Source organism: Coleofasciculus sp. FACHB-712, assembly GCF_014695635.1.
Taxonomy (GTDB): Bacteria; Cyanobacteriota; Cyanobacteriia; order Cyanobacteriales; family FACHB-T130; genus FACHB-T130.
This window is the reverse complement of sequence record NZ_JACJOQ010000185.1, coordinates 1-40,475: the sequence shown is the minus strand read 5'-3', so window position 1 is coordinate 40,475 and position 40,475 is coordinate 1. Positions and strand designations below refer to the sequence as shown.

Genomic DNA, 40,475 nt, shown 5'->3' with positions numbered 1-40,475 from the left:
ACCAGCACCGCACGACTCAAACCGGCGATAATCCGATTACGAGGGGGAAAGTGTTCGCGCTTCGGTTGGGTGCCAGCAGGATACTCACTCAGCGCTAACCCGCGATCGCATATTTGTTCGTATAAGGACTTATTGCGCCAAGGATAGATGACATCCACACCAGTACCAAAAACTGCCAGCGTCCGTCCCCCAGCTTCTATACAAACGCGATGCGCTTCCGTATCAATGCCATCTGCCATGCCGGAAACAACCGTGAAGCCGCTTTTCGTCAATGCAGCAGTGATTTTGCCAGTCCAGCGTCTGCCATATTCAGAGGGTTGGCGAGTACCGACAATGCCAATCGTTGGCGTAATGCCATGATTTTCTTGGAGTTGTACTTTGCCGCGATAATACAGCACTGGCGGTGGGGTAGGCGTCTCTAGAAGTAAGCGGGGATAATCAGCATCTGCTGGCGTCCAGAAACAGGGATTTTTTACCAAGTGTTCTTCTAAAAATTGTTGGGGATGCAGGCGCGATCGCTTCTCTATCACCCCCTCAATTGTTTGACGCCCAAACCCCTCCACCTCCCTCAAGGCGGCTGGATTGGCTTTCCAGGCTTCACTGAGCGTGCCAAAATGCTGGTGCAAGCGCCTGAGCAAAATAGGGCCAATTCCAGGGATTTGCGACCATGCTAGCCAGAAGGCACGTTCTTCCATAAGGTATAGGGCGTTTAATCGCTTTCCTCAAGCCTTCGCCGAATGCTGTTGTTTGAGATAGACAAACACCGACTTATCACCAATATCCGGTGGAATTTCTTGCACAACCTTACGCAAGGCAAAGATGACAAATAGAATTGCCCAAACTGCCAATAATCCCCGTTCTACTGACACTGGCAATACACCCGTCAGGTGTCCCAGCAGCAACATTGGCAGCAAAGGCGTGAGAACTTTAGTTTCCAGACGGTTGAAGCAAAAGGCTTCTTTGAAGTAAATCCCCGTTAATGCCGCAAAGGTAAAGCCAACTCCAAAAAGGGTTATTGGGTGATTGTAGACATATAGGGCAAGAGGTTCGCTACTTTGCAGCGCCAGCACTGTCGCTGATAAAACACCAATTGCCCAAAAAGCTTGAAGGAGTCGGTGTAGCGGTTCTAGGTAAATATGGATGGTAAATAAACTGACGCCCAATGCCAAACAAAAACAAGCGTACAGCGGGGTGAGGAGTGACAATCCCATGTTTGTCTTTAGCACCAAAAAGCTACCTAAAGCAAAGCTTAAAGCCGCTACCATTAAGCCGCTACGGTAAACGATCACTCCAGTGCGATCGCTCTCGGTTATCGTAAATTCTCCAAACTGACCTTGATAAACTGCCGAATCAGACACATTTAACTGAGTCATAAAACCTATCCGAAAATTGCTATACAATATCAGCGATGCGGATGTATAAATCCCAATTAGGAATTGAATTAATCCAGATGAAGAAGCACCTCATCTCCCCAGTCTAGTTGCAGTTGCGACTGAGCATTGCCTCCGTTGACGGCAATTTCGACCCAACCGTGACTGCCAATTAAAGCGATCGCTTCTCCGGTTGGACTGTCGCTGTAAGTCTGGCAACTGGGTAGCCTAAATCCCACAACCACAGACCAGATTTTTCCTTGGACGAAGGTACCTGGAATATTTGTAATTAAGTTGCCAAAGCGATCGATATACTGAATGCAACCCGTGATACCCGCCTCTGTCTGGCTGCATTCAGGGATAGGCAGTTGAACTACGCTGGCTGGATCGATAGCGTCTCCCAGTTGTTCGAGAGGAACGCCACTGGCAAGATGGGCACCCACGGGAGCAAAAATATCTCGACCGTGAAACGTTGAACTGGGTTCGGTGGTGCGCCAGTAGTCGGGGTTCGTGAGTTCGACGGCGGCAATTTCGGGTAGGGACGGGGAAACCCCAGGACTACTCAGAATGCCACTAAACAGCCCGTTATCTGGTCCCACCAAGAAACCGGCGGCAAATTTAACAGCGATCGCTCTGCGGCTACTCCCCACTCCCGGATCGACAACAGCAATATGCACTGTCCCTTTTGGGAAATAAGGGTAGGCATTCATTAAACAAAATCTTGCGGCTGTAAGATTCTGAGGGGGAATCTCATGAGTGAGATCCACCACCGTCAGCGTCGGGTTGATTTGGGCGATCGCCCCTTTCATCACCCCTACATAAACATCACTCAAGCCAAAATCGCTCGTCAGAGTAACGATCCGGTTTTCATACATCTTTGTTAAGAAGGATTCTTTGTGCCAAGCGCGGGTGCGATGCTGTTGATGCGACCAGAACGCGGGGCGGTTTGAACGATTTATTTGAACGACTTAAGAGTGTAGCTTACCTTCAGCAATGGCGATCGCTCTCAAACCCGTATTCGTTGCAAAGCTTTAACCCTTAACGCTAGCTAACAAACTATGAATATTCTGTAACAAAAACTACCATTTTTTGGGGATTTAGGCTATATTAGGAAAGTAGCAGATACCTCAAGTCGCTTAAAAATAATGTCCATTATGAACGGAAGACGCCAAGATAACCAGAAAAATGCGGCTGCGGCTCACCGCGAAAACATTCAAAAAAGCTTGCAGCATCGTCTAGAAATTGCCAGAGCCAAAGGTGACGAAGCTTTGATTCGCCAGTTGGAAGCAGAAGCCAACTACTTCCACTAAACCTGAATTAAGCAATACTCTCAGTCTTAAATACCGAGCCTTCGGATTCTGCTGTTTCCGTGCAAGTGTACTGGGGCAAAACCGCCACAAATGCCATGCTATGCACGTTAATTAAATAAAACAAAAGGGGATGCCGTTTACTAGCGGCATCCCCTTTTTGATTAGAGCGTCTATCGATTCAGATTCCCGACTTCCCTAAGAAGTCGGGGATCTCGCGTTCACGAATCATTTAGAATTGCTATACGGTAATGGGTCATTGGAGACAGGGAGAGAATTCTTCATAGCTTCCCGGTTCCTCCTAGCGCCCGCCCACCACGACATTTTTAATTCGCAGATGGGGACCCCCCACACTCACTGGTAGCGGCATTTGTCCGCCTTTACCGCAACCGCCGTTGATATAGATGGAGTCGTTCCCAATCGCCTCAATATCTTTGAGCGTTTGGAAGACATTGCCAGTCAGACTGACATCAGTCACTCTTTCAGCTATCTTGCCATTGCGAATCATATAGCCTTCAGCAGCAGCAAAGGTAAACATCTCGCCGTTGGTTTGTCCGCCAAGCATCCGCACCGCATAGACGCCTTCCTCGATATCCCCAATCATGTCATCGAAGGAGTGTTCCCCCGGTTCAATGCCGGTATTGGTCATCCGCACCAACGGAGGATAAGTCGCGTTAAGTGCCCTAGCGTTGCCAGTCGGAGCTTCGTGTAGCTTGCCAGCAGTTTCGCGATTATGCAAGCGCTGGGTGAGGATACCGTCTTTAATTAAATATTTGCGTTGAGCGGGGACACCTTCATCGTCATACTTGAGAGAACCGGGTAAATCGGGCATCGTGGCATCATCAACCACATTTAGTTGCTTAATGGCTAAGGGTTTGCCCAAGGTGAGCAATTCCTGCATCCGGGGATTTTCGTAGACAAAATCAGCTTCCGAAAGATGTCCAAAAGCTTCGTGAATGAAGACACCCGCGAGATAGGGGTCGAGAACGACAGTATATTGTCCGCCTTTGACTGATTTGGCTTCCAATTGACCGACAGCGCGTTTGGCGGCTCCCAGTACCTGGTCTTCAATTCCTTCGAGAATGTTATAGTCTGTGCGGGAATGGACAGATTCAAAGCCTTGGCGGGGGGCAGAACCGTCTTCCCTAGCGATCGCCCCAAATCGACCCGACACATCCAAGCGTTCTTGGGCAATACAGGTGCCGAGAGAATTGGCAAAATAGGTGATGCCGAAGCGATCGCGCAAATTCACCATTGTCGTTTGAATTCGGGGGTCAAAATCTAGCAGCAGTTGGTTATATCCCTCCAATAACCGCCGCTTTTCTGCCAGAGAAACCCCACGTGGATCGCGCCCGATTTCCACCGCCACATAATCTTGAATGGGTTCCACTGGCGCTAGCATCGTCGTTTCTTTTCCGACCAGATGTGCTTGAGAAATCGCTTCTTCAATCCGGTCTTTCAACTCAGCTAAACCATTGAAAGTGACAAAACTCCAGCCGCCCATGTGGCAAGCGCGAATGCCCCCAGCGAGGGTAAAGTTACGATCTACGGCATCCAGCTGATGACCGCGAAAGGAGATAGAGGTAGACTCACTTTGTTCTAAGCGAATTTCTAGATAATCTACCGCTGTACGGTAAGGAGCGATCGCTGCCTGTAACCGATCTTGCATAGAAGTTTCCACTTTTTAATCCTTTTATTTAGCCCCTGATAGGGATTCTAGGCGATTGTTAGGGCAGGCTGCTTAAATCGATTGGCACTGGATTATTGCTTAATTTGTACTAAACCGAAGGTGAAATCAGATTAATTATCGGATTTCTCCCTTCAGTTAAAAATTTGTCTATATTTACCTTTGCAACATCTAGCTCAGCGGATTATGGTTGCAAGGAGAAAACATCTCGCATTTTGAACCCCTAAACCGCCGTATTATGTCCCAAACTCGGCTTTGGCGATACTTAGCCAGCGTCGCCATACTGACTGCCATCTACATTGGTGCAGCAAAACTATCACTGGCGCTTCCGGTGTTGAATAAGTACGTAACGCCGGTTTGGCCTCCGGCGGGGATTACCCAAGGCGTGCTGTTTATCGGGGGGCGAAAGCTTTGGCCTGGAGTCGTGCTAGGTGAATTTTTATTTGCCAAAGTAGTTCTGCACGTACCCCTATCTGTTGCCATTGCTGGCAGCTTGGCTACTACCTTGCAGGCTCTAGTCGGGGTCACGTTGCTTCGTTCGATTCGTTTGCGCCCCTCTCTGGATCGCCTGCGAGATGTTTTCGGTTTTCTCGGCTTGTCTGTGATGCTGTCTACTCTAGTCGCTTCCACTCTGGGTTTGACGACTCTTTGCTGGGCAAATCTTATCCCTTGGAGCGACTATGCGACGACGTGGTGGACGTGGTGGTTAGGGGATGGCATGGCAGTTTTAGTGTTAGTCCCGGCGATCTTGACTTGGAGTGTCCTTCCTCGCTTAGACACAAGACGAGAGCGAATCATCGAGGCGATGCTTTTGCTGACTTTGCTTGCAACCGTCACCCAGTCAGTTTTCTTCGCCAAAACTGCTACAGCGATCGCTCACTATCCCCTTGCCTACATGCCCTTCCCTTTGGTCGCTTGGGCAGCCCTCCGATTTAATCAGCAAGGCGCTGTACTGGCAACTCTACTTGTCTCCTGCATTGCTATCTGGGGCACCGCCTTGGGGGATGGGCCGTTTGCGGCAGTTGCCATTAATACCGACCAAGCTTTGCAATTTTTACAAGCCTTCATGGGCGTTATCGCAGTCACTGCTTTGGTTTTGGGGGCGGCGGTTGCGGAACGCGCCTCAGCTGAAGCGTCACTGCGCTCTAGCGAAGCCAGTCTCGCCAACGCCCAACGGATCGCCCATCTCGGTAACTGGGATTTAGACTTGGTTAAACAACAACTGCGATGGTCGGATGAACTTTATCGCATCTTGGGTTTTTCACCAGCAGAATTTGAGCCAAGTATGGAACGATTGCTGACATCCGTTCACCCAGATGAACGAGAACGGGTCAGAGAATTGATAGACGCCGCATCGTATTTCAAGCAAGCCTTCAGCACTGACTTTAGAGTTGTTTTATCCGATCGTTCTGAGCGCATTGTCCACGGCACTGGCAAAATTATTCAGGAGCAAGGAGGGAAAGCCGCTCGACTCATCGGCACGATTCAAGACGTTACAGAACAAAAAAGAATCGAGCAAGCACTGCTGCAATCGGAAGCTCAATTACTCGAACTTGCCCACAATCTCGATCGGAAAGTAACCGAAAGAACTCTGGAGTTAGAAGAAAAGAATAATGAACTCGCGCGATCGCTCACCTCGCTCAAACAAGCCCAACAGCAATTAATTCAAGCTGAAAAAATGTCGAGTTTGGGGCAATTAGTAGCAGGAATTGCTCATGAAATTAATAACCCCATTAACTTTATCACTGGCAATATTAGCCATATTACTGCTTATATTCAAGACCTCCTCGACATCCTGAACCTTTACCAGCAAAATTATCCCACCCCACCCCCGGCGATTCAAGCGTATAGCGAAACGGTTGAACTGGACTTTGTGATTGAGGATTTACCAAACCTTCTAGAGTCCATGAAAACGGGTGCAGAACGTATCCGTCAGATTGTGATATCCTTACGCAGCTTCTCCCGTCTGGATGAAGCCGATATGAAGCCGGTGGATATTCATGAAGGCATCGATAGTACGTTGCTGATTTTACAGCGTCGCCTGAAAGCGCGTCCGGGACATCCAGGCATCGAAGTGGTTAAAAATTACGGTGACTTACCCCTCGTGGAGTGCTATCCGAAACAACTCAATCAGGTGTTTCTCAACCTGCTTAGTAATGCCATTGATGCCTTAGAAGAAAGAATGAAAGAGGAAGAAAAGGTCAAGGATGAAATTACCCTTTCAGGATTTTCATCTCAGCCGTTTGCGATCGCCCTCACCACCCAAATTTTGTCACCCACTCAGGTGCAGATTGAAATTTCCGACAATGGCATCGGCATGACTCCGGAAGTCAAAAACCATATTTTTGAACCATTTTTTACCACCAAACAAGTCGGCAAAGGCACCGGCTTAGGTTTATCGACTTGCTATCAAATTGTGGTAGAAAATCATCGGGGACAGCTCATCTGTCTATCGCAGCCAGGATTAGGGGCAACATTCCAGATCGTCATCCCCCTGCGGCAGAGTGGTCATCGCGAAACCAGTGGTTATACTGGTAGCTTCAATGAAAATGTGAACTAAAACTGCTGATTCAACAATGAGACAGCGCGTATGAAATTTGAGCTGGTTCGCTGGACTTCCAATATATTGCGGGTTTTGTCCCGCAATCTGGACTGGATGACGTGGAATCTGTTTCTGGCGTTTATCCCTCTGCTGTTGAGTATTTGGCTATTTCGCAGCAGGCAAAAGCGATCGCTCATCTGGTGGGCGGGAGTCTTAGTTTTTATCGCGTTTTTGCCGAATGCGCCCTATTTGTTGACAGATATCATTCACTTGATTCATGATATTCGCGCCAACTACTCGGTGTGGATGATTACGCTAGTTCTCATCCCCCAGTATTTGCTAGTTATCCTGGCTGGCTTTGAAGCTTACGTTATATCTTTAATTAATCTAGGTTACTATTTACATCGCCACGAACGTAGTAAATACATTCTTTGGATGGAGCTAACTTTGCACGGTCTTAGCGCTGTTGGCATTTATTTAGGGCGATTCCTACGCTTCAACAGTTGGGATTTTGTTACTCAACCGGATGCCGTCTTCACTAGCGTGCTGGATGACTTGGTCGGCAAATGGCCTGTGGTGGTCATGGTTGTCACCTTTGTCATAATTTCTGGCTTGTACTGGCTGATGAAGCAGGTGACTTTGGGGATAATTTTGCGAAGGCGGTTAAAAGCTATCCAGTCGCCATCCAATCAAAATCATACGGACTCCCCGACAGCTTAAGCGTTTGTTTCTTTCAAGCTGAGCCGAGAATCAATCAATTTAGATATCAATCTCATCAGCCGCAAATTGACGAACTGCTTTCACTAGATCCGCAGGGGTGCCGATATCCAGGTAGGTTCCATCCGGAAATGTTTCGGCTTCCACCCGCAAGCCGCTGTCAATCGCTGCCTGAACCACATCGCTAATCGGCAGCTCTTTCGCCTGTGGCAGTTGTCCAGCTTGGATTGCAGCGAGATACTCGTGCATAAATTGGGTAAATACTGGCGTCCAAACCGCGATCGCCCACATATACTTTAAATCGCTAATCGGTGGTTTTTCGACCACGAAGTGGACTCGTCCTTGGGCATCAAAATCAACCATCCCGGCTTTATGAGGCTGATCGTTCGGAAATAATCCCAAAACTGCATCGGCATTCCCAGCCGCAAGCCGTGCCAGCAACCGCACAAAGGCATCTTCGGGCTGAAAAAGGATGTCGGGAAAGCCCAGTGCTACCACCGCGTCTTGCACGAAGGGATAGGCTTGATCCAAGGTATAAGGAACGCCATAAGGCAACCCCAGCATGAGATAGCCGAGGTTCATGTCTAGCAGGGTGCCGTCCCCAAAATAAGCCGGAATATCCCACTTTCCCGGACGCAGTACGGTGTATGCCTTCTTAATCCCTGCCAACCGCATTTTCTCTAGTAAGTAATGACTCACGACTTTGGGGCGTAAGGTGCCACTGCCGCTATCTACCGGACGAAATCCAATCGGGTACAGCTCTTTGCTCATCGGTAAGGGGGCGATTCGCGTTGCTTGCCCTCCTGCTGGTAGCAGTCCAATGACTTCCCGCTGGTGAATGCGATCGCTATCAATCATAAAAATGCCGATTGCGGTGGAATGGAACAGGGAAACCCTCAATCTTATTATTCTCCCTGAATCTTTTTGACAGATAAAGACTTGCTGGGATTTTGGTCAGGTGAGAGCCGAACTTCCTATCAAAAGAAAGATGGCATCGCACCTGTCTTAGTCTGAAATGAATTTAGGTTGGGTTTTGCATTTAAGAATTTCCCGCAGCCGCAACCATAATTATTTCCCTAGAAGGGCGGATTTCCTGTGTGGGCTTTTCCGTCATATCTTTCTTTAGAGATTGCCAATTTTTGTCGTCCTTTCTGAATATTTTTGAAAGGAGTCCAATCAGATGCCGCTATTGTCTACTGATGAATTAAAAAGTTTGATAGAAAATTCCGCTAGTCCCTGTATCTCGATTTATATGCCGATGGAAAAGGCAGGGCCAGAGATTCGACAAAACCCGATTCGCTTCAAGAATCTCATGCGTGAGGCTGAGCAACGCTTGGAGGAAATGGGGATTGACCACAATCAGGCGATGACATGGCTTGAGCAAGCGAATGCGATTGATAGCCCTGAGTTTTGGGAAGAAAACCAAGGCGAGGGGGTAGCAATTTTTATCTCTCCCGAAATCTTTCGTTACTACCAGCTTCCCGTTGATGTTGAAGAATTGGTAATCGTTAGCGATCGCTTCCATATTAAGCCACTGTTGCCTATCGTCAACAACGATGGACGATTCTACATCCTAGCGCTTAGCCAAAAGGATGTCCGGCTGCTTCAGGCAACGCGCACTACGGTCAAAGAGGTGCATATTGAAAACTTGCCGAAAAGCAAGGATGAAGCTCTCCAATATGACGCGACTTCCAAGGACGGTCAGATTCGGATTGCCACATCAAAGGGGGGAACCAACAATACTTTTCAGCAACCCGGTAGTTTCCACGGGCAGGGAAGCCCGGATCAGGATGATATCAAGAAGGATCTCCTGCAATTTTTCCATCAGATTGATGGTGCATTGCATGACTTCTTCCGGAATAAGAAAGGCCCTTTGGTGTTAGCGGGAGTTGAGTATCTTTTCCCGATTTACAAAGAGGCAAATACTTATCAACATTTGGTGGAGGAAGGAATTACTGGAAATCCGGAAATATTTAAGCCAGAAGAATTGCACGAACTCGCTTTACCGATTGTGGAGCCTCTGTTACAAGAGAATATTGAGGGGGTTGTAGAGGTATACAAAGAACTGGCTGGAAACGATACGAGTAAAGTATCCCACGATATCAAAGAAATCATCCAATCTGCTTATTATCACCGGGTTGATTCTTTGTTTGTGGCGGTCGGCGAGCAGCGCTGGGGTCACTTTGACCCTGAAACCATGACCGTAGATTTACACCCTGAACCACAGGTGGACGACGAAGATATGTTGGATTTTGCCGCTACTCATACAATTTTGAACGGTGGTAAAGTCTATGCAGTGGAGCCGGAAAAAGTACCGGATGAGGCTCCGGTAGCAGCAATTTTCCGCTATTAATCAGCGATTGACTGCGATCGATCGTAGGGTTTCAAAATTGCTAAGTTTGTCAACCCCCCCGCTTCCCCAAGGACGGGGGGTTGAATATAAGTTAGGTCACTCAAGAAATCGTTTGGATCGCAATTAGGGGGAAAAATAAAAATTTCCTTTCCCTCTTTTAGTGCATTCTGGTGAAACGCGATCGCTTCTACCAAGGGACAAAACATAATTGGAATCCATCTGCCACTGTAAAAACAGACAACGACGCGGCTCATTGTGTACTCTTCCAGCAGGAGTGGATTTCGCCAAGGTGAAACCACACGAATTCTATGATAGGTATACTCTTTAGTTGTTCACGATTAGAAGCAAAAGCGCAACAGCCTTAAGTAGTATCTATTAACCTTTCTCGGAAGGGAATTATTAGAAAAATCGGTTGGCAGACACCCCTTGAAAGACAACCCTTGAAAATAGGATGACTTAAGACAAAGGGCAAAAAGTGGGTGTGGATTTGAAACCGTCTCTACCAGATTTTTGCCGATCGCTACTTATTGATTCAACTGACGACGGGCGGCTGCTAAGAGAAGGCGTTGTTCGGCACGAGCGATCGCGTTATAGGTTCGCTCAACGGCATCTAGTTCCACAGAAATTGAGGGAATGCCCCACTGCACAAGCCGATCGATCAACTCTGGATATTGAGCCGGTGCTTGACCGCAGATGCAGCAGGGAATTCCTGCCTGTTTTGCCATTTGGATGAGTTGCGCGATCGCTTGCGTGACTGCTGGATGACGCTCATCAAACGCCGCCGCCATCTGCGCTTGGTCTCGGTCAACTCCCAGCAGCAGCTGGGTGAGATCGTTAGTGCCAATCGAGATTCCCTGGACGCCCGCTTTCACGTAATCGGGTAGCAAAAATAGAACCGACGGCACTTCAGCGACGATCCAGAGTTGGAATTGAGGCGATTGGCTGAGTCCGGCTTGTTCAACGCGGCGGCGACAGAAGGAAAACTCTTCCACCGTGCGGACAAAAGGCAACAGCAAGCGGACATTGGTATATCCCAATTGCTGCACCCGTACTAAAGCTGCCAGTTCTACATCGAACAAGGCGGGATTGGAAACATAGCTGAATGTTCCCCTCATCCCAAGCATCGGATTGGCTTCCGGGTGCCCCAAAGAACCACCAACTAAGTATTGAAATTCATGCGATCGCAAATCTAGAGAGCGATAAAATACCGGGCGAGGCGCAAATGCCTCGGCAAACTGGCACAGTTGTTGGGCAAGAATTTCCCTCAACTCGTCTTCACGCTGCTGCTGGAGCCATCGTTGAGGATGTTGTCCCTGCAAAACTTCCAGCAGCATCAGCTCAGAGCGCAATAATCCTACTCCATCCACCGGCATCTGAGCCGCGCGTTTGATACTGCTGGGTTGACTGAGGTTGACCAGCAGTTGAGTGGCGAGGACTGAGGGCTGAGGGCTGAGGACTGAGGGCTGAGGACTGAGGGCTGAGGACTGAGGGCTGAGGACTGAGGGCTGAGGACTGAGGGCTGAGGGACGAGGAGTGGAAAGTGCAGCGTGAGGAGCCGGGAGTCCAGAGTGCGGGGTGGAAAGTGCAGCGTGAGGAGTGGGGAGTCCAGAGTGCGGGGTGAAGGGTGCAGAGTGTGGGGTGGAGAGAGAGGAGTGCGGAAGAATTTTCTCCCGCTCGCCTGCTTGAGCCTCAACGCGATAAACTGCTCCCTTGTCACCATCTACTAGCACGGCGTCGCCGGTTTGAATCAGCCGGGTGGCACCAACAGCACCAACAACCGCTGGGATGCCTAATTCCCTGGCAATAATGGCAGCGTGACAAGTCATCGCACCCTGTTCGGCAACTACAGCGACAGCCTGTTTTAGCAGTACCAGCCGATCGGGAGTAATGCTTTTGACGACTAAAATTTTCCCATTAACAGGCGAGTTTTCATCTCCATCGGCATCAGGGAAGTGGAGATGATTGGAATCGGTTAATACATGAGCGATCGCAATTGTCCGTCCTGCTGACGCTCCCAGCCCTTCGATCAAAGGCTTTAGGTCTGGTTCTGGCACTGTAGGCACTTTCCCTTCCTGTAGGCGGTGCTGAGTCTGGGGCGAAAAGAAGGATAAAGGAGCGAGCATCAAGGAGGAATGACCGATCTCTACTGAGTGCTGTAAGGATTCCTTAACCGCTCCTACTTTAATTTTGGACTCCTTCAAGCTCATTGCTGAGTGCCCAACGATGACTTGTGTGAGATACAACTGGTTGCCTTCATTTTCTTTTCCTGGAGAGAGCGTCCACTCCAAAGTAAAAGTTGGGCCGAGTTCAGTCCTCAGTTGCTTCGCCAGTTGAATAAGAACATCTAAGTGTTTTTCTTCCAGGGCGTAATAATTTTGTTGCTTTTCGTTGAGCAGATAAGCTTCTAGACAATTATCTACCCTTAATCGAGAAGGGTGGGTGTTTGTGAAATTCTCCGTGCTGTTTGTGTTGGTTTGGGCGTCCCTAAAGTTCTCAAGACGATAAGCACGGGTTTTACTGCCCAGATATCGAGTTTGCACTTCCCCCGTTTCTGGTTGCACCTGATAGAAATCTGGAACCACTTCTCCCAAGACTAGCGCCTTGCCCAGTCCCCAAGTTGACTGAATTTCCCAGCACTCTGGAGTTGCTTGAAGAGTCCCGGAAGCGATCGCATCTAAGACGGGTTGCACTAAAATCGCCAAGTTCAGCTGAGCAGTCTGAATACCCCAACAGTGCCAATAAAACAAACTTCTGGCACGAAACAGCTCTGCCCAAGCCAGCTTCAAACCCATCGCCAAGCTCTCTGGCGTCGCCAGACAAACGTGGGATTCTAAAAGCCCAGACTCTGGTAAAAGCACCCCGGTTGCCTGAACTTTAGACGCCGGATCTAAAGCCAAAGAGGGGCGCAAAATCAGCACCTTCGTTTGCCAATGCGCTTGTGCCGATTCTATCTCCGACATCCAAGACGACGGTAGCGTAGCGGCTGTAATTTCCTGCCGAATCGTTTGAGCAACGCTCTGTAGTTGGCGGGGATTATCTACATCCAGATGTAGCGAAGAATAGGGCAGGTCTAAGCCAAGCGGTGCCGACCATTGAATGCTTTCGAGAAATTGACGGGCTGCGGTTGCCGGAACGACAAAACCGGGCACGACCGGATAGCCACGCTGTATGAGTCGGCTCAAGTAAAAAGCTTTGTCGCCTACCAGGGTGCGGTCGAAGGGTTGAATTTGGTCGAGCCAGTGGAGTTTTTCCACTCAGGTGAAAGGGTAAATAGGGAACAATGCATCATAACTTAATTATTTATTCATCATTCTGAATTTGACCCGCAGATTTCCAAAGATTCGCCACGACTGCTACCAACTGGGCGGTTTCCACCGGCTTAGAAAGATGGCGCTGATAGCCAGCGGCGAGGGTTTGCTGCTGGTCTTCCTCAGTGGCGTAGGCGGTCAGTGCGATCGCGGGAATTTTGCCTCCGCGTTCGGCTTCTCGATTCCGCAGTTGGCGAATCAGCCCATAGCCGTCCTCTAACGGCATTCCGATATCGCTAATCACCAGGTCTGGCAACTCTCGATCCAGCGCTTTCATGGCTTCTGGCACTGATGCCACGGCTCTCACACTTGCTCCTGCCTCCTCTAGAGTGGTGACAACGACTTCGCGGATATCGGCATCATCTTCCACTAACAGAAGGCGCAATCCGCTGAGAGCATGAGGATTGAGGGAAGGAGATGAGGACTGAGGGCTGAGGACTGAGGACTGAGGATTCAGGGAAGGGGATGAGGAAGAGGAAGAGGACTGAGGGCTGAGGACTGAGGACTGAGGATTGAGGGAAGGGGAAGGGGAAGGGGATGAGGAATTTTTTCTTTCTTGATTTGTGTCTTCTACCTCAGTCGGCACTTCGTGCTGGTGCGCTAACAGTCCTGAAGTTTTCAGCCCTACTTGCGTACTCTCTAAAAGAGGTAGGCGCACCGTAAAAGTGGCTCCGAGTCCTTCGCCTGGACTTTGGGCGCTGACGGTGCCGCCATGCATTTCTACAAGATAGCGGACAATCGCGAGTCCCAGTCCTAGACCTCCATGCGATCGCGTGGTTGTACTATCAGCCTGACGGAACAAGTCAAAGACATGGGGCAAAAAGTCAGGAGTAATACCCACTCCGGTGTCGCTGATTTGGATTTGGGCATAGTGAGTAATTGGTAATTGGTAATTGGTAATGGGTAATGGGTGAGATTCTTCCGCATTAGCCATTACCGATGACCTATTTCCAATAACGATTGACATTCGCACCGTCACTTGTCCGCCGTTCGGTGTGAACTTGAGGGCATTCGAGAGTAGATTTGACATCACCTGCTGCAATCGGACGGGATCGCCTTGCACACGTCCGCAAGAAGGGTCTAGCACTGTCTCTACTTGAATTTCCCGTGTCTGAGCTGTTGCCAGTACAGAATTAATTGAAGTTTGAATCACCGGCACTAGGTCAACTGGGAGGAGACTGAGGGGCAAGTTCCCCCGGATCATGCGCGAGACATCCAAAAGCGACTCAATCAGCTGCGTCTGTGCCTTGGCATTGCGCTCGATAGTTTCCAACGCCTGCGCCGTCCGGTTTTCATCAAACTTGCGGCTGCGGAGCAGCTGTGCCCAACCCAGGACGGCGTTGATCGGAGTTCGCAGTTCGTGGGAGACAATCGCCAGGAACTGGTCTTTCATGCGATTGGCTTCTTGAGCTTCGTGGTAAAGTCGCGCATTGTCTACCGCCAGGGCAGCGCGGTGAGCCAGTTCAGAAGCCAAGGAGAGATCCGCCTGATTGTAGTGACGACCCGATTCGGCAGTAATAAAGGCGATCGCTCCCAAGATTCGTCCACGGGCAATTAATGGTAGGCACATATAAGACTTGAAATCTGCCTTGCGGAGGATTTCCAAGTGTTCCGGATCGCGGGCGATCGCGACGAGCAATTCATCGGAAACCTCCGGAGCGAGTTTTGCCTCACCTGTATGCAACACTTTCGCCAAACCACGGGGCACCTTGGGATCGAAGGGATAACGACGCTCTACCTCCCATGCCAGCTCAACCTTTGAGGCGTCTGCATGGGCAACCGCTCGTTGGCGAATCGTGCCATCCGGCTCAACTGTATGGACGGCGCACCAGTCGGCAAGGTGCGGCACCGCCAGATGTACGAGGCGTTCTAACGTAGCTTGATAATCCAGCGAGTCAGCCAGCACGACGCCAGCTTCCGAGAGGAATTGCCGTGACTGTTCCGCGCGCTTGCGATCGTCAATGTCGGTGCAAGTCCCGAACCACTTGACGACCCATTGATGGCGATCGCGTAGCGGCAATGCCCGAACCAGATGCCAACGGTAAACGCCATCTGAGGCTCTCTTAAAACGGCATTCGGCTTCGTAAGTCTCACCCGTATCAATGGCATTGTTCCAGCCGTCTACCGATGCCTGCAAATCGTCTGGATGGAGTATAGGCTGCCATCCCCAGCCTTGGGCTTGCTCCAGCGTCGTTCCCGTGTAGTCAAACCAGCGTTGGTTGTAGTAATCCACTGACCCATCTGGCTGTGCCGTCCACACCATCTGCGGTATCGCCTCTGCTAGGGAGAGATAACGCTGCTGCGCCTCTTCAGCTTGGGCACGCGCTTCCTGTTCGCGGACGAGCTGGAGCCGTTCTTTCTCAGATTTTTTGCGGTTGGTGATGTCCTCAATCACATACGCAAATTTCGGATGCAAACTGGAAGCTCCCTCGATGGGACAGACGCTAGCAGACAGCCACTTCTTACCCAAGTCAGTCTCGTGAGGGTATTCAAAGCGGATGGTTGTCTGGGTGCGTTGAGCCAACCGATATTGATGAATCCACAATCGCAGGTATTGCGGCGGGACTCCCAAACTGCTACTCAGTCGATTTTGCATCGCTTCGGGAGTTAGCCCAAAGAACTTTGCTGAGGTGGAGTTATCAGAAATATGCCGGATGTCATCTTCCACCAATTCGACAATTCCCATCATCAAAGAAGCGCTATCGAAGAAGCTGCGAAGGATGGATCTTTCCCATTTGAGTGCTTGAAGTGCTTGGTACCGTTCGGTGATGTCCTGAACGAGAGCCACGAAGTAATCAATTGAGCCGTCAGTACGGCGCACGCAGCGAGTCGAGATGCTGGCGTGGATCGTTTGACCATCTTTGCGGATAAACCGCTTGTCCATTGAGTAGGCTTCAATTTCGCCTGCTAAAATCCGCTGGAATTGCTCTACATCGGCTGGCAAATCATCGGGATGAGTTAATTGATCCCAAGTCATTTGCGTGAGTTCTTGCCGGGAATAGCCAAAGATGTCGCACAATTTATCGTTGGCGTCTAGCCAACCTTTGTCTGGCGAACTGATGGCGATTCCGACTAAAGGAAGTTCAAAGTAGCTGCGGAAGCGTTGTTCGCTCTTCCGCAGCTCTTGTTCGGCTTGTTGAGCCAGGGCAATTTGTTCTTGAAGTAATTCATTGGCTGTTGCGAGTTCGGCAGTTCTTTCCCGAACCCGAATTTCTAAATTTTGATGGGAAGCCTGCAATTCGCGCTGGCGGGAGGTGAGTTCTTTGGCTAAGGTGGCGAGGTCTATATCCAGAGTTTGTAACTCCTGCTGAAGAATCTCACGGGTGCGTTTCATAGCGATCGCATTGCCCACCCGCGCCCGGAGTTCCTCGATATGAAAGGGCTTCATCAGGTAATCTTGTACCCCTTCTCGTAACATCTGCACCCGTAGCTCGTCGTCTGCTTTCGCCGTCAGCAGAACGATCGGGATTGTATCGAGTTCCTTGATGGCTCTGATTTCCCGCACTAGCTGGTCGCCGTTCATTTGAGGCATCATCATATCGGTGAGGATTAAGTCAGGATGCAGGGCGATTGCTTTGTCCAATCCTTCCTGCCCATTCCGGGCACTTACGACCCGATTTTCTGGCGCTAAACTCTCGACGATGAAGCGATTCATTTCCGGATTGTCTTCAACTACCAGCACGAGTGGGCATTGAGAATTAGAAATTTCACCTTGAGGATTTTGCGCGGACTGTTCTGATGGGAAAATTTTTGATGACTGGTAATTTAATCCCGATTCCAAATCGTTGGGTTGATGCCCCAGTTCTGCCATTACAGAAAGGGCAATTTCCTTGTAATTTGTGGATGTTTTCGCTTGGGGCGATCGCGTCGAATCGATTTGAAGATTTGTCGAAGTCAGCTTGTCGGAGTCTGTAGCAGCTGGTTGCGCGATCGCAATCGTCTCCCCATCCAGATGAAAATCGTGATTCCCATCGGGTACTAGCAACCCTTCTGTATTGGTACTTAGAACGTCTGAGGGTGCTGCTTGCGGCATCCAGGTCGTGAAAACTGCCCCGCCTTTTGGAGCCTGGTTAACTTCTATGGAGCCGCCGTGCAATTCAACGAACTCCTTAACAATGGCTAGCCCCAGACCAGTACCGCCAAATCCTTGCTGAGTAACGAATTCCTCTTGGCGATACGGCTCAAAAATGGCTTCCCGGAGTTCTGGTGGCACGCCTGGGCCAGTATCTTCAATGGTGAGGGTGAAGGATGAAGACGACAGGGAGTCCAGGGCGAAGACTTGCTCCTCTGTGCCTCTGTGCCCCTGCTCCTGAGGACTGACTTCCGCAAGGATGCAGCGGATACTACCCCCCATCGGGGTGAATTTGAAGGCGTTGGAAAGTAGATTGAAGCAGATGCGCTGCCACTTATCTGGATCGACACTCGCCCTAAGAGATGAAGGAGTTTCGACAACGAAGGATATCTGACGGTCTTCCGCAATGGTTTCAAAGTTGGCAGCAATCAGCCGCACCAGCTCAGCCACGTCGCTGAGTGCGTAGTTCACTTCCATTTTGCCTGCCTCCAGCTTGGAGACATCCAGCAAATCGTTGACCCGTTTGAGCAGGGTACGGGCGTTACGATCCACCAATTCTAGGTCGTGACGTTGTTCTGGGTTGGTCAGATTCGGCTCGGAAAGCAGTTTCTCCGTTGGCCCCAAGATCAAGGCAAGTGGTGTCCGCAAGTCGTGGCTAACGTTGGCAAAAAATTGGGTTTTTAATTGGTCGAGTTCCTTAAGTTTTTGGTAAAGCGTCTCTAACTCAACGTTTGCCGTTTCTAGTTGGAGTTTACGATCTTCAGAGGTTTTTGCAGAGGCAATCAGGGTCAGGACTTGAGGAACTAATGGCGGGATTACCAAGGCTGTCGTTACTGAAGCGATCGCTGTAATTAATTTAATCGTTCCGGATAGCCAATAAACGGGCATCCATAGTGTCCACACTTCTATAAAATGCGTGGCACCGCAGGCAATAATGAAAAATCCAAAGGCGATAAATACTGAATGAAAAGGAATATCTCGACGCGCTTTGTGGACTAAATAAACTAGCGTCACTGAAATCGAAACATACGCCAGTCCGATTAACGTATCGGTGGCAACATGAAGTGACACCAACCCTGGTTTCCACAAGTAGCAATGTCCATGTGGGATAAAACCATTCGCTGCAAAAAGATTGTTTAATAATTCCGGCCCTAGCCACAGACCCAGCAAAGTACAAATAGATACTACTAGCCCGTAGCCGAGAGCGGCCCAAGGTATGATATGCATAGATTGCTTTTCCCCTCCTGATACTATTTTGAGGGTTAAATCCCGACTTTGGGGATCGCGCCGCTCTCGTTCTTTCAGCCAATTGAGCAAGCAGTGCGTCTAGCGAATAAGCTTAGCGATCGCTTCTGCTAACAGGGATGGCTCAACTGGCTTAGCGATGTGTCCATCGAAACCCGCAGCGCTCGCTCGCTCGGTATCTGCCGAACTTGCATAGGCGGTGAGTGTGAGTGCTGGCAGCCGCCTCACTCGTTCTGCCGAATGGTTCCTAACTTTGGCAATTAGCGAATAGCCATCCTCCAAGGGCATTCCGATGTCGCTGACAAGGACATCCGGCTGAAACTGTTCGAGTGCTTCTAAGGCATCGAGAACGGATGCCACAGCAAGTATCTTTCCTCCATACTGTTCCAAGGCTGTGGAAAGAAATTCTCGTGCGTCTGCTTCATCATCTACAACCAGTATCCGCACTCCACTCAGAATGTTCAGGACAGGAGGAGTGAGGGAAGAGGAGGGAAGAGGACTGAGGGCTGAGGACTGAGGACTGAGAGAAGAGGAGGGAAGAGGGCTGAGGGCTGAGGGCTGAGGGTTGAGGGTTGAGGAGTAAGAGTAATTTTGGGTTTTCTCATTTGCTTGTTCTAGGTCAATCTGCACTTCCTGCCGCTGCGCTAACAGTCCTGAAGTTTTTAGTCCTACCTGTGTCCTTTCTAAGAGGGGCAACCGCACTGTAAAGGTCGCTCCGAGTCCTTCTCCTGGACTCGTCACCTCAACGGTGCCGCCATGCAGTTCCACCAGTTGGCGGACGATGGCTAACCCTAGCCCCAAACCCGCTTGCGATCGCGTCGTTGTACTATCCGCTTGCCGAAAGCGCTCGAAGACGTAGGGCAGAAAGTCAGGACTGATGCCCAATCCGGTGTCGCTGATTTCAATTTGGGCGTGGTTGGGAATGGGGAATGGGTTCGATGGGTTGCTATTCCCGATTCCCGATGACTCATTCCCCTTAACCGTTGACAACTTTACCGTGACTCGTCCGCCTTCCGGTGTGAACTTAATGGCATTGGAAAGCAGATTCCAGACGATTTGCTGCAAGCGTTCTGCATCACCCATCACAACGCCAATATCAGGAGCGAGCATTGATTCTAGAGCGATCGCTTTGGCTTCGCAGGAAGGTAAGACGGTATTGATGGATGACTCAATTACCGATATCAGGTCAACTGGACGAATATTCAGGCGGATTTGCCCGCGAATTAGGCGCGAGACATCTAATAAATCCTCAATCAGTTTTACCTGTGATTTGGCGTTGCGCTCAATCGTCTCTAGCGCCCGCGCGGTGGTGGTTTCATTGAGTTTCCGCGTCCGGAGCATCGTCGCCCAACCCAGCATCGCGTTTAAAGGCGTCCGCAGTTCGTGGGAGACGATTGCCAAAAATTCGTCTTTGATCCGGCTTGCTCTCTCTAATTCTTCTGCCTGTTGCCGCAGAGTCGCTTCTAACTGCTTGGCGCGAGTGATGTCCTCGGCAATGCCAACAATGCGGTAAACCTCTCCCCGATCGTTTTGGATCGGAAAAGCGCGATCGCGTATCCAGCGCTCCTCGCCGTCGGGTCGGGCAATCCGATACTCTTGATCGTACTTTTCGTAGCTCTGCTTTTTCGCCGCAGCGATTACCCGCTCTCGATCTTCTGGATGGATGGAATTCACCCAGGATGAAGGGTCTTCGTAAAGGCTTACGGTCGTGCGACCCCAGATTTTTTCATAGGCGGGACTGACATAGAGTAACTGTTTCGGAGCGTCCGAACGAATCCAGAACACTTCATCGATGTTTTCTGCCAGCTGACGGAACCGCTTTTCACTTTCTTTGAGTGCTTCCTCTGCACGCTTGCGTTGGGTGCGGTCGAGGACAAAAGCAACGCAACTATCGGGAGATTCTTCCAACCGAGCCAACCCGACGAGAACTGGAACGCGGCTGCCATCTTTACGAACGTATTCTTTTTCCCAAGGCGTACACGTGCCGGAGTTCAGCATTTCTTGGTTTTTGTGCCGATCCAAATCGTCGAATTCCTCCGGGGTCATGATATCCCAACGCACTTTGCCCGTTTGCAGCTCTTGGCGGGTGTAGCCAAGCAGATTCAAAAAGGCGTCGTTGGTATCGGTGACATTGCCGTTAAAGTCGGCGAAGACGACCCCGATGATATTGGATTCCACCAGACGCCGAAATCGGGCTTCGCTTTGCCGCTTTGCCTCTTCGGTGCAGTGACGCTCAATGGCGATGCCTGCCAGATTGGTCGATATCTCAACCAGTTTCTGGTCGTGCAAACTAGGCTGTTGCGGCTTGCGGTAATACATCGCAAAAGTGCCTAAGATATCTCCATTCGTGGCAAAAATCGGGACTGACCAACACGCTTGGAATCCATGAGACAAAGGCAAATCTTTGTATTCTGCCCACAGGAAATCGTTGGCAATATCCGACACAACTACTGGTTCGCGCCGATAAACCGCCGTACCGCAACTGCAAGCTACAGCACCGATGGGAATCCCGTCAGGGACTGCTTGAAAGTAGCTGTCTGGAATGCTGGGTGCTGCACCGCGATAGAGTTTTTGCTTTTCTTTGTTCATCAGCAGAATCGAACACAGAGCGCCATCCGACTGTTGTTCGATCAACCGGGCGAGAACATCCAGCACGGAGGGGAGGGCGGCACCTTTGGCAATCATTTCCAAGACCGTGTTTTGCGTCGCTAACAAAGCTTGGTTTGAAGAGCGCTGAGTGATGTCGAAAAAGGTGACAACAGCAGCGACGAGTTTGCCGGCGCGATCGCATACCGGAGAGGAGCTGACGTGCATTGTGCCCCGCGTATCATCCCCCCGCAAAAATTGAATTTCTTCATCAATGACGACTTCGCCGGTGCTGATGGAACGTGCCAAAGGCCATTCCTGCGGCTGATAAGGTCGCCCGTCGGCGTGGAAGCCTTGGTACTCGCGGTACTCCTCAATATCCCTAGATTGCCGAAAAGGATGACGCCAAATCCGATCCACCTGCTCGTTGCCGAGGATCAGCTTCCCAGAGGGAGCTTCCGCAACGATCGCGCCGACTGGTAGCTGCCGCAGCACCGCTTCTAGGAGGGCGCGTTCGGTTTCCAATTGCGAATGAGCGCGATCGCATTCGTCTTGAGCAATTCGGCTTTCGCTGATGTCTAAAGTACAGCCAACTACGCGCACTGCACGCCCATTAGCATCTCGCACGATAAGCCCTCTATCCCAAACATATAGATACCGATCGTTTTTGTGGCGAATCCGATATTCGACGGTAAAACTACTACTGGCGGCGATCTTGCTGTTTATTTCCTCGTGTACCCGCTGTCGGTCATCCGGATGAATCCGCTCCATCCACCACTGAACAGTTGTTTGGGCTTCTTCAATTTGATAGCCTAGAACCTCACTCAGCCCCTGTGTCCTTTCTATCGTGTTCTGAGTCAGATCCAATTCGTAGATAATCCCATTAATTGCCGCAGCCGCCAGCTCAAAGCGCTCGTTTGCCCTCCTCAGCTTTTCCTCGACCTGTTTGCGTTCGCCCAGTTGCTGATTCAGAATGTCGTTAGTCGCCTCTAGCCTCAAAGCTTGTTCTGCGCGGCGCTTTAGAAACCCGACCATCAACACCAGAGCTGGTGTGGTGAAGGCTAGTACGAGCAAGTGACGGGCATTTTCGTCTGTGTACTCAAACAAATGTCCGGGGTTGGAAAAGAAGCCAAGGGCATACACCAGCGAAATCGCTGCGCTAATCAACCCAGCCCAAAAACTGCCGCTGAAGGTAGCATAAACAACCGTGGTGAGGGAAATCGGGCCTGGGTTGGGGATGGCAAATTTTGTCTGAGACAGCACCTCAATGGCGACAAGCGTCACCACTGTTAGGATGGGGCCAATGACCTGCGACCCGAAGCTCGTGTTCGACGACTTTTTTCTGACATGATTAGAGTCAGCCATTATTCTGGAACTTCAGCTAATTTTTTGGTGTAATTCGGTGTGAAAGTTTAAAAAAACTCTGATTCTTAAAGTTAAATTCATTAATTTTGTAAAAGATTAAGCTAGACGTTACTTGCGCGATCGCTTACAAACCTACTTGTATTTTAAAGAAATCTCCCCAAAGGAGGAGGTACTCAAAATGGGGCATTGGAGCCAGACTGTAAAAGGTTTGCTAAATCTATTTCTGAAGTCCAACTGCCCACTCTGCCAGCGCCCGACTTCTCAAGAATTTTGCGAAGACTGTCAGCGGCAACTGCAACGCTGTCAGATGTCCAATCCTAACCAATTTTGGCAAGGGCAACTACCCGTGTTTGCTTGGGGGGGATATGGAGGGGCAATGAAGAGAGCGATCGCTGCCCTAAAATATGAAAACCATCCCCAACTGGCTCGTCCGTTGGGTCATTGGCTTGCTCAAGCATGGCTGAATTCTCCGGTATCCGCTCAGATCAAATTAACCGTAGTGCCCATCCCCATGCACCCCTCCAAAGTGAGTCAGCGAGGCTACAATCAGGCAGATTTACTGGCTCAAAGCTTTTGCGATTATACCGGCTACCCCATGCGATCGCTGGGTTTGGAACGGGTACGGGCGACAGAGGCTCAGTTTAGCTTATCTGGCACCGAGCGAGAAAAAAACTTAGCTGGCGCTTTCTCCCTTGGAAAAGAATTTCTTCGTAGCCGTCCATCTACGCCAGTCCTGTTATTAGATGACATTTACACCACGGGAGCAACCGCTCAATCTGCGGCTCAAACACTCGCACAACATGGCATCCGAGTATATGGTTTAGTTGCAGTCGCGACTCCTAAAAGGGTGAAGGATGATGGTTGATACAATCCAATTAGCAATTACTAATGACACCCGGTGTGCAACTTTCTGTATTTTCGCCCAATCAATAGGGGTTAAGAAAAAGTGGCGCAGGGCGTAATGCACGAAATTTAATTTTTCCAAATCACCAACACCACGCCGCTGATAATCAGACCCAAACCCACCACGCGGCTCAAAGGAATCGCTTCTCGGAAAATAAAATAACCCAGCAGCACAGAGAATACATAAGTCAGACTTACCGCAGGGCCAGCGATGCTGAGATTCACCCGCGTCAGTAGCAAAATATAAACAAAAGCCCCTAAACCATAGCAAGCCAGACCCGCTAGAAGTTCTGGTGTACCGAGAATGCTTAAAAGATGACCGATCCAATTAGCTGCATTGACTCTGCCTAACTTCAAAGCTCCAGCTTTGAGCAAAAATTGCCCTGCAACGCTCGCTAGGATCGAAATCAGGAATAACCCAAATTCTGGTGAATTCACAGAAATATCAATAAAGTGAGGAGATCCGTCTCTAAGTTTACAGCCATCCGAGGCTGAGCCAGAGCTAGAATCGACTCAAAGGGATCGCAACGTAAATTCAAGCAAATCAGAGTGTTATGACGAGCGTACTTCAGTCTCCCTATACCAGCGAGCAAATGGCGGTTTGGATACGCGGCTTGCTAATGGTTGCTTGGGCAGACGGCAATTTTGACGCCGAAGAACAGAAATTAATTTCATCGCTGACTCAGAACCAAGTAGCGCCCACAATGGATTTGGGATCGCTCGAACCGATTACTGCCGATGAATTAGCAGCGGCTTTTAAGCAAGATGCCAGAAGCGCAGAAGATTTCCTGCGTACCGCTGTGATGGTGGCAGTCGCAGATGGCGTTTATTCCTCCAGCGAGGATGAATTGCTATTCCAGTTTTGTGAGGCATTAGGACAGCAGCCGAAAGCGCTTTCATTGCTGCGGCAAACGCTGATTCCTACCTCAGAAAGCGAGATTTCCGCTGACTCGGACAAAGGAGCAGCGGCTCGGATTCGGCAGCGGGATGTGCTGCGCCCAGTACGGGTATGGCTAGATGGGCTAGAAATTCACGATCCGCGATTGGCGAGATTCTTGTGCAAAATGATTCCTGCCCAGTGCCCGTTTGAGCGCGATGTCAAGCTATTTGGTCACAAAATTGTCCACATTCCACCGCTGTGTAAGCTCAATCCCATCTACGAGCAGTTAGTGGGTTTGCGCTTTCGCGCTTTATCCTATTTGGCGGATGATTGTGGTGAAGATGTGTCACCGTATTGTTAATGGAAGACTGGCTAATGGCTAATGGTTCATGATTCATGGTTCATGGTTCATGGCATCCCGGAGCAAACGATCAATCAGTAACAATTAGCAATTAGCAAAGGAAATTTATGCAATTTATCGATCAGGTAGAAGTTGAAGTGGAGGCGGGGAAAGGGGGCGATGGAATTGTCGCTTTCCGACGGGAAAAATATGTGCCGGCTGGGGGGCCATCCGGGGGGAATGGCGGTCGCGGTGGTTCGCTGATTCTAGAGGTGGTTGAGAATTTGCAAACCTTGCTGGACTTCAAGTATACCCATCGTTTCAAGGCTGAAGACGGTTCGCGCGGAGGGCCAAATAATCGCACGGGTGCCGCGGGACGCGATCGCGTGATTCATGTTCCCCGTGGCACGATGGTTTATGATGCCGAAACGGATGAGTTGCTGAGCGATTTGGTTGAGACCGGGCAAACTTTTTGTGTGGCGAAGGGTGGCAAGGGAGGTTTGGGAAATCAGCACTTTTTGAGCAACCGCAATCGAGCGCCGGATTATGCTTTAGACGGGTTGCCGGGGGAAAAACGGCAGCTGCGTTTGGAATTGAAGCTCTTAGCTGAGGTGGGGATTATTGGTTTACCCAATGCCGGTAAGTCTACGCTGATTTCGGCGATTTCAGCGGCACGACCGAAGGTAGCAGATTATCCTTTTACAACGTTGGTGCCGAATCTGGGGGTGGTACGCAAACCCAGCGGTGACGGCACCGTATTTGCTGATATTCCAGGTTTAATTGAGGGTGCCCATATGGGTGCCGGGTTGGGACACGACTTTTTGCGTCATATCGAGCGTACCCGATTACTGCTGCACTTGATTGATGGGACTAGCGAAGATCCCATTGTTGCGTATCAAACGATACAGCAGGAGTTGCACTCTTACGGTCGGGGGCTAGCAAATCGTCCGCAGATTGTGGCGCTGAACAAGGTGGATGCGATCGATCCCGATCGTGATGTGGAAGCGATCGCGCAACAGCTTCGTCAGTTAAGTCATGCACCCGTATTCCTGATTTCAGGGGTTGCTGGCATTGGGCTAGATCAAATGTTGCACGAAGTTTGGCAGACCCTCGCTCAACTGGATGAACTAGCCACCATTAATCATTAATAACTAAAAATTAAAAATGCAAGAATTTATCTTTCATTTTTAATTTTTACTTGTGACTTTTGCTGGGGATTAGTCCTAATAACGCTTACAAATTACTGAATTATTAGCTTCGTTTGAGGTTAGAAACCTAACCAGTGTGAGTTTTTTCTCAAAATAAGCTAACAATTTTTAGTAATTAATCTCATCCTCCGCTTACTTGAGAAATACAAATTATTTCGTTGCGACTACAGCAAGATTCCAGGCAAAACGCTTCATTAAAGGAATCTTTTTCAAAACGCCATCCATCTTCTCTAACCGTTGATAATTGGGTGCCAATCTTTCATGTTCAATAATAATTTTCTTCCAGTAACGTTCCTTATTCGGATCGATTTTTTCAATTAAATAGAAGCGTAGAAAAATCCACAGCGTTGCCAACCAAAACGTATCGTAAGACGTTTCTGAAAACTGGGATTTTACAAAATTGACAATATTAATATCCAGCGGCGTTTCATCTTCAGTCCGCACTTTCGTCGCAATCCGGCGGTACACATTAATGACTGGATTGTGTTTCAGAGGGTCCCAAAAACAAGCTTTTCCACCCGGTTTAAGCACCCGGTGCATTTCCCGAATGGCGAGTTTCGGATTGGGTAAATGGTGCAACAAATTCGAGGCGTAGACAATATCAAAACTATTATCGGGGCAATCGAGCGCGATCGCATTCATGGTTCGCCCCTCAATCTCGACGCCGTTTTTCTCTGCCAGTTGTAGGGCGACTTCCACCATGCCGGGAGAGTAGTCAGATGCCACGCACAGCGCCCCTTTTTTGGCAAAGTAAACGCTATTTTCCCCAGCACCACACCCTAAATCGAGAAGCTTTTTGCCTCTGATATCTCCCAGTCGTCTGAGGATGAAACGATTTTCAGGGGAAGTACAAGCTTCAAAATAATCTTTAACTTTGATTCCATCTACATCAATGGTGGATGCCCATTGATCGTGGAATTTTTTCTCTTTGTCAAAAATATCCATAATTAAGAATTAAACGCAAAGGTTCGCAAAGGTAAACGCAAAGGTACGCAAAGGATTTTCTCACTTTGCGTACCTCTATGGCTGTTTGCGGTTTATACTTTTTGGGAGATTACTGCCGATCGCGTCTCTTCTTTTTCTAGGGCAACATACAAGCGATTCAGGGCGTTGACATAGGCTTGGGCGGAGGCGACGATGATATCGGTGTTGGCAGCATGACCGGAAAATACTCGATCTTGGTGCCGTAGGCGAATCGTGACTTCTCCGATAGCGTCAATTCCAGCCGTTACCGATTGAACGGAAAATTCAATCAGTTGGTTGGGGACGTTGACGACGCGGTTGATTGCCTTGTAAACGGCATCTACGGGTCCCGTCCCGATGGCGGCGTCGGTGAGTTCTTCGCCTGCGGGAGTGCGAAGGGTAACGGTTGCGGTGGGCTGAGAGTTGCTGCCGCAAGAGACTTGCACCAATTCTAAGCGGAAAAGTTCTGGGGCTTGTTGGATTTCATCGTTAGCGATCGCTTCCAAATCCCAATCGGTGATTTCTTTCTTTTTATCCGCCAAGTCTTTGAACTTCAGAAAGGCTTTATTTAACTCACTTTCTGATAGTTCAAATCCCAATTCTTTCAGTCGAGCGCTGAAGGCATGGCGACCGGAATGTTTGCCCAGTACAATCTGATTATCGGTCAAGCCGATAGATTGGGCATCCATTATTTCGTAAGTGAGCTTGTTTTTCAGTACCCCATCTTGGTGAATGCCAGACTCGTGTGCAAAAGCATTTGCGCCCACAATTGCTTTATTCGGCTGCACCAACATCCCTGTTAAGTTGGAAACTAACCGAGATGTTTTGTAAATTTGCTTTGTGTCAATATTCGTGAGGGGTTCTTCTGACTCCTCTGGGCGTCCTAAAAATGGATTGTAATACTGACGCCGAACATGGAGTGCCATCACCAATTCTTCCAGCGATGCATTCCCCGCTCTTTCGCCAATGCCGTTAATGGTGCATTCTAGCTGTCGTGCGCCATTTTTCACGGCTTCCAAGAAGTTCGCCACCGCCAAGCCTAAGTCATTATGACCGTGTACGGAAATAATTGCTTGGTCAATATTCGGCACATTCTCTTTAATTCCCTTAATTAAGTCACCAAACTCGCTGGGAGTCATGTAACCAACGGTATCGGGAATATTGACAGTTTTGGCACCCGCCGCAATTGTCCGCTCTAGCACTTGGTAGAGGAACTCTGGATCGGAGCGAGCGGCATCCATTGGGGAGAATTCTACATCGTCCATGAAGGATTTAGCGTAGGCGACCATTTCTTCTGCGATCGCTAACACTTCAGCCCTTGTCTTTCTTAGCTGATATTCTAAGTGAATATCAGATGTCGAAATAAAGGTGTGAATCCTACCTTTTACCGCCGGTTTTAGCGCTTCTGCCGCGGCTTCAATATCTGCTTTGATCGCTCTTGCCAAACTACAGATAACCGGGCCATCTTCTGTCCCGACTGTCTTGGCAATTTTCTGAACTGCCTCGAAATCTCCTGGGCTAGCATAAGCGAACCCCGCTTCAATCACATCCACGCCCAAACGAGCCAATTGTCGCGCGATACTCAGCTTTTCGTCTACATTCAGAGTTGCGCCGGGGCACTGTTCCCCATCTCGAAGGGTCGTATCGAAAATAATAATCCGGTCTTGGCTAGGTTCAACGTTCATAGGTCAAAAAAACACATCCTTCAAGTTTGATTCATTCGCCGTTAGTCATTAGTTCTTGCTAATTAGTTATAGCCAAAAAAACTAAGGTTTGAAGACTAATATTCAGTTTTTTCAATAAATTCCCGAATTTCATTCAGGTCTATGTAGCGGTCTGTAGCGTTTCTTAGCTCTCTCGCTATCATTCCTTCTGTGGAAACTACTGTAATATGCGTATTTTTAGAACGTAACAGTTCGATGGCTCTTTCAAAATCGCCATCTCCACTGAATAAAACTACTCGATCGTACTGTTCTACTGTATTAAACATATCAACAACAATTTCAATATCTAAGTTCGCCTTTTGCGAATAGCGACCGGAAGTGTCATCGTAATATTCTTTAAGAATTTTTGTACGGACGGTGTATCCCAAACTAATTAGTGCGTCTCGAAATCCTCGCTGATCCTGCGGATCTTTTAGCCCGGTGTACCAGAAGGCGTTGATGAGATTTGTATCGGGCTGTTCCTTTCTAAAGTATTCCAATACTCGCCTAGGATCGAAAAACCAACCATTTTTTTGTTGAGCGTAGAACATATTGTTCCCGTCTACAAAAATAGAAAGACGGTTCATTAAGAAAGCCATAGAAACTAAAACCTAAAATTTGTAGAAAAGAATTTTAGTGGAATGATTTATTCTAGCAATTTGTTACGAATAATTATTCATAAGTACTTTAGTGCAATCCCTATTCTTTTTTATCTTTCCGGATCTCCCCAAAACCTGCTGGCATTCAGGAGGTTTTTAGGGCAAAATCGGCGATTAAAGTCGAAAAAGGGGAACAGCACCGATAAAGTCAAACATAACTTCTTCTTTAAACTCTACCTTAGTTGAGGACTCTATTACTGTCCTAGTGGACACTATCGTATAGTTAGGGCAAGTACTTAAGCACTGCCTTTATAGTATTTACAGGTAAGAACACCAATCACTCCAACTACCAGCATATAGCTTGCCCGTATGAACTCCCGCTATTTCTAAAGACAACAGATTTACGCAGGCGGTAACGCCAGAACCACAGTAGACTAAAACCTCCTCAGCTTGCTCTAAGCCTACCCATCGTGCGCGTTGTTCCGTCATCGGTCGTAGGTAAGATTGACTACTCGATACTTCCTGCCAAGGATAGTTTACGGCTCCGGGGATATGACCGGCAATTGGATCAATGGGTTCTTGTTCGCCAGAAAAGCGATCGCCTTCCCGCGAATCTACCAATACCACTCCTGGCAAGTCTTTTCTAGCTTTGACGGTTTCAATATCTACTACCCAGTCTTGTCGCACCTGAGGCACAAACTTGCCTTTGTGTGGCGTTGGAAGAACGTCTGTAACCGGATATTCCTCTGCCTGCCATCCCGAAAAGCCGCCATCTAACAAAGCCACGCGATCGTGCCCTAGGTAGCGCAACAGCCACCAGAGACGTGCAGCAAAGGCAAATCGGGAATCATCATAGGCAACAACCAAGGTTTCCTGAAAATTTACCCCAATGGCTGCTAACTTCTTGGCTAATTCATCGGGATTGGGCAATGGATGCCTTCCCCCGTGCTGTCCGACGGGTGCAGAAAGGTCTTTGTTGAGATCCAGGTAGTGGGCACCGGGAATGTGACTGGTGAGATACTGCTGGTGTCCCAATTCCGGATTGGCAAGGGAAAAGCGACAATCCACAACGATAACTTGCGAAAGCTCTGGAGTCGCTGCGCTAAGGTTCAGGTGTTCGGAAAGCCACTGGGCGGAAACGACAAAAGGGGTATCGGTCATTGACTTGACTGTTTGCAATCAAAACAGTGTACAAGTCTTCAGGGAGCGATCGCATCTGTGTTGCCAAGGCAATAGTGGAGAAGCTATCGCGTTTCTGTTTAGAATTCAACTCCAAGTATCCATGCGACTCACTTACAATTTATAGAGTTAGCTGAGTGTTAGAACCAATAAAATAGATAGCAAGACACGAAATTATCGCTAAGCTGTAAAGGTTACATTTTGACCAAAACTAAACCAGTTTCACCAAATAAACTGCAACCCGTTGGTAATGCATTTAATCAGCGGTATGATAAACTTTTGATTTGCTTATTAGAAAGATTTCACGAGCGGTTTTCAAGAATAAATGACCGAAAATTTCTCACTTTAGAGCTTCCATAGAGCAGCATCTTGGTAATCAGGGCTTCATGTTATCTCGTATTAAAGAGGCTGAAGTGATTGATGCATTATGTAAAAAGTGGGTTCAGGAGTGGGCAAGCGTAGCCGAAGTCGTGCAGTTTGCCTAAGAGTCACTCGTCATCTGGAAAAATTAAATTTAGTTTCAACTGAGCTTAAGCAGTTTTTGCAGTGCTTTATTAACCTGCCTTCCTCTCTAAAAAATGCAAGACATGGGCATCTTCACACCTCAACTCACCGCTGATGGCTCATTCACCTTCTTTTCAGAAGAGTTTGGCGAAACTTTTCATAGTCAGCAGGGTGCGAAGAAGGAAGCCGAACTTAAGTTTGTCGAACCGACTCAACTTAGGCAGAAAGCACAGCAACCAACATTACATTTGTTGGATATTTGTTATGGTCTGGGCTACAACACCGCGGCGGCTTTGGAAACGATTTGGGAAGTGAATCCAAATTGCCGAGTGGAGTGGGTGGGGCTGGAACTAGATGCATCGGTACCAAAAGCAGCGATCGCGCACCATCTCTTGAACCACTGGAACCCAGAAAACGCTCAAATTTTCCACCAGCTAGCCACTTCTGGCAAAGTTCAGACCGAACGCCTGAATGCTCAGCTAATCGTGGGAGATGCCAGAGCCACAATTCAGCAGATATACCACTCAAACTTCCGGGCAGATGCGATTTTTCTCGATCCTTTTTCACCCCCCCGATGTCCGCAATTGTGGACGGTGGAATTCTTAAGCTGGGTTGCCAAGTGCTTAAAACCCGATGGGAGGCTTGCCACTTATTCTTGTGCGGCGGCGGTGCGGGCTGCTTTAATCGCCGCTGGGTTACAAATTGGTGCGACATTCCCTGTGGGAAGGCGATCGCCTGGAACGGTCGCTAGTTTTACAAACCTAGATATAGCGGCGCTTTCAGTACAAGAACAAGAGCATTTGCACACCAAAGCTGCCATTCCCTACCGCGACCCTCATCTGTGCGAACCTGCTGATGCGATTTTGCAGCGTCGTCAAATCGATCAACAAGCCAGTGCTTTAGAGCCAACCTCTCATTGGAAAAAGCGTTGGTTATTTCAATCTCAGCTCAGAATTCAATAGCTCTACAAGCAAGTGCTTTAGAACAAACCTCTGCTTGCAAACAGTGCGGGTTATTACAGTCCGCGATCGGGATTGAATGCGATCGCCGCAATGGTCTAGGTCTCAAACTGCGGTGTATAATCGTAGCATTCTTTGCAATCGCTCAAGTGAAAGATTATTAACTTTTAAGAACTGTCTGACCGAACCCGGACAGCTAAAGAATCTCTGAATTTTGTAGGTTATCAGAAGATTAAATCGATGCCTGATGCCAGAAGACGGAAGCTGCAATCAAGATGTCTGCTAAGTGCTGTTAATATCCGTGAAAAACCCGATTCCACGGTTAAGCTATTCGCTCATACTAAAAACAAATTTATGTTATAAATCATGCTCAATTTATCAACGGCTGCTTCTTCTCAAACAAGGTTGTCTTCAGTGAGCTTTCTAGGTTCGGAGTTGCCCAAAATTCTGGTGGTTGACGATCATCCCTCCAGTCGGATGACGGCGGTAGCACTGCTATCGGTGGAAGGCTACGAAGTTTTGGAGGCAGAAAGTGGGCCAGATGCATTGAAGCGTGTAGTCGAGTGCAACCCAGATTTAATTCTGCTGGATGTAATGATGCCGGGGATGGATGGGTTTGAGGTATGTCGGAAGTTAAAACAAGACGAACAAACCCGCCTGATCCCGGTCGTTTTTATCACGGCGCTAAATGATAGGCGATCGCGCATTCTGGGCATTGAAGCAGGTGGAGATGATTTTCTGACCAAACCCTTCGATCGCTTAGAACTCTCTGCCAGAGTCCGGTCTCTCGTCCAGCAAAAGCGTTTGAATGAAGACCTGGATCACGCCGAACAAGTCCTGTTCTCGATCGCCCGTAGTGTTGAAAGCCGCGATCCGGCGACAGGCGATCACTGCGAACGGCTGGTGGAAATGGGTAAAGCTTTTGGTGAATTTCTGAATCTTTCTCGCAACGAAGTTCGGGATTTGATGTGGGGCGGTTATCTCCATGACATCGGTAAAGTGGGCATTCCCGACGCCGTGCTGCTCAAAACAGGGAAACTCAACGACGAAGAATGGGTAATTATGAAGCAGCACGTCCTGATTGGTGAGAAAATTTGTCAGCCGCTGCGAACCATGCGGGGCGTCATTCCAATTATTCGCAATCACCACGAACGCTGGGATGGAACGGGTTATCCCGATGGTTTAGCTAATGAGGAGATTCCTTTTTTGGCGCAGGTTTTTCAAATTATTGATATTTACGATGCCCTGACAAGCGAACGTCCCTACAAACGCGCGTTTACATCAGCACAAGCCTTAGAAATTTTTGCAGAAGAAACGGCAAAAGGTTGGAGAAATCCTCAATTAGTAGAGAAGTTTACTGAGTTTATTCAATCAGCTCGCGTTGCTGAGGCGATGCCAGAAGCCGTGTAGGGGCAGATCGCATTGACTCAAAAATTTAGTCGGATGCTGGCGTCGGCTGACTGAGCCAATGTTTCACCCGGAAAGAACCACGAACGCTCTTTCATGGTTCATGCTTCATCCTTTATTCTTTTAGCTGGTCTGATAACGCGAAAAGCTGAATATGGTAGCAGTAGCAATTCTTGCAGCGGGACGTGGGACGCGGATGAAATCGGATCTGCCCAAGGTCCTACATTCCTTGGGAGGGCGATCGCTCGTCGAACGGGTTCTCCATAGTTTGTCTGAAGTCGAACCATCGCGGTGCCTCGTCATCGTTGGGTATCAAGGCGATCGCATCAAAGATGCCTTGGTAGAAGTCATCGATCGATTGCCCCCACTTCCCAATCTGGAGTTTGTTGAACAAACCCAGCAGTTGGGCACGGGTCATGCCGTCCAGCAATTACTCCCCCATCTGGAAGGCTTCACCGGCGATTTGCTGGTTTTAAATGGGGATGTCCCTTTGTTGCGATCGCAAACGCTCAAAAATCTGCTGCAAACTCACCAAGAGCATCAGAACGCCGCCACCCTCCTTACCGCCCAAATGCCAAACCCCAAAGGCTATGGGCGGGTTTTTTGTAATGGTCAAAATCTGGTCAAAGAGATTGTAGAAGACCGGGACTGCTCGCCTGCTCAAAAGCAAAATCGCCGGATTAACGCAGGAGTTTACTGCTTCAATTGGCCTCAACTGGAAAAAGTATTGCCGCAACTGGTACCGAACAATGACCAGCAGGAATACTATCTAACCGATGCGGTTAAATTCATGGAGCCGGTGATGGCTGTGGATGTGGAGGATTACCAGGAAATTCTGGGAATTAACGACCGCAAACAACTGAGTAATGCTTACGAAATTTTACAAGAGCGAGTCAAGGATGCCTGGATGGCGGCGGGTGTGACTCTCGTGAGTCCAGACACGATTACCATTGATGACACGGTAGAGTTGCAACCGGATGTAGCGATCGAACCGCAAACTCATCTGCGGGGAAATACCACGATCGCATCTGGGAGTCGCATTGGCCCTGGTAGCTTGATTGAAAATAGCCAGATTGGGGAAAATGTGACGGTGGTTTATTCTGTGGTGACTGACAGTGTGGTTAAAAAGGGCACCCGGATTGGCCCCTACGCTCATTTGCGCGGTCATGTAGAAGTCGGGGAATCTTGCCGCATCGGAAATTTTGTGGAACTGAAAAATAGCACCTTGGGCGATCGCACCAATGCGGCCCACCTGTCCTATTTAGGCGATGCCACTTTAGGAAATAAAGTGAACATCGGGGCGGGGACAATTACTGCTAATTATGACGGCGTGAAGAAGCATCGTACCAAAATCGGCGATCGCACGAAAACCGGCTCCAACAGCGTTCTGGTTGCGCCAGTGACACTGGGAGAAGACGTAACCGTTGCCGCCGGGTCTGTGGTCACGAAAGACGTTCTAGATGATTCTTTGGTAATTGCCCGTGCCCGTCAAGTCGTCAGAAAAGGCTGGCGCTTAAAACCCCAGCAGGAGTAAATCAAGATGCCAATTATCAAGTCTGTATTCTATTTCGTCTTAGCCGGGTTATGCGAAATAGGTGGAGGATATCTGATATGGCTTTGGCTGCGGGAAAATAAGAGTATTTGGTTTGCTTTCTTAGGAGCGATCGCAATGATTCTCTACGGAATCATTGCGACGCTGCAACCTGCCAATTTTGCGAGAGTTTATGCAGCTTATGGAGGTGTCTTCATCGTTCTTTCTATTCTTTGGGGATGGCAGGTAGATAAGATAGCTCCAGACAAATTTGACTTGTTAGGAGGTTGGATTGCTCTGCTTGGCACGCTGGTCGTTATGTATGCGCCTAGGGGTTAATATTTTTACACCCTAACTGCAAGCAGGCTGCAACCTGCCACCCTACTTGCACTTAAGAAATGAAGCCGGATAGGGTGTCACCCGTCCATTCCAAGGTATCGCCCATCTGTTCGCCAGTGTGAAAAGCAGCGAGGAGGACTTCGCTCGTTTTCCCAAATGCGATCGCTCCGGTTGCATCAATCCCAATCGCCCCAAAATCCCGCTGACGCCCACGCGCTTCGGTAAAGGAGCGCTCGAAGGCATCTGCAAGAGACAAACCATCCGTCACCCGCACCACAATCCGCGCTGCCAGACATTCATCAATAATGTCTTCTCCAATCCCCGTACAGCTAATTGCCGCTTGAGCGGTGGCGTAGTTCCCCGCAGGCATTGCGGAATCGCTGACTCGACCAATCCGCTCGAAACCTTTGCCTCCCGTCGAAGTGCCTGCGGCTAAATTTCCCTGACCGTCCAAAACCACGACTCCAATCGTGCCGCGTCCAGCCTCTGGGTCATCCACCAGCTCTTTTTCCGCTACCACCCCAGCGGCTTCTTTAATAAAATTCTCGCTCCGCTCTTGCAGCCACTCTTGCAAGCGAATCTCGATCATCGGATTGTAAATCGGAACCTGCAATTCCCGCACGAGTTCTGCCGACCCGTAATCTGATAGCACGCGGTCGGGTGAAGCTTGTAAAGCTTGGGCCAGATCGATGGGATGTTGAATGCGGGATACATTAATCACGCCACTCAAGCGCTGAAATGCCCCATCCATCAGGGAGGCACTCATGCGAATTTGACCATCTGATTGCAGTACCGAACCTGTTCCCGCATTAAAGCGGGGATCGTCCTCCATCAAGTGGCAACCATGTACCACTGCTGCTTGGGCAGTTGCTCCTGCCAAAAGCAGGGTATAAACTTCTTCCACGACTTTGTAGAGTGATTTGCGGACTGCGTCAGCCCCCTCTTGACTTTTGAGGGCGCTACCGGCACCACCGTGAATAATCACCTTGGGTTGCACCTGATTGAGTGACATATTTCAATCCTTTGTAATTTTTAATAAATACCAAGACTCAGCCTTGATTTCAGATTTTAGATTTGTGATGTTTTCAATCCAGTATCGAAAATCTAAAAATTGGGCTTTTACGCGGACTCATTGGCTTGGTTGCGGCGGCGGCGACAGCGCTCCGAACAGTATTTCACATCATCCCAACAATCAGCCCATTTTTTGCGCCAGGTAAAGGGACGCTGACATACCGGGCAAATTTTGCTGGGTAAGTCGGACTTGGATCGAACGCGCTTCATGTTAATTTGACGGTACATTACCAATATTCAATTTTACGAAATAGATCGGAAGTCAGGTAATTATGTCCGCCCATAGAGAGATGCGCTTTTAGACTATTTTATTCTTTTTACTTATGGATGAGACTAGATTAGCTAAGGTGCGGATTGTATTGGTAGAGCCAGCAGGCCCGCTGAACGTAGGTTCTGTGGCTCGCGCGATGAAAAATATGGGGTTGCGGCAGTTGGTACTGGTGAATCCGCAATGCGATCGCCTCTCGAAAGAAGCAACGGATATGGCAGTTCATGCCATAGACGTCCTGGAATCGGCTCAGGTAGTCGCGACGATCCCAGAGGCATTACAAGGGTGCGTGAAAGCGATCGCCACCACTACCCGCTCCCGAACGTTAGACACGCCGCTAGAAAATCCCAGAATCGCTTTACCTTGGTTGCTGGAAGAACCGCTGCCATCAGCCTTGCTCTTTGGCCCAGAAGATCGCGGGTTAAGTAATCTGGAATTAAACTATGCTCAGCGATTTGTACGCATTACCACGAATCCGGAGTATCCTTCATTAAATCTGGCTCAAGCAGTTGGGATTTGTTGTTACGAGCTTTACCAAAATTGGTCAGCACTCAGCAGTCAGTCGCAAACTACTGACAATCAACAGTACGGGCATGGCAGTACCGTGCCTCTCCCAACTGAAAACCCACAACTGACCATTGACCCTGTCTCATTAGAAGTTTTGGAGGGGTATTATCAACAGATGGAAGCCGTGTTATTAAAAATGGGTTATCTCTATCCCCACACCGCCGGCAGCCGTATGGAAAAATTCCGGCGTCTGTTCAATCGAGCCAATCCCAGCAAAGCAGAAGTGGCAATGCTCCGAGGCATTTTCAGCCAGATGGACTGGGCGCTACAATTTTTGCCACATTCTGTTGCTAATGAACCAGAACAGCAAGACGCACCATAAAATAAGCAAAAGTTGCTAGGAACGTTAACGTTAACGCTCTTTTGTCCGTTAGCGGTGTTGCGATACGCAAAAGCATTCGTTCCCTGATGCAAGTGATAGACCCTGGAAAAGTAAAGCCAAGGCTTAGCCGGTACAGTGGTTAGTCACTCTTTTTAACAGCTAACAATTAACAATAACCATAGTGGTGGAGGAGTTAGGAGTGACTCAGCAGTCTGAAACTCAGTCAGTTGTGTCAGCGGTATCAGGAGGAAGTACGTTTAAAGATAATGGGCAAAGCCCAAATAGTTCATCCTCACCGAACCAACACAATCGTTCTGACATCCGCGAACGTCGGCGGGAGCAACAAAAAAGACAACCCGCGTCGCGGAATCGACGCGACGCACTCAAAACGACACCCTTGAGCGTGAGCCGTGAAGTGGCTGCGACGCCGCGAGGAAAGAATCAAAGTTCAGCAAGGATGGGTTTCGGTTTGAAAAATGCGCCCCTAGACACAGAACAAAAAAAATCTTCCCCGTCCCTCCGTACTCGAAACTCCTCCCGCGCCAGTCTGTCACTGCGACAGGTGCAGTCAAATTCTGCTCCCAATCGTTCCTTAAGATCCACCACGCCAATGAGGAAATCACTCTCGCGATTCGCTTCCGATGTGAATCAGGGAAGGCAAGGGATAGAAGCACCTGCACCCCAAACAAGCCGCCGCGATCGCTCGCGTCAAGGCGGTTCAATCCCCAATCAAAGTCTGCGCGAGGCAGTGCGCCCTTACCCCGTCCCGTCACAGGGGAATGTGAGGCGCTTCCAGAAACGCCCTCCTGCCCAGCCAGCTCAGCCCACAGGCACGCATAAGAGCGGGGGAACTTTACCTCAGCGCCGGACGCGATCGCCCGGACGCCCGGTTTCTCCCTGGCTGTACGGTGCCCGTCTGCTCATCTTGGGAGTGGGAATTGGTGCGATCGCGGGAACTGTTTTATCTGCTTGGGACCCGGCAACCCGCCAGCTAGCAGGCGCTGCTAACAAGGATTCCGCCCTCCATCAGCAGTCAGCCGTCGGGGCGATTGGTCAAGCGCCGGGACAAAAATCACCAGCTCAAGCTGACACGGCGATGGGTACGGCGGTGGGTACTTCCGTTCTGACGCTGAATCAAGAAATCCCAGCGCTGAAAGCACACGTACAGGCGCTGGTGACGCAAAATTCCAAATTAAATCCAGGCGTCTTTTTAGTAGAGTTGGAGACGGGTGCCTATCTCGACTTTTCGGGTAGCGAAATCTTCCCAGCTGCTAGCACCATTAAAGTGCCAATTCTCGTCGCCTTTTTCCAAGATGTGGATGCTGGAAAAATTCGTCTGGATGAACCGTTAACGTTAGAGAAAAATCTGATGGGTTCTGGTTCCGGCGATTTGCAGTACAAAAAGCCAGGGACAAAGTACACCGCCCTAGAGGTGGCAACTAAGATGATTGCGATTAGTGACAACACCGCTACCAATATGCTGATTCAGCGTTTGGGCGGTGCTGAGGCGCTGAATCAGCGGTTCCAATCTTGGGGATTGACGTCAACTGTTATCCACAACGCCCTACCGGACTTGGAAGGAACGAACACTACGAGTCCTAAAGAGTTGGCGACGGTGATGGCAATGGTCAATCAAGGCAATGTGGTCTCGGTGCCATCGCGCGATCGCATCTTGCATATCATGCAACAAACGGTAACAGATTCGTTGCTGCCACGGGGACTGGGGAAAGGCGCTAACATCGCCCACAAAACCGGCGATATCGGCTCCTTGATCGCAGACGTTGGCTTGATTGATATGCCCACTGGCAAGCGCTACATTGCTGCTGTGATGGTGCAACGCCCCCACAATGACGCTAAGGCCTCAGAGTTGATTCGCCAGATATCTCGTACCGCTTATCAACACTTCAACCAACCGGCGACACCACCCAGTTCGACGGAAGCGCCTTCAGGCATCTCTAGCCCAATTCCCAAGCCGATTACGGCGGGAAATCCTACCAGTTTTATTAATTAGCTGAAGTTAGGCAGATTGGTAAAAATAAACTGAATTTGTTGGGAATAGTAATGGGTAATTGATCGCCGGGAATTTTCAACAGTTAGCATTACTTGCAACTGACCACAAATAGGAGGGTAGCCCACCGAACTGTGCTACCCTCCAACTCTTATTACCTTTTTTACATGAAAAACGTAGTTATGTTTAATTAGGTTTATTAGGGGGAGATAAAAGAGCGATCGCTCTGAAGAATTACCACTCTTTCACCGGACACTCTTCTTAATTTATCTACGTCGCTCTATCCGCTCAAGTACAATATCTTTCAGTATCATATAAAGGATTAATAAAAATAAAAGAAATTGCCCAAATTGTAAAACTGGATCTAAACGCCAACCTTGCAAAAATAAAATTATCCCGGAAATTAGCAGCAAACTTCTTATAATTGCAGATACAAATTTATCTAATTTTAAAACTGAGGCACTCAAGTTATTTCTTCATGCGGATGCTGCACCTTTAATTAAACTTAGATAGGTTATAGCCAGAATAATATATATTATCCCTAAAATCGATGCTGAATTTAAACCAAAATTTATCATTTCATTAACTCCTTTCTAATTTTAAATAAAATCACTATAAATATCTTTGATAATTATGCAAATAATGACCCCTGTTAAAAGAAATTGTACAAACTGAAGGATTGGGTCTAAACGCCAACCTTGAGAAAATAAAATAAAGCCACACGAGAACATTATTACTGGTAAAAATACGATTTGAATAACATAAACAATTAGGGACAAAACACTCGTTTGTCTTGAACGTTTAATTATTAAAATAATAGCTATTATCGGATAAATTCAACCGATAATCCAATACATTAAACCAAGTAACGAGGCTAAATTTAAACCGTAGTTAACCATTAAGCGCACTCCTTTTTAAGAAAAAGCTAAAATAAACTACGTCAGATTTTCCTAAAACTTAATATATCTTATTGCTAAGAGCAGACACTAGAAGCAATCCGATTTGAGCTGTAGATGCTAGCCCTTCAGATCCCCGACTTCGAGAAAGAAGTCGGGGATCTCTTATTCACGAATCATTTAGGATTGCTATAGAAGCGATCGCATCTACATACGAATGATGAATAATTCCGAAACAAAATCCTGGGAAGAAGTCCGCATCGCCTTCAAAAAAAT

At 48.8% G+C, this 40,475-nt stretch carries 31 protein-coding genes; 13 read left to right on the top strand and 18 right to left on the bottom strand.

The window, feature by feature from the left end; genetic code table 11:
• From H6F50_RS05175 to H6F50_RS05165, 3 genes are all read right to left on the bottom strand, one after another.
• Window positions 1–695 (bottom strand): DNA-processing protein DprA (locus H6F50_RS05175; protein ID WP_190427050.1); only part of this gene is annotated, 695 nt, incomplete at its 3' end.
• A gap of 27 nt (window positions 696–722) precedes the next feature.
• On the bottom strand, window positions 723–1,373 hold the full coding sequence (locus H6F50_RS05170; protein WP_190427047.1) for a DUF2301 domain-containing membrane protein: 651 nt from the start codon (window positions 1,371–1,373) through the stop codon (window positions 723–725).
• Window positions 1,374–1,441: 68 nt separating this feature from the next.
• Window positions 1,442–2,245, bottom strand: a complete 804-nt coding sequence (locus H6F50_RS05165) for an SAM-dependent chlorinase/fluorinase (RefSeq protein ID WP_190427044.1) — start codon at window positions 2,243–2,245, stop codon at window positions 1,442–1,444.
• Window positions 2,246–2,515: 270 nt separating this feature from the next.
• Here H6F50_RS05165 and H6F50_RS05160 point away from each other — a divergent pair, with 270 nt between their 5' ends.
• Window positions 2,516–2,680 carry a hypothetical protein gene (locus tag H6F50_RS05160; protein ID WP_190427042.1) on the top strand — a complete coding sequence of 55 codons (165 nt, stop codon included), beginning with the start codon at window positions 2,516–2,518 and terminating at the stop codon, window positions 2,678–2,680.
• Between the two features lie 298 nt (window positions 2,681–2,978).
• Here the strand turns inward: H6F50_RS05160 and H6F50_RS05155 are convergent, their stop codons facing one another.
• On the bottom strand, window positions 2,979–4,346 hold the full coding sequence (locus H6F50_RS05155) for a TldD/PmbA family protein (protein ID WP_190427039.1): 1,368 nt from the start codon (window positions 4,344–4,346) through the stop codon (window positions 2,979–2,981).
• A 256-nt stretch (window positions 4,347–4,602) separates the two neighbouring features.
• On the opposite strand from H6F50_RS05155, the gene H6F50_RS05150 reads away from it, so the two are divergent.
• Together H6F50_RS05150 and H6F50_RS05145 are read left to right on the top strand one after the other, a co-directional pair.
• A complete protein-coding gene (locus H6F50_RS05150; protein ID WP_190427035.1) occupies window positions 4,603–6,924 on the top strand; it encodes an MASE1 domain-containing protein in 2,322 nt (773 codons plus the stop codon).
• Window positions 6,925–6,954: 30 nt separating this feature from the next.
• A complete protein-coding gene (locus H6F50_RS05145; RefSeq protein ID WP_190427033.1) occupies window positions 6,955–7,626 on the top strand; it encodes a DUF1361 domain-containing protein in 672 nt (223 codons plus the stop codon).
• A gap of 39 nt (window positions 7,627–7,665) precedes the next feature.
• Here H6F50_RS05145 and H6F50_RS05140 read toward each other — a convergent pair whose 3' ends face one another.
• Entirely contained in the window at window positions 7,666–8,463 is a 798-nt protein-coding gene (locus H6F50_RS05140) for a sugar phosphate nucleotidyltransferase (protein ID WP_190427055.1), read from the bottom strand.
• Window positions 8,464–8,803: 340 nt separating this feature from the next.
• Between H6F50_RS05140 and H6F50_RS05135 the strand changes: the two genes are divergently transcribed.
• Window positions 8,804–9,976: a hypothetical protein gene (locus H6F50_RS05135; RefSeq protein ID WP_190427030.1), complete on the top strand. Its 1,173-nt coding sequence runs from the start codon at window positions 8,804–8,806 to the stop codon at window positions 9,974–9,976.
• On the opposite strand, the gene H6F50_RS05130 is transcribed toward H6F50_RS05135, so the two are convergent.
• The 4 genes from H6F50_RS05130 to H6F50_RS05115 form a co-directional block, all read right to left on the bottom strand.
• Window positions 9,973–10,230, bottom strand: a complete 258-nt coding sequence (locus H6F50_RS05130) for a hypothetical protein (RefSeq protein ID WP_190414119.1) — start codon at window positions 10,228–10,230, stop codon at window positions 9,973–9,975. The two genes, H6F50_RS05135 and H6F50_RS05130, sit on opposite strands and share 4 nt — an antisense overlap.
• Before the next feature lie 270 nt (window positions 10,231–10,500).
• Window positions 10,501–13,230: a putative PEP-binding protein gene (locus H6F50_RS05125; RefSeq protein ID WP_190427027.1), complete on the bottom strand. Its 2,730-nt coding sequence runs from the start codon at window positions 13,228–13,230 to the stop codon at window positions 10,501–10,503.
• Between the two features lie 46 nt (window positions 13,231–13,276).
• Window positions 13,277–18,583 carry a PAS domain S-box protein gene (locus tag H6F50_RS26920; protein ID WP_190427023.1) on the bottom strand — a complete coding sequence of 1,769 codons (5,307 nt, stop codon included), beginning with the start codon at window positions 18,581–18,583 and terminating at the stop codon, window positions 13,277–13,279.
• Window positions 18,584–18,682: 99 nt separating this feature from the next.
• Window positions 18,683–22,552, bottom strand: a complete 3,870-nt coding sequence (locus H6F50_RS05115) for a PAS domain-containing protein (RefSeq protein WP_190427020.1) — start codon at window positions 22,550–22,552, stop codon at window positions 18,683–18,685.
• A 178-nt stretch (window positions 22,553–22,730) separates the two neighbouring features.
• Here H6F50_RS05115 and H6F50_RS05110 point away from each other — a divergent pair, with 178 nt between their 5' ends.
• A complete protein-coding gene (locus H6F50_RS05110; RefSeq protein ID WP_190427005.1) occupies window positions 22,731–23,417 on the top strand; it encodes a ComF family protein in 687 nt (228 codons plus the stop codon).
• Window positions 23,418–23,524: 107 nt separating this feature from the next.
• On the opposite strand, the gene H6F50_RS05105 is transcribed toward H6F50_RS05110, so the two are convergent.
• Window positions 23,525–23,893, bottom strand: coding sequence for an EamA family transporter (locus H6F50_RS05105; protein ID WP_190427002.1), 369 nt, complete (start codon window positions 23,891–23,893; stop codon window positions 23,525–23,527).
• A 116-nt stretch (window positions 23,894–24,009) separates the two neighbouring features.
• Between H6F50_RS05105 and H6F50_RS05100 the strand changes: the two genes are divergently transcribed.
• Window positions 24,010–24,696 carry a Mo-dependent nitrogenase C-terminal domain-containing protein gene (locus tag H6F50_RS05100; RefSeq protein ID WP_190426999.1) on the top strand — a complete coding sequence of 229 codons (687 nt, stop codon included), beginning with the start codon at window positions 24,010–24,012 and terminating at the stop codon, window positions 24,694–24,696.
• Between the two features lie 107 nt (window positions 24,697–24,803).
• Window positions 24,804–25,823 carry a GTPase ObgE gene (gene obgE, locus H6F50_RS05095; protein ID WP_190414133.1) on the top strand — a complete coding sequence of 340 codons (1,020 nt, stop codon included), beginning with the start codon at window positions 24,804–24,806 and terminating at the stop codon, window positions 25,821–25,823.
• Between the two features lie 210 nt (window positions 25,824–26,033).
• Here obgE and H6F50_RS05090 read toward each other — a convergent pair whose 3' ends face one another.
• From H6F50_RS05090 to H6F50_RS05075, 4 genes are all read right to left on the bottom strand, one after another.
• A complete protein-coding gene (locus H6F50_RS05090; protein WP_190426996.1) occupies window positions 26,034–26,828 on the bottom strand; it encodes a class I SAM-dependent methyltransferase in 795 nt (264 codons plus the stop codon).
• A gap of 92 nt (window positions 26,829–26,920) precedes the next feature.
• Window positions 26,921–28,531 (bottom strand): 2-isopropylmalate synthase, encoded by a 1,611-nt coding sequence (locus H6F50_RS05085; protein WP_190426993.1) that lies wholly within the window; start codon window positions 28,529–28,531, stop codon window positions 26,921–26,923.
• Window positions 28,532–28,626: 95 nt separating this feature from the next.
• Complete coding sequence (locus H6F50_RS05080) at window positions 28,627–29,148, bottom strand: NYN domain-containing protein (RefSeq protein WP_190414139.1); 522 nt, start codon at window positions 29,146–29,148, stop codon at window positions 28,627–28,629.
• Between the two features lie 318 nt (window positions 29,149–29,466).
• Window positions 29,467–30,309, bottom strand: coding sequence for a sulfurtransferase (locus H6F50_RS05075; protein WP_190426990.1), 843 nt, complete (start codon window positions 30,307–30,309; stop codon window positions 29,467–29,469).
• Window positions 30,310–30,905: 596 nt separating this feature from the next.
• Here H6F50_RS05075 and H6F50_RS05070 point away from each other — a divergent pair.
• The 4 genes from H6F50_RS05070 (at window position 30,906) to H6F50_RS05055 (ending at window position 35,067) form a co-directional block, all read left to right on the top strand.
• A complete protein-coding gene (locus H6F50_RS05070; RefSeq protein ID WP_190426987.1) occupies window positions 30,906–31,793 on the top strand; it encodes an MnmC family methyltransferase in 888 nt (295 codons plus the stop codon).
• A gap of 411 nt (window positions 31,794–32,204) precedes the next feature.
• Window positions 32,205–33,200, top strand: a complete 996-nt coding sequence (locus tag H6F50_RS05065) for a two-component system response regulator (protein ID WP_347277137.1) — start codon at window positions 32,205–32,207, stop codon at window positions 33,198–33,200.
• A 151-nt stretch (window positions 33,201–33,351) separates the two neighbouring features.
• Entirely contained in the window at window positions 33,352–34,731 is a 1,380-nt protein-coding gene (gene glmU / locus H6F50_RS05060) for a bifunctional UDP-N-acetylglucosamine diphosphorylase/glucosamine-1-phosphate N-acetyltransferase GlmU (protein ID WP_190426984.1), read from the top strand.
• Between the two features lie 6 nt (window positions 34,732–34,737).
• Complete coding sequence (locus H6F50_RS05055; RefSeq protein WP_190414703.1) at window positions 34,738–35,067, top strand: YnfA family protein; 330 nt, start codon at window positions 34,738–34,740, stop codon at window positions 35,065–35,067.
• Between the two features lie 52 nt (window positions 35,068–35,119).
• Here H6F50_RS05055 and H6F50_RS05050 read toward each other — a convergent pair whose 3' ends face one another.
• The gene (locus tag H6F50_RS05050) at window positions 35,120–36,079 is read right to left on the bottom strand and encodes an isoaspartyl peptidase/L-asparaginase (RefSeq protein WP_190414704.1); all 960 of its coding nucleotides are present in this window, start codon (window positions 36,077–36,079) and stop codon (window positions 35,120–35,122) included.
• A gap of 107 nt (window positions 36,080–36,186) precedes the next feature.
• On the bottom strand, window positions 36,187–36,348 hold the full coding sequence (locus tag H6F50_RS05045) for a DUF2256 domain-containing protein (RefSeq protein WP_190414705.1): 162 nt from the start codon (window positions 36,346–36,348) through the stop codon (window positions 36,187–36,189).
• A 113-nt stretch (window positions 36,349–36,461) separates the two neighbouring features.
• Between H6F50_RS05045 and H6F50_RS05040 the strand changes: the two genes are divergently transcribed.
• A complete protein-coding gene (locus tag H6F50_RS05040; protein ID WP_190426981.1) occupies window positions 36,462–37,295 on the top strand; it encodes an RNA methyltransferase in 834 nt (277 codons plus the stop codon).
• Window positions 37,296–37,494: 199 nt separating this feature from the next.
• Window positions 37,495–39,306, top strand: coding sequence for a serine hydrolase (locus tag H6F50_RS05035; protein WP_347277135.1), 1,812 nt, complete (start codon window positions 37,495–37,497; stop codon window positions 39,304–39,306).
• A 263-nt stretch (window positions 39,307–39,569) separates the two neighbouring features.
• Here the strand turns inward: H6F50_RS05035 and H6F50_RS27845 are convergent, their stop codons facing one another.
• Both H6F50_RS27845 and H6F50_RS26915 read right to left on the bottom strand, forming a co-directional pair.
• Entirely contained in the window at window positions 39,570–39,716 is a 147-nt protein-coding gene (locus H6F50_RS27845) for a Ycf66 family protein (RefSeq protein ID WP_347277136.1), read from the bottom strand.
• Window positions 39,717–39,902: 186 nt separating this feature from the next.
• Window positions 39,903–40,034, bottom strand: a complete 132-nt coding sequence (locus H6F50_RS26915) for a Ycf66 family protein (protein ID WP_242028904.1) — start codon at window positions 40,032–40,034, stop codon at window positions 39,903–39,905.
• Between the last annotated feature and the right edge of the window lie 441 nt (window positions 40,035–40,475).

What these genes read in the sequence shown, in the direction of transcription:
- obgE (WP_190414133.1), top strand. Translation starts at nt 24,804, where the DNA reads ATGCAATTTATCGATCAGGTAGAAGTTGAAGTGGAGGCGGGGAAAGGG.
- H6F50_RS05130 (WP_190414119.1), bottom strand. Translation starts at nt 10,230, where the DNA reads ATGAGCCGCGTCGTTGTCTGTTTTTACAGTGGCAGATGGATTCCAATT.
- H6F50_RS05055 (WP_190414703.1), top strand. Translation starts at nt 34,738, where the DNA reads ATGCCAATTATCAAGTCTGTATTCTATTTCGTCTTAGCCGGGTTATGC.
- H6F50_RS05040 (WP_190426981.1), top strand. Translation starts at nt 36,462, where the DNA reads ATGGATGAGACTAGATTAGCTAAGGTGCGGATTGTATTGGTAGAGCCA.
- H6F50_RS05135 (WP_190427030.1), top strand. Translation starts at nt 8,804, where the DNA reads ATGCCGCTATTGTCTACTGATGAATTAAAAAGTTTGATAGAAAATTCC.
- H6F50_RS05145 (WP_190427033.1), top strand. Translation starts at nt 6,955, where the DNA reads ATGAAATTTGAGCTGGTTCGCTGGACTTCCAATATATTGCGGGTTTTG.
- H6F50_RS05155 (WP_190427039.1), bottom strand. Translation starts at nt 4,346, where the DNA reads ATGCAAGATCGGTTACAGGCAGCGATCGCTCCTTACCGTACAGCGGTA.
- H6F50_RS05115 (WP_190427020.1), bottom strand. Translation starts at nt 22,552, where the DNA reads ATGGCTGACTCTAATCATGTCAGAAAAAAGTCGTCGAACACGAGCTTC.
- H6F50_RS05160 (WP_190427042.1), top strand. Translation starts at nt 2,516, where the DNA reads ATGTCCATTATGAACGGAAGACGCCAAGATAACCAGAAAAATGCGGCT.
- H6F50_RS26915 (WP_242028904.1), bottom strand. Translation starts at nt 40,034, where the DNA reads ATGTTCTCGTGTGGCTTTATTTTATTTTCTCAAGGTTGGCGTTTAGAC.
- H6F50_RS05090 (WP_190426996.1), bottom strand. Translation starts at nt 26,828, where the DNA reads ATGGATATTTTTGACAAAGAGAAAAAATTCCACGATCAATGGGCATCC.
- H6F50_RS26920 (WP_190427023.1), bottom strand. Translation starts at nt 18,583, where the DNA reads ATGCATATCATACCTTGGGCCGCTCTCGGCTACGGGCTAGTAGTATCT.
- H6F50_RS05050 (WP_190414704.1), bottom strand. Translation starts at nt 36,079, where the DNA reads ATGTCACTCAATCAGGTGCAACCCAAGGTGATTATTCACGGTGGTGCC.
- H6F50_RS05170 (WP_190427047.1), bottom strand. Translation starts at nt 1,373, where the DNA reads ATGACTCAGTTAAATGTGTCTGATTCGGCAGTTTATCAAGGTCAGTTT.
- glmU (WP_190426984.1), top strand. Translation starts at nt 33,352, where the DNA reads ATGGTAGCAGTAGCAATTCTTGCAGCGGGACGTGGGACGCGGATGAAA.
- H6F50_RS05080 (WP_190414139.1), bottom strand. Translation starts at nt 29,148, where the DNA reads ATGGCTTTCTTAATGAACCGTCTTTCTATTTTTGTAGACGGGAACAAT.
- H6F50_RS05045 (WP_190414705.1), bottom strand. Translation starts at nt 36,348, where the DNA reads ATGAAGCGCGTTCGATCCAAGTCCGACTTACCCAGCAAAATTTGCCCG.
- H6F50_RS05165 (WP_190427044.1), bottom strand. Translation starts at nt 2,245, where the DNA reads ATGTATGAAAACCGGATCGTTACTCTGACGAGCGATTTTGGCTTGAGT.
- H6F50_RS05085 (WP_190426993.1), bottom strand. Translation starts at nt 28,531, where the DNA reads ATGAACGTTGAACCTAGCCAAGACCGGATTATTATTTTCGATACGACC.
- H6F50_RS05150 (WP_190427035.1), top strand. Translation starts at nt 4,603, where the DNA reads ATGTCCCAAACTCGGCTTTGGCGATACTTAGCCAGCGTCGCCATACTG.
- H6F50_RS05070 (WP_190426987.1), top strand. Translation starts at nt 30,906, where the DNA reads ATGCAAGACATGGGCATCTTCACACCTCAACTCACCGCTGATGGCTCA.
- H6F50_RS05100 (WP_190426999.1), top strand. Translation starts at nt 24,010, where the DNA reads ATGACGAGCGTACTTCAGTCTCCCTATACCAGCGAGCAAATGGCGGTT.
- H6F50_RS05075 (WP_190426990.1), bottom strand. Translation starts at nt 30,309, where the DNA reads ATGACCGATACCCCTTTTGTCGTTTCCGCCCAGTGGCTTTCCGAACAC.
- H6F50_RS05110 (WP_190427005.1), top strand. Translation starts at nt 22,731, where the DNA reads ATGGGGCATTGGAGCCAGACTGTAAAAGGTTTGCTAAATCTATTTCTG.